We start from the raw sequence: 56,857 nt of genomic DNA, 5'->3' as shown, positions 1-56,857 counted from the left end.
TGCCTCCCTCACGATGATATAGTTGCTGCCCGATGATTCCTTGACGTGATCCTTGACCTCGGCCGCGGCCGTTGCAATCTCGGCGGCGGTAGCATAATCCCCCGGCTCGCAGACAAGTACGGCAATCGACATGGATATGAGCGGAAAGACACGGGGCACGCCGTACCGGTCAACCCCTTCGAATGAGCCGGCAGCCCGGTCCTCGTCCGAGTAAAAGAACGGGATCATGGCATCGAACTCCTGGATGATCGTCTGGCAGGCCGCCTTGGCCAGTTGAGCGCTGACGATGACGACAAAATCGTCACCGCCGATGTGCCCGACAAAGGCATCGGGGTCATTCAGGCGTTTGACGGCGTTATGGATCAACTCACCTGTCTCGCGCAGTATTTCACTGGCTTTGATGTAGCCGTAGCGATCATTGTAGGATTTGAAGTTGTCCAGATCCAGGTAACACATGGCAAACGGCAGCCGTTCACGTAACCGTCGACTGATGGAGCGTTCAATGGCGATGTTGCCGGGCAGGCGCGTCAGGGGGCTGGCGTCAAGGCTTATTTGCTCCAGTTCCTTGAGCCTGGCAGCCATACGCGTAAAATCCTGCGCCAGGGTACCGATCTCGTCCCCCGGCGGAATGCCGGGATTGTGGTCGAAATCCCCGGCAGCAATGCGATGGGTTGCGGTTTGCAGCTTACCGATTGACGAAGCGAAGGTGTAAATCAGGTAGCCGGCCACCAGAAAGGCCGACAGCACGCCGACAAAAGCCAACCCTATAGAGCGGGTGACGGTCTTGGCCTCTTTTTCGTCGGACAGCTTCAGCTTGTTCGCCAGGGACTCCTTCTGCTCCACCCGGATATGTTCGATAAGACCTTCCACCTGCGCCGTGGCCCGCTTCATGGCAGTGGCATCGACATTCCGACCGCCGAACACCTGCCTGGCCAGATTGGTGTACGTCGCGTATGCCGCCACAAGCCTGTCGACACCGTCCCCTTGGTAGACACGCTGTAACGAGGCCAGCTCGGAGCGGAATTTTTCCGCATTCTGGTCGTAAAGTTCACGAAATTCCGGCTGGTGCAAAATCTGAAACTTGCCGACATAGCGCTCCTGTGTCAGCATCATTTCGCGCAGGGTTATGGTAATGGTCGCCGCAGCCAAGTCGTTTTGGGCAATTTCCTCCTCCATGCGGTGCATCGTGCCCAGCCCTGCAACGGCATACACCAGCGCAGCCATCATGCATACTCCGCAGAGGGCAAAGCTGATGATCATCTTCTGGATCAGACTAAAACGGGAATGTCCGGGGAACGGCATGGATAAGCCTCTATCTCGCGAGTCCGCTTGGCTGCAACGCGGGCAAGTATTTCAGTGTACTCCAAACTATGGTAGTACAGAGCAGAACCAAATGCAATTCATTGTAGCCTCAGGTACGCTCAGTATGGCGAAAGGCGTTGCATTGTAGCCGTCACAGCGCTATATAAAAATCGCGCATAAACGCACCATCCCCATCACCGAAAAAGGATGCATCACCATGCTCGAAACACGACGCTCATCTGTCGGGACAACCGTTGTTCTGGTTGCCCTAGTGTTCTTATTCTCCGCCCGCGTACATGCCGAGGAAAATGTCTGCGGTCCGACCACACCAAGCGAGGAGCAGATGTTCAATCTCCAGTTGGAGAACGAAGGGCTCAAACTAAAGGTCAAACAGCTTGAGTCCGTCAAGGCCATATCCGTCGAACGCCTGCGCCAGATAAAGGTCCAACGACTCAGGGAGATCGCTGCCGAAGTCAAGACCCAACGCCAGACCACCAGCGATTTTGAAGGCTTCGTTAAATGGATGAGCGCCAACTTGGCGGGTTATAACCGCTACATCCAGGCGGGTTCGTACGCGGCAGTCGTGGCCAGGATGCTTCCCGTCCCCTACGCCGGCCAGGCTTCGATCTTCACCAAGTTCATTACCCAGTTTACCGTGGCACTCAACAGTGCCTCTGTTTCGGTAACTAATTACCTGAACTCGTCCCAGCGCTTCATCTCCCTGGTGGAGGCCATCGACCCGACCAAACCGCTGGACGAAAGATCGCTGACCGAAGCCTCCCGCTATGCCGATCAGAAACTCCTGAAGGATATGAACGATGCCCATGCAAAACTGGCCGCGGTCGCCGACCTCTCCTCCGGCGCCCTATCCTTTCTGGAGAGCGTGAATCACTACGCCTGCGGAACGGACGAATACTGGAACAAGGTCAAGGGTCTGGTGAAAAAAGATATCGATCCTAAGGAAAAGAGCTTCCTGTCCGAAAGCACCAGCAGCCTGAAGACCCAGGCCAGCCGTTTCAACGGAAAGCTGAAATCCTTCGAGGACATCACGAAGAAAGAGTCGGCAAGCGTAAAATCCCTGGCTGTCTACGACGAACTGTCAGCCGAACTGGTGGCCGCAAAATGAGTACAACGAATGAAATCCATGCCAATCAGAGCACCTTTGACGAGCTGCTGAACATCATGCGTCGACTGCGTGGCCCCGGGGGGTGCCCCTGGGACGCGGAACAAACCCATGAGAGCCTGACGCGCTACCTGCTTGAAGAGACTTACGAGGTCATTGAGGCGATTGATGCAAAATCCCCGGAGCATCTGAAGGAGGAGTTGGGAGACCTGCTGCTGCAACCGGTTTTTCATGCCGCAATCGCTGAAGAAGCAGGCGAATTCGATATGGCCGACGTTATCCAGACACTCTGCGATAAACTCGTCAGACGCCATCCCCATGTCTTTGGCGACCTGCAGATCAAGGATAGCAACTCCCAGATAGAGAACTGGGAGCGAATCAAAAAGGCAGAGAAGGGCGAAGAACGCCTATCCGCACTGTCCGGCGTACCGCCTCACCTTCCAGCGCTTCTCAAGGCTCAGAAGATAACGGAAAAGGCCTCGCGGGTCGGCTTTGACTGGGAACACGCAGACCAGGTCTTTGCCAAGGTCATGGAGGAATTGCACGAGTTTGAGGAGGCTTGGGAAGGTGGCAATGAAACCCGCATGGAGGATGAATTGGGAGACCTGTTGTTCGCAATCGTCAACATGGGACGCTTCCTATCGCTCAATCCCGAGGAGGCGCTACGAAAAACGATCAATCGCTTTCAACTGCGTTTCCAGTACGTGGAGGAAAACCTCATAAGACAAGGCAAGAAGATTAATGAGACTCCGCTCGCCGACATGGACCTCTTGTGGGAAGAAGCCAAAAAACTCGAATGACGGGGTTGCTGCGGGGTAAGTTACAGTAATGTGACACCTTTTACCAACAGGTTTCGGCTTATCCACAAAAATTGTGGATAACATGTGGACAACGGTGTTGATGAAATACAAAAGTTATATTTTTACAAGCGATTTTTACACTTTGCCCTTTTTTTACACAAACGTATTTCAATGTAATTTCAACATGTTGCACACGCCTCTTTGAATTTTGGGTAGTTAGCCTGTGAACAGCTGTTTTGGATACAACAAATAAATTTCATGCCAAGTTTACCTGTTCATAACTGTCATTTTTTCAGAAAAATTCGTTGCCCTTTAAATTCAACATCTTCCAGGCGCAAAAGATATTCTTTGCAGGAAAGGCCGCCGGGAGCAGTGTAGCCGGTAAGCCTCCCGTCGCCGGCAACAACGCGATGACAGGGGATGATGATCGGCAGGGGGTTGCAGGCCATGGCGCCGCCGATGGCCCGAGCCGCCCCCGGCGCTCCGGCCAAAGCGGCAACTTGGCCATAGGTCCACACCTTGCCGAAGGGAATGGCACGGATGAGCTCCAGAATGCGTTTCCTGAAAGGGGTCACTGAGGACAGGTCACAAAGTATATCATCGAATACTTGCCGCTCTCCTTTAAAGTAGCGCTTCAACATTTCAGCTACCCGTTGCGTCAATTCGGATGAAGGCACTCCCCTGAATTCTCTCTGGTATGAATCATCACTCACCGGGAGATGCACCCGACAGACGCCGTGATCTCCGGTCTGGACGGCACCTACTCCGAAGCCGGTTTCAAACAGGGACGCATAGCAGTTCATAATGCACTCCTTTTCGTGCCGAGTTTTCTTTTCAGCAGCGCCAACATTTCAAGCGCCTCATCCGACCGCAGCAGCCGGACACAGAGCCCGTAGATAAGGACGCCGGTGGCAATAGCCCCGCCAAGCACCAGGGCTTTGCCTGTTTTATGACCCGCAAGCGACCAATCGGTCCAACCGCACAGATAACGGACCGCGACGGCCATCGGCACGGCGGCAATCAGTGATTTCAGGCTACAGACGACAATTCCCCGTCCACCGAATGGGCCGATCTTGCGACGCAGGAACCAGAGCAGCATCAGCATGTTGCCCAAGGCCGAAATGGTGGTGGCCAGGGCCAGCCCACCATGTTTTAAGGGCCCCATCAGGGCGAGGCTCAAAACTAAATTGACCAGAAAGGTGCAGAAAGCTGTCCAGACCGGAGTTTTGGTATCCTTGAGCGCATAATAGGCTGGGGCGAGGACCCGTACCATTGCCACGAAGGAAAGACCGAGGGAATAATAGAAGAGCGCTTGGGCGGAATTGACCGCTTTGGCATAGTCGAACGCCCCCCCCATGAATATCAGGCTGAAGATGGGGGTCGAACAGGTCATCAGTCCAGCCATAGCCGGTATGGTTATGAAGAGGGTTAAACGCAGGCCAAAGGCTAGGGACTCCTTCATGCCCTGTATGTCGCCCTCGGCCGCCTGCCGACTCATGGAAGGGAGCACGGCCTGGGCTACGGATACCGTGAATATACCTTGAGGGAACTCAAATAGCCGCTGGGCGTAATAAAGATACGATACGCTCCCCTGAGGCAGCAAGGAGGCCAATATGGCACTGACGGTAATATTGAGATAATAGACCCCGACGCCGAAGACCGACGGCAGCATCAGGAGAGCGATACGGCGCACCTGAGGATGATTGAAACCGAAACGGGGACGGATCGGAAACCCCTTGCTCCACAGTACCGGTAGTTGCAGTAATAGTTGCACGACACCGCCGAGCAGTACGCCTGCAGCCAAGGCAGTAATGGGGACGGAGAAAAAGCCTCGCAGACAGAGGGCAGCCACGATCATGGAGATGTTGAGGAATACCGTGGAGATGGCAGGAGTGAAAAAATGACGGACCGTGTTGAGGATTCCCATGCAGAGTGCAACCAGGCTGATGAGGAAGATATAGGGGAACATCACCCGGTTCAGGAGTACGGCCAGCTCGAATTTGCCCGGCACCGAATGGAATCCGGGGAACATCAGGCCGACGATGGCGGGAGAGAACAAAATACCGGCGAGGGTTACGCCGGCCATGATGATGGTCAGCAGACTGAAACAAGTATTGGCAAGTTCCCGGGCTTCTTCTTCTCCCCGTTTGTTGAGGGTTTCGGAAAAAATAGGGACAAACGCAGACGTCAAAGCCCCCTCGGCAAAAAAGCGCCGCAGCATGTTGGGGATCTGAAAGGCGGCAAAAAAAGCGTCGGTCGCAAATCCGGCGCCGAACAGGCGCGATACGACCATATCGCGCACCATGCCCATAACCCGCGAAAGGACGGTTGCCGAGCCGAGGATTCCGGCGGCGCGCGCTATATTGCCTTTTTCAGTCATAGGTCAGGTTCGTCCCCATCGTTCATCTCCGGTATGTCGAGAAGTGCCACGGCCTCAGATTGCGGAAGCACCTGCACATCGCGCAGCTTGCGTTCAATGGCCCGGGTTCGGGTTGCGGCCTGATCAATGTGATTGCCCGCTTCCTGTAACTTCTTGCTCGTCTTTTCGAGTACCGCTCCGAACTTGGAGAATTCGGTCCGCACCGCTCCAAGCAGGGTCCAGACCTCTGCCGAGCGCTTCTCGATGGCCAGGGTGCGAAATCCCATCTGCAGGCTGTTCAAAAGCGCCGCCAAGGTGGTTGGACCCGCCGCCAGTACCTTGCAGTCCCGCTGCAACGTCTCGGCCAGCCCGGGCCGCCGTAACACTTCGGCATACAACCCCTCGGTGGGAAGGAACATGATGCCGAAATCAGTGGTATGCGGGGGGTCCAGATACTTGTCTCGGATGGCCTTGGCCATCTCCTTGACCGCCCGTTCCAACTGGCGGGCTGCCTCCTCGGCGGCAGTGGCGTCGGCACTCTCCTGGGCCTCCACCAGCCGCAGGTAGTCCTCCTGAGGAAACTTGGCGTCCAGCGGCAGCCAGACCATCCCCTCCGCCGTACCGTCCCGCCCGGGCAGGCGCAAGGCAAACTCCACTCGCTGGCCGCTCCCCTTTTTCGACTCCACGTTGGTTTCGTACTGCCCCGGCGCCAGGATCTGCTCCAACAGGGTGGCCAGCTGAACCTCACCAAAAGTGCCACGGGTTTTCACATTGGACAGGACCTTCTTCAGGTCACCAACGCCGTTAGCCAGGGACTGCATCTCTCCCAGGCCCCGCTGGACAAGCTCAAGCCGTTCGCTGACCAGCTTGAAGGACTCGCCCAGGCGTTTTTCCAAGGTATCGTGCAATTTCTCGTCCACGGTCGCACGCATCTGCTCCAGCTTCCGGGCGTTATCCTCCTGGATTAACCGCAAACGGTCCTCCACGGTCTCGCGCAACTTGTCCAACCGTCCCTCATTGCTTGAGGTCAGGTTTTTTAACTGTCCGGCAAAGATGTCCAGTTGATTCTTCTGCAAACCGGCAATCTCGCTCATCCGTTTCAGGAGCGAATCCCCCAGGGCGCTGACGAGCGATGTCTCCTCCTCGCGCGCTTGCCGGGCCGATAGTTGAGCCTCTTCCCGGTTTCTGGCGAGCTCGTCGCGAAGCAAACGCTCCATTCGCTCCAATTGACGTTCCAGACCATCGATACGTACATCAAGAGATGCGCCTGAAGCAATGCGCGAGAGCCGGGCAAGTACCAGGATCAACAGTATCAGCGAAATCAGCGATACTATCAGGAACAGATAGAATAATGGTGGCGTCATGATTGTTGTTCCGTTTCACTCTTTGTTATTGCCCTGCTGTTCTTCATGCCATATCCTTCTTCTGCTTAGCAACTAGTTTTTGTATGTGACATATCTGTAGTTAACATATTTTTGCATATTTATTTTCTTGATTTATTCCAGGATTTTGTGATAACCCGTAATAATATAAATCAATATTAAGGAGGCATGTATGACAGCAACTCTTGTTGAGCTGACTGCGGGTATCGTTTCTTCCCATGCGGCCGGTACGGAGATGAGCAGTGATGATCTGATTCAGGAAATAAACCGGGTCTTCACAACGTTGAAAAAATTGGAAATTGAAGGCGCTATGACAGTAGAGGGCGCGGCGGTACCGGGCGCACCCGCCATGCCTATCAAAAAGGCCTTTCAGAACGACCAGGTCTGTTGCCTGATCTGCGGCAAAACCGGATTTAAGACCCTGACCCGCCACCTCAAGCAGGCTCACGACATGAAACCGGGCCAGTACCGCAAACAGTTCAATATCCCTGCGAGCCAATCCCTGACCGCCAAAAATTATTCCGAGGCCCGCCGCAAGGCAGCCAACGAGAACAATCTGGCTGCCAACCTGGAAAAGGCACGCGCCGTGCGTGCCGCCAAGAAGAGCGCATCGGCAAAACCGCTGAAGGCCAAAGCCGCCGTAAAAGCGGTCAAGGCAGCGAAACCGGTTAAGGCAAAAACCACTAAGGCCAAAGCCTAACCATTTCTGCCCATTGCTACAACAAAAAAACCGCTACAAGGCGGTTTTTTTGTTGTAGTTCCTTTAAGAATGCCACAGAAAAACTAGTAAGAACATATCATCCTTGTTGTGTAGCTCTCTCTTGCCACAGTTGTTCTTGGCACCGCTAAAATTCCGCTGTAGACGAAAACTTCGACAAGCTTCGCGAAAGCGAGGCAAACTCTTCCATGGAGAGAGTCTCTCCACGACGTTTACCATCGATACCGCACTGTTGCAGAATTTCACGCAAATCTTCCACCGAGGCCAGTTCCGTCGCCTTTAAACAGTTGGACAAGGTCTTGCGGCGCATGGCAAAGGCTCCCTTGACCACCTTCCGGAAGACAGCCTCATCGCCAACCTCTACCCGGGGGCGGTGAAGCGGCACAAAACTCAGCACTGCCGAATCCACCTTGGGACGGGGATGAAAACAGGTTGGTGGGACAATGAACTCCCGGCGAATGTCGAACCACAACCCCAGGAGCAGTGTCGTCACCCCGTAATCGGCGCAATCCGGCGAGGCCACAAGCCTTTCACCGACCTCGCGCTGCAGCATCAGCACCAGCCGGGAAAAAAGGCCGCGCATCTCCAACAGACGGAAGAGAATCGGGGTGGAGATATTATAGGGAAGGTTGGCTACCACCTTCCAGGCCGACTGCTCCTTGCCCAGCACTTCGGCCAAATCAAGCTCCAGGATATCGCCATCGATAACCGTAACCAGGTCATTGCCGGCGTAGCGTTCTTTCAGGGCGGCCGCAAGGGCATGATCGAACTCCACGAGCGTCAACCTGCGGGCATTCTGTACCAGCAGGTCGCTCAGCGCCCCCCGTCCGGGGCCGATTTCAAGTATGCTATCTTCCGGGTCCGGTTCGGCGGTACGAATAATCTTGGCAATGATGTTGCCGTCAACAAGAAAATTCTGGCCGAGGGACTTGAGTGGACGACGCAATGTTGTCATGAAAACTGGTCCTTGATACGGTCCATCTCCCAGGTAGCGGTGACGTCCTGAGAGAGTGGGGATGCATAGCCGTTACACAGATAATAATTGCCGGCAACCGCCAGCATGGCGGCGTTATCGCCGCACAACGCCGATGTGGGGATATGCAGTTCAACCCCAAGATCAGCCGCCATGCGGTTCATGCGGCTGCGCAGGGCACTGTTGCACGCTACGCCTCCCGCTACCACCAAACGTTGAATGCCATTCTGCCTGAGAGCCGCCTCGGTTTTGAAAGCCAGGACATCGCAGACCGCCTCCTGAAATGAGGCGCACAGGTCACTCGCATCCTGGCCCGGTATGGTTACGGGATGCTTGGCGATCCGCTGGAGCATTGCCGTCTTGAGGCCGCTGAAGCTGAAGTTGAGGCTGCCGTCATTTATCAGCGGCCGTGGCAGGCGTACCGCCTGGCAGTCCCCACCCCGCGCCAAGGCGTCGATGCGGGCACCGCCAGGGTATTCGAGTCCCATAATCTTGGCGGATTTGTCGAAGGCTTCGCCGGCAGCATCGTCGATGGTTCTGCCAAGGGTTGTGTACCGTCCGAAGTTTTCCACAAGATAAAGATGGGTATGTCCTCCCGACACCACCAACGCCAAAAAGGGAAACGCCACCGGCTGTTCCAAAAAAGCGGCAAAAATGTGCCCCTCAATGTGATGTACGCCCACAAAGGGGACTGCTTGGGCAAAGGCAATCGCCTTGGCCGCAGAAAGTCCCACCAGAAGAGCCCCGGCCAAACCCGGTCCGCGTGTTGCCACGACCCCCTGGATATCCTTCATGGTCAGACCGGCTTCGCGTAACGCCTGGCTCACCACTGGCGTAATCATCTCCAGATGCTTACGCGAGGCGATTTCCGGCACGACGCCTCCATACTCGGCATGGATGGCAATCTGTGACGACACCACCGACGAGAGCATCTGACAGCCATCTTTTACCACGGCGGCGGCGGTCTCATCACAGGATGTTTCAATGGCGAGTAAGAGCACCTATCGTTCCCAAATCTCTTTCTTGTCCTTGCCTAGATAGGCCCGCCTGACTTCGGCATTCTCCAGCAGTTCCGCCGACGGCCCCTCGAGTATGATCTTGCCGGTCTCCAGCACATAGCCTCGGTCGGCCAGTTTCAGGGCAGCCTTGGCATTCTGCTCCACCAACAATATGGTGACGCCATTCTCATGACGCAACCGCTCCAACACCCTGAAAATTTCCTGCACCACCAAAGGTGCCAAACCCATGGAAGGTTCGTCGAGCAGCAACAATTTGGGGTTGGCCATCAAAGCCCGGCCAATGGCCAGCATTTGCTGTTCGCCGCCCGACATCGTACCAGCCAGTTGCCGACGCCGTTCCTCCAACCGGGGGAACAGAGTGAACACCTGAGCCATGTCCCTGCGGATGGCAGACCGTTCCTCGCGGCTGCGGTAACGCAGGTAGGCACCCAACTCCAGGTTATCCTCAACCGAGAGGGGCTTGAACACCTGACGTCCCTCCGGCACTTGAGAAATACCACACTTGACGATCCTGTCCGGTGTCAGGGTTGTAACCACTTCCTTGCGAAAAAGCACCTCTCCGCTGCCAGCCGACGTCACCCCGGAAATCGTATTGAGGATCGTAGTTTTGCCGGCACCGTTGGCGCCGATCAAGGTCACGATCTCCCCTTCACCCAGATGCAGGGAAACGTTCTTGAGGGCATGGACCTTACCGTAATAGGTATTTATATTTTTAAGTCGCAGCATCGAAATAATCACTACCCAAATAAGATCAGAATCTGAAACACTAACCCGTCAGCACTGTGCCAAAGGCTATTCATTCCCCAGATATGCCGCGATAACCTCGGGGTTCTCTTGAATTTCCCGCGGCGTGCCCTCAGCCAGCTTTTTACCCAGATTGAGTACCACAATCCGGTCGCATACATCCATTACCAGTTCCATGTCGTGTTCTACCAGAACCACCGTAATATCCATCCCGCGGATCTTTTGGATCAACTGTGCCAGAGCATGGGTCTCCTGGCTATTAAGTCCGGCGGCAGGCTCGTCCATCAGGATGATACGAGGCTTAACGGCCAAGGCTCGCGCGATCTCCAGCAGCCGCCCCTTACCAAAGGAGAGGTTTCCAGCCGTATCACCCGCCAGTTCAGTTATACCCGTGAACTCAAGCCATTGCATGGCGGCTTCCCGGATACGCCGTTCTTCGATAATGCTCCAGGGCATTTTCAAGGAACAAGCCAGCAAACCGCTGGAGCTTTTGGTATGGAGCCCAACCATGACATTTTCCAGCACACTCATGGTGCCGAACAGCTCAATATTCTGGAATGTCCGTACCATGCCCAGGCGCGCCAGCCGTTCCGGGGGAAACCCAGAGATATCCTTGCCCTCCAGCTTGACGTTGCCGGATGTCCGGCTGTAGATACCGGTAATGATATTGAACAGCGTCGTCTTTCCTGCGCCGTTGGGGCCGATAACGCCGGTAATAGAGCCTTGCCCGATGGTGAAGGAAACATCCTCCAGGGCCGTGACTCCGCCGAAAATACGAGTGATGCCGGACACCTCAAGCATTACCGGCCCCCTCCCGTATCCTGGTCATTCTCCTGAAAAGATCGGGGATGCCCCGCGCCAATCCTCCCGGCATGAACATGACCATGATCATCAGCAGGCCGCCGTAGATGATAATGTCGTAGTCCTGGGCGCCTCGCAGGAGTTCGGGCAACAGCGTCAACAGCGCAGCCCCCAGAAACGAGCCGTACACGCTGCCCAGGCCGCCGATCACCACCATGGTGAGCAACTCCACTGAAAAATTAAAACCAAACGAGGCCGGAGAGATGAAGGTCATGGTGTGGGCGTAGAGACTGCCTGCCAAGGAGGAGATGACGGCAGACAGGGCAAAAACCTGTACTTTGAGGAGCCGGGCATTGACCCCCATGGCCCGGGCCGCCACTTCGGAGTCATGGACCGCCCGCAGGGAGCGCCCCACACGGGAACCGGCCAGATTGACGGAAAACAGCACCACTGCAAGGGCAAACGTCCAGACCAGGTAATAGTTCTTGATGTCGTTATCAAACACAAGGGAACCGAAAGTCAGGTTGGGGATACCCGAAAACCCCGAAGGACCGCCGGTAAGATCGATGGTCTCGTTGAAAACGATATAGATGATGATGCCAAGGCCGAGGGTTGCCATGGCAAGGTAATGTCCCTTGAGTTTGAGTATCGGGAAACCGATCAGCCCGGCCAGCATACCGACTGCAAGCGCCGCCAGCGGCATGGCGAGCCACGCATTCCACCCATAGGTGGCGGTCAGAATAGCCGAGAGATAGGCTCCAATGCCAAAAAAGCCGGCATGGCCAAGAGAGATCTGGCCGGCATATCCCAATAGCAGGTTAAGCGCCACCGCCAGCATGGTATTTATGCCGACGAATACCAGCACGTTCATCAGGTAGCTGTCCTTGAAAGCCAGCGGCGCGGCGAAGATCAGTGCGGCAAAGAACACAAATTTGAGCAACTCGCGTTTCATGCCGTCACACCCGTTCCGATTCGGCCTTGCCGAACAGTCCCTGGGGCCGGATGAACAGGATCAGCAACAAGATGATGAAGGCAATGGCATCCTTATAGCCGGAGGAGATAAGCCCCGCTCCCAACGACTCGAGGACCCCCAGGATCAGCCCTCCAACCACGGTGGCGATACCACTGCTCATCCCGCCGATGATGGCGGCGCAAAACCCCTTCAAACCCAGCATGACTCCCACATCGTAGGCGGTCATGGTAAGGGGTGCCACGATGATGCCCGCCAGCGATCCCAGAACCGAACTGATGACAAAGGAGAAGAGCACCATTCGGCGAACGTCGATGCCCACAAGACCGGCGGCGCGGCGGTTGTATGAGCAGGCCCGCATGGCCTTGCCGCTGATAGTGTGGTAGAAAAAAAACTTGTTGACAGCAATGACCAACAGGGTAATGCCCAGAATCCAGATATGCTGGGGCAAAATGGTTGCCCCAGCGATGGAAATCGGTTCATCGCCCGAAAATGGCGGAATCGCATGGGTATCCTTGCCCCACAGCAACATGGCCAGACCGCGGATCAGGATACTGCCCGCGATGGTTATGATCACCAGGTTGATGGGGGTCGGCTGGCGCAGTGGCCTGATGGCAAGCCGCTCGAACAACAACCCTGCCAAGGCGGACACCGCCACGGCACAGGGAATGGCGGCCCAGAGCGGCAGTTTCAGCAACTCCAGAAAAAATAGTGTCAGCATCCCACCCAGCATGACGAATTCGCCCTGGGCAAAATTGATGATGCCCGTGGCATTGAAGATGATGGAGAAACCGATGCCGATCAGGGCGTAGATTGCCCCTGTCGACAAGCCGGAAAACACATATTGAAGAATCTGTTCGAGCTGCATGAATCTTCCGTTCTTACACAGAAACTCCCTCACCTTCACAGGGAGGGTTGGGGTGGGGATGGGGGTGTGCAGCAGGCGCCCGCCCGTGCCTCAAACCTCTCCAGCGGGAGAGGGAGAATCGGTTCATAAAATGGAGATGCTACTTGACGATAACCCAATCCCTTTTCTTCACTTCTACCAGCACAAAGGCATCCTTGTTCAACCCGGCATGGTCCTGAGCCGAATAATTGAATACCCCGCCGATACCGGCAAAGCCGCGCGTCTTTTCTAACTGATCCCGAATCGCGGCACGCGTGTCGCCACCACGTTCAATGGCGCCTTTCAGCAGCATGACCGCATCCCAGGCATGTCCGCCGAAATGATCCCCCTCGGCCCGGTAATGCCGTTGGTAGTCCTTGACAAAGGCCAGCAGGGAACCCTTTTGGTGATCCGAACCGGGAAGCAGGTCCGCCACGATTACTTTTCCGGAAGGGAGTTTAATCCCTTCTGCCGCATCACCGGCCAGCTCGATGAATTTTTTGGAAGACACGCCGTGGCTCATGAACAGAGGCGTTTTGATGCCCAACTGGTGAGCGTTCTTGGCAATAACCGCTGGCCCAGGATTGGTACCCCAGCAGATGATAGCCTGGGCTTGGGAGCCCCTGATCTTGGTCAGTTGGGCGGTCATGTCCGTATCCTTCGGGCCGTAGGTGTCGTCCGACACGACCGAGATGCCGTATTTTGCGGCCTGGGCCTTGAGCTGTTCGCGTCCTGATGCACCGAAGCCGTCGGAAACTGTCAGAATGGCAACCTTCGACTGTTTATGGCGTTGCAGGTATTCGTAAATCTTGCCAACCGCCAGGGTGTCGTTCTGGGCCGTCTTGAAGACCCACTTTTTCACCGGTTCGGTGATCTTTATTCCGGCCGCACACGAGATGAGCGGCACCCGCTCCCTCTCAGCCACCGGGATAACCGCCATGGACTCTCCGGTGGTGCTGGGGCCAATGATGGCCGCCACATGGTCGTCTCTTACCAGCTTTGTGGCAAGTTGTACCGCCTTGGTCGCATCCCCGGAGGTGTCGTAGACAACCAGTTCCAGTTTATGCCCTCTAACGCCGCCGGCCCTGTTGATTTCATCCACCACCATCTTGGCGGTATTACGCTCCGGCTCCCCCAGAAAGGCCGCCGGGCCTGTTACGGCGAACAATCCGCCGATTTTTATCGGAGCGGCCGCGAATACAATATTCGCCGAAAACGTGGTAACAATTGCAATGAGAAACGGAACAAATCGAAGACCCATGACACCCTCCACTCCTGTTGTTATGAAGTCACCTTACTTGACCAGCGACCAGTCGCCCTTTACAATTTTGACCATCTCGAAGGCCGACAGACTAAGGCCGTTATGATCCTTGGGAGACATGGTAAAAATCCCGGAAATGCTGACGAGTTTGTTGGCTTGTTCGATGCCGTTTCTGATCTGCTCCGCCCTCGAACCGTTTTTTTTCAGGGCGCCGGTTACGAGCAGGAAAGCATCATAGGCATAGCCGCCAAAGGTGGATGCCTCGACATTAAAATTCTTTTTGTAGGCTCGATCATAATCCCGGAGTAGCTTTACCTGGGGATCGTTCTTTGGCAGCATATCGTAGATGGCAAGCTTGCCGGCCGGCAGCATGACCCCTTCGGCGGCATCAGCACCAGCCAGTTCAATGTATTTTTTTGAGGCTACGCCGTGGCTCATATAGAGGGGCGTCTTGATGCCAAGCTGCTTCACGTTTTTGGTTATGACCGCCGGACCGGGATTGGTGCCCCAACAGATGATGGCGTCCGGTTTGATACCGCGAATCTTGGTCAATTGCGCGCTCATATCGGTATCTTTGGGACCATAGACCTCATCGGCCACGATCCTGAACCCTTTCTGGGCAGCCAGCGTCTTGATCTGCTCGCGGCCTGAGGCGCCAAAGCCGTCGGTTACCGTCAAAAGGGCAATAGTCTTCTGCTTCTGTTTCGCCATGTGATTGAGGATCTTCTCGGCAGCCACATGGTCGTTGGCAGGGGTTTTGAATACCCATTTTCGGGCCGGATCGGTAATTTTGATACCGGCGGCACAGGAAATCAACGGAACCTTCTCCTTTTCCACCAGAGGGATGACCGCCATGGATTCGCCGGTAGTGCTGGGGCCGATGATGACAGCCACTTTGTCATCCCTGATCAGTTTGGTCGCCAGTTGTACAGCCTTGGTAGCGTCGCCGCCGGTGTCATAGATGACCGCCTCAAGCTTGATGCCGTTGACGCCTCCTTTGGCATTGGTTTCATTGACCAACATTTCAAGGGTTTTTTTCTCCGGTTCCCCGAGGAAGGCTGCCGGCCCGGTTACGGCGAACAGGCCGCCGATCTTGACCGTTCCCGCAGCAAGGGCTGCTGTGGCTGACAGAAGGCCGATGCACATAACACTGCACACTGCGATCAGTTTTTTCATTCTTCCCCCTTGTTGTGAACCGAATTACATGCTGTACAGGCGTTCGCCCGCCAGCACGCTAAAATTATTGGCCTTGAGGGCATTGATAGCCTTATCGACCTCATCGAAACGGAAGATAATCACCGCATTGCCGCCGCAACGCTCCACAAAGGCGTACATATATTCTACGTTGATCTGTTCCGAGTCCAACGTCTGGAGGATGGCCCCCAAGCCGCCGGGACGGTCGGGAACCTCGACGGCAACCACCTCGGTCTTGTTGACGGTAAATCCCTTTTCCTTGAGCACCTTGTTGGCCGTTTCCACGTCGTTCACGATCAGGCGCAGGATGCCGAAGTCCGAGGTATCGGCCAGGGACAACGCCCGGATATTGATGCCGCTCTCACCCAGGATGCGGGTGATTTCCGCCAGACGTCCGGATTTGTTCTCGATGAAGATGGATATCTGCTCGACTTTCATGGTGACCTCCATTTTGAAAAACCTTACTTCTGCCACGGAGACACAGAGACACAGAGGACTTCAAAACCAATCATGAAAAAGCAGTTAAAAGTTTAAACCAAAATCGGTTTAGGTTCTCTCCTGCTTCTTCTCTACGTCTTCGTGGCTCTGTAGCAGACTACATTTTTAGAGTTTACGATTGTCGATTACCCGTTTTGCCTTGCCTTCGCTACGCTGGATTGTTTTAGGCTCCACCAATTTGGCGGTGCAGGTAACCCCCAGCACATCCTTGATCTCTTTCTCGATCCGCTTGGCCAACAGTTGCAGGACCTTGATCTCGTCCGAGAAGAGTCGCTCATCCACCTCTACATGCACTTCCAGGGTATCCAGGTTGTCCTTGCGGTCGACGATCAGCAGATAGTGGGGTTCTACCCCTTCGATGCCCACCAGAATCGATTCGATTTGAGAGGGGAAGACGTTAACCCCGCGGATGATCAACATATCGTCGGAACGGCCGCTCATACGGCTGATACGCGCATGGGTCCTGCCACACACGCAAGGTTCGTAGGAAATACTGGTGATGTCGCGGGTACGGTACCGGATCAGGGGGATACCCTGCTTGGTTATGGTGGTGATAACCAGTTCACCACGTTCTCCCTGGGGCAAACGCCGGCCGGTTTCGGGGTCGATGATCTCGGGAATGAAGTGGTCCTCCCAGATATGCAGCCCATTCTTGGCCTCGATGCACTCGATGGCCACACCTGGCCCCATAATTTCCGACAACCCGTAGATATCGATGGCGGCCAGATTGAGCTTTTCCTCAATTTCGCCACGCATGGCCTCGGACCAGGGTTCTGCCCCAAAGATGCCGACCCGCAGCTTGAGTTTTTTGAAATCGATTCCTTCGGCTCTCGCCTCCTCGGCCATAAACAGCGAGTAGGACGGGGTACAGGTCAATATTGTTGACCCAAAATCCTGCATGATCATGATCTGGCGTTTAGTGTTTCCGCCGGAAATGGGAATGACCGAAGCCCCCAGCCGTTCGGCACCGTAATGGGCCCCCAGGCCGCCGGTAAAGAGTCCGTAACCATAGGCGTTGTGGATGATATCTCCCCGGTGGGCGCCGGCCGCGACGAAGGAACGGGCCATCAGGTCGCTCCAGGTATCGATGTCCTTGTGGGTGTAGCCGACCACGGTCGGTTTGCCGGTGGTGCCGGAAGAAGCATGGATGCGGACAACCTCATCCAGAGGAGCGGCAAACAGGCCATAAGGATAGGAATCGCGCATGTCCTGTTTAGTGGTGAAGGGAAAGCGTTGCAGGTCATCCAGGCTGCGCACATCGGCCGGCTTAAGGCCAGATCTGTCGAATGAAGCCTTGTAAAACGGAACATTAGCATACACCCGTTCAACCACGGCTTGAAGTCGTTTAAGCTGCAGCGCCTCCAGCGCCGGACGGGGCAGGGTCTCGAATTCTTCGTTAAAATACATGCGACGTTACCTCTTCAAAGGATATGCGCAGCGAAACTCTCCTGACTATAACCATCCACGACCACATCCAGGTGGCCGTCGTTAGGACAAAAAATCAGACCATGTATCGGCACGTCTTTGGGAATTAACGGATTATGGCGGATGATCTTGACCACCCGCTCCACATTCTCCACCGGGTGGGCAAAAATCCCAAACCATTGCTTCAGGTCAGGCACGTGGATGTCGATAACATCCTGAGATATGCCGCGCTGGATCATGTCCCTCTTGACCGACTCGGCATCCAGTTGGGCCATGCCGCAATCCCGGTGCCCGATAACGAAGATTTCCTCGACCCCCAGCATGAAGACACCTGCCACCAGACTACGAATGACAGCCCCTGCCATGGGATCAACGATGATATTGCCGGCGTTCTTGATCACCTTGGCATCACCCCGCTTAAGCCCCATGGCCGGTTCCAGAAAATCCACCAACCGTGTGTCCATGCAGGTGAAGATGGCCAACTGTTTTTTAGGCGACTTGGGCAACGGCGGGAAAGCGTTCGGCTTTGTGAAGCGCCGGTTGGCCGCCATGATCGATTCCAGTTGCGTCATGGCTTGCTCCAATCAGATGCCCGGCCCAGAAGGAAAGCCTTTTTGTTCACCTCCAGCGCCTTTTTCGGCACCATCTTTTCTATAGCTTGCAACCAGTAATGCTCGTCGATATCCAGTCGCCGGGACACTGCTCCCAAAAGTACCGTATTGGCGGCCCGGACATTACCCGCCTCGCTGGCCAGCTTCTGGCCGTCCAACAACAACAGGTCGGGAAAACGCGCCCTGATTCGATCCGTCAACCCCTCTGGATAGGGTTCCTGCCCCATCAGAACCGATGGCGGCGCGATACGCAGGTCATTTGTAACTACAGCCCCTCCCGGTTTGAGCAGGGACAGGGAACGATAGGTTTCCATAAGTTCGAAACCGAAGAGGATATCTCCCTCGCCTTCCGGCACAATGGGAGAAAAAACCTCCGCACCGTAGCGTACATGGGAGACCACACTGCCTCCACGCTGGGACATACCGTGGATCTCGCTTTTTTTGACGTCGAAACCGGCCAGCAACATGGTCTCGGAAAGGATTTCCGCAGCCAGAAGAATACCCTGCCCGCCTACGCCGACCAGCAGGATGTTGGTTATTCGCTTATTCATTTGGCCCTCCCGATCGCATCGAACTTGCACAGCTGCCGGCAGACATCGCAGCCGGTGCAGAGCAGCGGGTCGATAAAGGCCGTGCCCTTTTTGCTGCCGTCCCCAGACGGCCGCCATTCGATGGCCGGGCAACCGATCTTGAGGCAGGCGCGACAGCCGGTGCATCTTTCAACTTCCACCGTGTAGGCAGGCCCCTTTTGAAAGACCCCCTCCCGCTTGACCAGTACGCACGGCTTGTCGGTGATGATCACCGAGGTTTCGGAGCGCTCCATCTCTTCCTGGAGCACACTTTTGGTCTGCTCCAGGTCAAAGGGATTGATCACCCGGATATGCTTAACCCCCAGCGATTTGCAGAGCAGGGGAAAATCTATGCTGTGCGACGGGTCGTCCATCAGAGTGAAGCCGGAAGCAGGGTTGTCCTGGCGACCGGTCATGGCGGTAATGCGGTTATCCAGGATTACCACGGTTGAAGGCGAATTATTATAGACCATGTCCATCAAGCCGTTGATACCGGTATGCAGGAAGGTGGAATCCCCGATCACGGCCACTACCCGTTTCCTTTCCTCCGCAGACACAACCTTGCTTACGCCGGTGGCCATGCCGATGGAGGCCCCCATGCAGACGCAGGTATCCATGGCCGAAAGCGGCGGCATGAACCCCAGCGTGTAACAGCCGATATCGCCGGTAACGTAGGCTTTAAGCTGGTTGAGGGCAAAGAACACGCCGCGGTGTGGACAGCCGGGACACATATTGGGAGGGCGGCCAGGGAGCTTCTCCTCGGAGACTGACTGGGGTTGCTGGAGCCCGAAGGCGGAACGGATACGACCCGGTGTCAGCTCGCCGCACAATGGAATCAACTCTTTACCGGTCACGGCAATCCCCATGGATTTGACTTGCTCTTCGATAAAGGGGTCCAACTCCTCCACCACGTAGAGATTGTCAACCTGAGCGGCAAATTCGCGGATCAATGAATGGGGCAAGGGGTGTACCATGCCCAACTTGAGGGTCGATGCGTCCGGCAAGGCCTCGCGCACATACTGATAGCAGACGCCGGAGGTAATGATGCCAATGGAGGTGTCTCGAAGTTCCCGGCGGTTGATGGCCATAGTGGCGCCCGCCTCGGAAAGTTTTTTGATGCGGTCCTCCACGAAAGGGTGGCGGACACGGGCGTTACCCGGCAGCATCACCAGCTTGGCGGCATTTTTAACCAGCTTGGGTTGGGCCAGGCCACTTACCCGCTCGGCCAGTGTGACAATGGACTTGCTATGGGAGATGCGAGTGGTGGTGCGCAGCATGACCGGAGTATCATACTGTTCGGAGAGTTCGAAGGCCAGTCGGGTGAATTCCTTACACTCCTGGGAATCGGCAGGCTCCAGCATCGGCACTTTGGCGAACTTGGCATAGTTGCGGTTGTCCTGTTCGTTCTGGGAAGAATGCATCTCCGGGTCATCGGCCGTAACCAGAACAAGACCGCCGTTAACACCGGTATAAGAGAGGGTGAAGAGCGGGTCAGCCGCCACGTTGACACCGACGTGCTTCATGGTGCAGAGAGCGCGACCGCCGCCGAAGGAGGCTCCAATGGCGACCTCCAAGGCCACTTTTTCATTGGGAGCCCAGGCCGAGTCGATCTCCTTGTAGTTAACGGTGTTTTCCAGAATCTCGGTGGAGGGGGTACCCGGATAGGCACTGGCCACGCGACAACCTGCCTCGTAGGCACCGCGGGCGATAGCCTCATTGCCGGACAAGATTTCCTTGTTCATCTGTGTTTCCTTGAGTAGTCAGTTTGTGTGAAGCCACATAGGATTGTGAACTATACTAAAAGAGGGGTGGGAATGCAATTTGTTTGCAATCAGTGGCAATTGCAAGGGAAAGATAATGGAGATCAGCTCATGAGCCGGCAACGGCCCCGGAGACAATTAACCCCTCCAAGAGCCCGTAGTCGCTGACCTTCAGGCTATCGAACCCGAACCTCTCCATCGTATGCAGGGTGATGAGAATACCGGCAATAATCAGATCCTCCCTCCCCCTTTCCAGGCCGGGGACCGTCAGCCGTTCCTCGGGGGACATGGGCAGCATCCGTTCGTAAATAGCTTCTATCTGTTGTCGGGAGATGGTTGCGTTGTTGACTTTGCGGTAGTCGTAGTCCTTCATCTCCATGGCAATGGCCGCCAGGGTGGTTGCGGTACCGGCGGTGCCGACCAACGTCGCGTCGGGCGTCGGCTTACTATGGGATGTGGCCATTTCCAACAGAAGCAGTTCCAGCTCCCTGCCGATCTTTTCCGAAACAGCTTCAGGCGTCACCTTGCCTTCGGTCAGCCTGACCACACCCAACGGCAGACTGCGGACGAACTGGGCACGACCGTCCCGCGCAAGCGTATATTCGGTACTGCCGCCGCCGACATCAAAAACAAAGAGTTCCTTGTCTTGGCGATCAAGTCCCGCCAGAACGCCGGCCAAGGTTAATTCCCCCTCCCGTATGCCGTCGATGACCGCGAGTTCGATACCGGTAGTACGAAGGACCGACTCCACGAACGCGGGTCCGTTGGCGGCATCCCGCACGGCACTGGTTGCAACGGCGCGGACCTGGGAGACATTCAGCGAGCTGATGATGCCGGCAAAACGCTGCAGGCAGTCCAAGCCGCGTCGCTGGGCGTCACCGGAGAGCCCTTCTTCGCGACTGAAACCGCCGCCCATACGAACGATCTCCCGTTCAAGATGGACATGTTCAAAGCCGTTTTCCCGAAGTTCGGCCACGAGCAAACGGGCGGTATTAGTTCCAAAATCGATGGCGGCAACCCTGGAATTCATCAACGTTTCCTGCCCTGCGAGGTAATGATGTTCCAGCATAACACGGCAATCCCCTCAAAGTCCGACGACATTTCGTTAAACAGCTTGGCTGCCCGAGGCGGACAGACGCCATTGCTCATTCTCTCGAAATGGTTCTGCCGTACCGTCTCAAAGGCGCCGCGCGCTTCTGCCTTGGCCGCGAACAGATCAAATCCCTCCCGAATGCAACCATGCCGTATCAAATGTTCGGTGTCACTGATAGCGCCGGTCACAACCTGGGCAAGATGCTTCAGATCATCCATCGCGTCCTCGGAAAAAATGACCCCGGCATCTTTTTTGGACACGATTCCTTTCAGGATGTTTTCACAACGATCACCAATGTGCTCAAGGTCGCCGACCGTCTGGAAAAGGCCGGGGATATCATAACTGATCTCGGGACTGTCCGCTGTCCGGGCCAGGGCGGCAAGGAAGGAGGTGATCTCGTGGTTGAGCGAATCGAGCACCTGTTCATGCTGCCGAATAGTATCCGCCCTACGGGCGTCGAAATCGAAAAGGATCTCGTGGATGTCCGCGTACATGAATGCCGTTACCGACATCATACGGGTTATCTCCTTGCGGACCTGTTCCAGGGCAAGCGGCGGGGTATTGAGAATACGCTCATCGAGGTAGCCGGCGCAGGGTTGTGACGCAATCGCCCCATTGCCGGTGATTGTGAAAGAACCCCCAAGCATACGGGCCAACGGGGCGCTGATGGCAATCAGAATGCACGCAACCAGAAGGCTGGCGATCGTGTGTACCCATGCCAACTGGCAGAAGAGCGGCTGACCGGCGGTGCAGGCCCCCGACCACTCGGCAAACGGCAAACGCTGGGCCGTCTCCAACACGAGTGAAGCCAGAGGAACGAGTAGCAGGGCAACCGCAAAGGCAAAAAACAAGTAGGTCGTGGCGACCCTGCGGGTTACGGCGTTTCCGCCAACTGAGGCTAGTGCCCCCATTGCCGCTACCCCGATCAGTCCTCCCAACACCATGCGCGAGGCGGTTATGGGGTCGATCTGGTACCCCGAAGACAGTGAGGCGACGACCGTGACCGAAGAATGTGCCGACAGGACGAGAAAAGATATCAGCGCCCCGAAAAGGGTTGCCAGGATCGGTTGGTGAAAAAACAACTCATTGAAGGTAGTGTAAAAGGGGTGGTGATCAAAGGGACGATAGCTTCCCTCCAGGAGGGTCAACCCCAAAAACAGGAGTCCGATGCCCAGAATAAGGTCGCCGGCGTTTGCATAGCGGCGCTTACGGGCAAAGAATTTGAGCACGACGCCGGAAAAAATGAGTGGGGTCGAAATCAGACTATAGGGGATGACGTTAATGTGCAGGGGGAGCGAAGCGCCGATGAGCACCCCTCCTAAAACGCTCAGCGCCTGAAAGGTATTCAGCACGCCGCCGTTGACCAGGCCCATGGTGAAGATCACCGCCGCGCTGCCGGAATTGACCGCCAGTGCGGCGGCCATGCCGAACAGCATGGAATAGAGACGGTTCGAGGTAAGGGTGGTAAAGACGTCCCTGATGCGAGCATCAGCCACGGTCCGAATGCCGTCAGACATGAGACGCATTCCGAGCAAAAAAAGGCCGATGCCACCCAAAGCGCCCTCGATCAGACTGAGAGGCATTATCGGTACTGCTCCATAATCCATAATTCCGGGAAAGTCCTGCCGAAACGGCTTGTATTCCCGGCTATAAAGCGGTTGTATTCACTGCGCGAATTCTGCGCAATTGGGGGTAATAATTACAAATCTTTCTCTTAACTATAACAGTTCTCCCCAAGAAAGCCCAGATAATTGTTATGCAGCCGGGTCTGCTGTCGCAGAAGGGATTCAGGCGTCGCTTGCAGGGGATATTCGACAAGGAGGCATAATGACATGAACATTCAGTCAGAAACCAAAAAAAGCCACTCCCATGAGAGGGTAGGGCTCTTCAAAAAAATCACACCTGACCGGCAAAGTGCCGCGAAGCTCGTTACCGGGAGGTTTCAGTATCTAGCCAAGCACCCGTTCCTTCAATTCCTTGCCGACCTTGAAGAAGGGAAGCTTCTTGGGGCTGACCGTAATCTGCTCGCCTGTCTTGGGATTTCTTCCGGTATAGGTTCCGTAATCCTTGATGACAAAGCTGCCAAGGCCGCGAATCTCAATACGTTCGCCTTCCACCATGGCATCGGTCATGGAGTTGAAAATGAGATTGACAATCTCTTCAGCCCGCTTGTTCGAGATATCCTTTTTGATCGCCAACTGCTCAATAAGCTCCGATTTGTTCATGTTTACTCATACCTCCGGATTTGTGCCGCTTCAGGCCGTTGTAAGTAACGTAAGCGACCTCAGTGACCACACCCCCCGAGATATCGCTTTAAGATATATGCTGCATCATTGCTGCGGCCGCATTGGACCAGGACGTCATGGAGTCTCTCGGCCGCGGTGCGGACCGCTGGTGTATTCAGAAGTCCGCTATACATATCGATTGCCCGGTCGATGTCGCCGTCAAGCAGATGAACATCCGCACGCAACAGCCGAGATTGTTCCGCCAGTAACCCCGCCGATATCATGGCTTCAAGCTGCTGCCCCGCTTCGTGGAGTCGCTTCCCCTCGATCAACATCAGGGCAAGTCCCAGATGGGCTAAAGAGTTGGCGTCATTTGCCCCCATCGCCTCGCGAAGACACGCTTCTGCCTCATCGGCCTGACCAAGCCGGAAAAGGATCATGCCCTTTTCGTAACAGTAAATGTCGTGGCTGGAACCGTTATACCATTCCTCAAGTAGCTTCAAAGCGTCGCCATGACGATTCCCGCTAGCAACCACATACATGTCTGCAAATTTCTCTCCCAAATCAGAATATCGTTCATACATTTCGCGCGGAAGTTGTTGAATTAATAGCTCGTAGTATTCCATTAACGGCATGGTAACGTCGCTAGATTCATCTGTTACCTGTTCTTCAGGGGTGCAGGAACTGCACGAAGAACACCCACTTGTGGGGACGTTTTCCGTGACGTCGGCGCTGTTGTCACGACAGAGCGCTGCCAACTTTTCCGCCTTTTCCCGTAGTGCCGCATCGTCAGTCAGCGATTTTGCCAGTTCCAGGTGATCGAGAGCTTTATCGTGCAATCCTCTCTCCAAGGCGGATTCCGCTTCACCGATGTTCAATTCGGCCAGTGAGCGATTGGCATTTTTAATCTGCTTTTCACAGGCTGCCAGCAGGTCCTCCCTCCCGCTAGAGTCCATAAGGAGTTGCCGGGCATCCTCATAGGCGCAGCGCGCCTCGTAAAAATGGCCTTCGCCCAGGAGCCGTTCGCCACGAGCCATCAGGTCGGCAGGGTTCTTTGAAAAAAGCTTTTTCAGAATATTCACGACAATGCCTCCGGTCAACCCCGATGAAGCAGGGTAACGCTCTCCACATGAAATGTCTGGGGAAACATGTCCACCGGCACACTCTCCGCCACTCGGTAGCCATGTCCTGCCAGTAGTCCGCAATCCCGAGCAAGCGTGCTGGAATCGCAAGATATATAGATGATCTTCTCCGCGTTCAGGCGAGAGAGATCCGGTATGGCTTCCGCCGCCCCCGCGCGTGGAGGATCGAGGATGACCGTAGAAAATCGACGACCGGCGGCGGCAAGCCGGGCAACCCCTTCTGCAGCGTCTGCACAGACATATTCCGCGTTGGTAACACCGTTTAGACGGCAATTATCCTGGGCCGCCGCGATGGAATCCCTATAGCCCTCCAGCCCGGTCACGCTGGCTACGCTCTTCGCCAAAGGCAACGAAAAATTACCATTGCCGCAGTAGAGGTCAAGCAGGTCTTCATGTCCGCGAAACTCCGCCATGCGCCGGACAAGTCCCAAAATGACCAGGTTCTGGGGACTGTTGACCTGGGAAAACCCCCCGGGCCGGAAGACAAGCGTGGTCGGCGGAGAGCCGGGAACAGCGGCAGGCATGGGATAGGCAAGATAACCATCTCCGCAAAGTTTTTGTAAGTTGGATTTATGGCCTGCCTGCAGAAATATGCCACTCAGGGGTGGCAGTTCGCAAAAGCGCTCCTGAAAAAAACGGGCAACCGCATCATAGTTTTTTCCGATATATTTGATCGTTGCAACCGTTTCCTGCGCACCGCACTCAATGTTGATCTGGGTGATGGCGGCCGGCTCGGGAAACGACGCCAGGGCGACCCGCAGGCTGGACAAGGCACTATTGATGGCCGGCAGGGCGATCGGGCACCCCTGAACGGCATTCTCCACAACATGGGTAGCGTTACGAAAAAAACCTATCTTCAGCCCGCCAGTTCCGGCGTGCAGCTTGAACTGGACCCTATTGCGATAGCCGTATTCCAGGGGCGAGGCTGCTGTCTCCCCTACCCGCTCGCCCTCCACCCGGCCGCCGCGCCACAAGGTCTCGGCATGGATATCCCGTTTCGCCGTGGACTGGTGCGAATAGGCGATATGTTGCCAGTTGCAGCCACCACATATTCCAAACAACGGACAGGGAGGAACGACCCGCAAGGGTGAAGGTGTGATCAGCTCAATGATCCGTGCCGTCAGGTAAGAACGTTTCTCGGCGGTGACTGCCAGGCGAACCTGATCGCCGGGGCAGCTCAGGGGGACAAAACAGACCTTGCCGTCGATACGGCAAATGCCGTTGCCGCCGAAGGCAAGCTTATCGATCATCACAACAGGTGACGACATGCCGCCTTACCGGCGCAACGACGACTTCAGGCATCTGGCATATTCGCTGTGCATGAAGCGTTCGGGAAAATCAGGGCGGGACAGATAAGGAAGCATATTGGTGTCGAAGGCATCCAGCAGGCCTTGGCGCGCAGCCGCGATATCGGCCTCGGGCACCGCCATCTTTTCCAGAACCCGGTGAAAACGAATCTGCTCTCCCAGAAGCCGGAGCGCGGCCCGGTACTCTTCAGGATCGGCGAAAGCAGGGGCCGAGAGTGGTACATCAGCACCCACCTCGATGCGCACATGGTAATAACCGCCAAAATAGTGGCGGGTTACATCCCGGAGCTTTACTGTTATACCTCCGTCGAGATCGTATTCCCTGATAGCCAGTTCACTATTCATCACGACCCCTTTTCATCTCTCGCACCAAATCGACCAGTTTTCGCACCAGCAATTCCTCCAGCCGCGCCCCCTTTTCGGCTGTGGCCTTGCCGGGGTCGCCCCACACGCCGCCGGTCCAGTAGCGGCGTTTGTCGCGCACCAGAATACCGTTAGGAAAATGGGGAAACTCGCGGGGCGCTCGCCCCTTGACCAGATGGGGATGGGTGTGGAGGATGCGCGAGGTTTCGATCTCCCCGGCATGGGAGTCGCCCGGTGTTTCAATGATATCCCGCCCACCATCCCCGGCAAGGTCGAATTCGCTCACCACGGCCACGGAGATGTCGTCGAACCGGGCTATCAGGGTCTCGCCCGCATCCTGAAGTGCCATACGGTGTGCCCCTCCGGCATGCCCTGTCAGGGCGACAAAACTACGCAACCCCTGCCCTCGCAACGAAGTCACGATATCCCGGAACAGCGCACCAAGGGTCTGGGTAGAGATAGAGATGGTGCCGGGATGGCACGAAGTGGAGCGGCAATTGCCGTAATGAACAGGCGGAGCCACGAACAGCGGCGTAATCCTGGAGGCCTTTTTGCAGACCTCGTAGGCCTCCAGGGTATCGGTGGAAAGTGGCAGATGGCTACCATGTTCCTCGACCGAACCAAAGGGGATCAAAACTGTCCGGGTTAGAGCCAGACCGGCCTCGAACTCGGTCATAGTCATCTCTTCTATGATCACAACGCCCCCAGCATTTTGTGCATTTGCGGGATCACCCGGACATCGGGGAGCAGCGCCGCTGCAGTTTCCTGCAAGTGCAGAATTCTTTCGGCGGCGATGGCAACCCCGCCTGCGGCGTTGGACAGAGGTTGAAGAAACAAGGGGGTCGAGCGCTCTACTGCGGCCACGATAGCACAGACTTGGCCGATTTCTTCCGGCGAAGTATCCTGGCCGATAACCACCTTGACCGAGACCTGCCGCTGCACGGCGGCCTCCAGAAAACGGCGGTGCTCATGCCAGAGTTCCTGGCCACAACCTGCTGTGGAAGGGAGCTTCATATCCATGCTGATATAGTCGATGCTATCGATAACCCGCCCCAACTGAACAGGCAGGGTGCCATTGGTTTCCAGATGGATCGGGAGGATTCGGCGCAGTTCCGGGAGCCACTCACGCAGTGCTTCGGATTGAAGCAGCGGTTCCCCGCCGGTAACGCTGATCGAATGATGGGCGCCCGGCAGACGGCTGCACCACTCCGAGACCAGGGTTACGAGACCATCCACGCCGGGCGGTTGAGGGAGCGCACACAAAGTCCCTGAACCGGGAGCAGTCTCCACCTGGCAGAAAAAGTTTTTTTCATACACTGTATCGCAGTAACGGCAGTCCAGATTGCACTCGTCCAAACGAATGAACACCTGACGCCGGCCGGCCAGATAACCCTCCCCCTGGATGGAAGAGAAGATCTCACTGATGCGGGCCGAATTACTCATAATAGCAGGCAGAGGCGTTGTCCGACTCCCATACGGTCACGGAGTCCACCGTGATGACATCGTTGTTGAGGCGCTCGGAAAGCCGCTGGTAGAGGTAGCGCGAGATATGTTCCGAAGACGGGGAAACGTCGTGAAACGCAGGGTTTTCGTTAAGGTATTTATGGTCAAGCTCGTTAATGACAACACCGGCCTCGCGCTTCAGCACCTTGAAGTCAATGCCCAGCCCGGCCTTGTCCAACTCCTTGGCAGTCACGGTAACTTCCACCTTCCAGTTGTGGCCATGGAGATTCTCGCAATCCCCCTGGTAGTTGATCAAATTGTGGGCTGCGGCAAAACTCGTGCGGATCGTGAGTTTATACATGAATCAGGCTCCTGAATAGGGGATAGGATACTTCAACTTGTTTATAATACACAAAAACAGAGGCAACCACAAGGGGCGGGCTGTTTCCGGATCTCGGCAACAACAGAGACCACACAACAACGCGAAGCTATTTCTTGAATAAAAATTTGGGTTCAAAAAAAGGGCAGCCCCAAGAGGGTTGCCCTTTTCCTGCACAAACATGGTCCAACTTACCGTTGGGAGGCCTCCAACGCCTGCTGGATGTCGGCAATGATGTCGTCGATATTCTCCAGGCCGATGGAGAGCCTGATGAAGTCCGCCGTGACACCGGACGCGACCTGCTCCTCCTCGGAGAGTTGCTGGTGCGTGGTGGAGGCCGGATGGATGACCAGCGACTTGGCGTCGCCTATATTGGCCAGATGAGAGAGCAATTTGACGTTGTCGATGAACTTTTTGCCAGCCTCCATGCCTCCCTTAATACCGAAACCGATGATGGCGCCCTCCCCCTTTGGAAGGTATTTGAGGGCACGGCTATGGTCCTTGTGGCTGGCCAGACCGGGATAGTTGACCCAGGCGACAAGCGGGCTCTGTTCCAGCCAGGCGGCAACGGCGCGGGCGTTCTCCACGTGGCGCGGCATGCGGACGTGCAGTGTTTCGAGCCCCTGCAGGAACTGGAACGCGTTAAAGGGAGACAAGCAAGCGCCCATATCGCGAAGCAGGGTCACCCGCATCTTGAGGATGTAGGAGAGGTTGCCCAGAGCCTCCCAGTATTTCAGTCCATGATAGGATGGATCCGGCTCGGTGAATTCCGGAAACCGGCCGTTATCCCAGGGAAATTTCCCGCCGTCTACCACGGCCCCGCCGATGCTGGTTCCATGGCCGCCGATAAACTTGGTCAGGGAGTAGACCACGATGTCGGCACCATGTTCAAACGGCTTGAAGAGAAACGGCGTTGTGACCGTATTGTCAACTATGAAAGGTATTCCTGCTTCATGGGCAATGGTGCCGATGGCCTCAAAATCGTCAACGTTGTTCTTGGGATTGCCGACCGACTCGGTATAGACCAGGCGGGTATTTTCGTCGATGGCGCGACGCACGTTCTCCGGGTCGGAAGAGTCTACGAACTTTACCGTGATACCGAGCTTGGGCAAGGTGTAGTGAAAGAGGTTGTAAGTCCCGCCATAGAGGTAATTGGTGGAGATGATGTTCTGCCCGGCCCGGGTGATATTGAGCACGGCATAGGTGATGGCGGCCTGCCCCGAGGCGACCGCCAAAGCGCCAACGCCACCATCCATGGCCGCAAGGCGTTGCTCCAGCACATCGGTGGTGGGGTTCATAAGGCGGGTGTAGATATTACCGGGCTCCTTCAAACCGAACAGATTGGCGGCGTGCTCGGAATTTTTGAATACATATGACGATGTCTGATAAATGGGCACAGCCCGGGAAAGCGTCGCTGAGTCGGGTGAGTGGCCGGCATGGAGCGCTAAGGTTTCAAGGGCGGGCGTTCTGTTTTCCATGTTTTCCTCCTGGGATGCCGTGATGATGAGCAAACGTTACAATTTACACACAAATAAGTCAACTTGATTTAACCATGTAAAGTTTACTTTAATTATGTAGTATAAAAAATAACGGCCTGTTACGCAAAGGGCCAGGCAGACTCTGTCAAATCGTGATCGTATCGCCGGGTTGCAGGCGTTCCGGTCGGGTCGGTTCGTTGAAAGACGATGCCAATAGGTAGAAGAAGAGCGCTACCGTCCCGAGGATCAAAAAAAACACCGGCAACACCCGCACCTGCGCGTCGCGGGGATCCCCCGGCATCACCAGGCCAAAGGCGGACAGAACAACGCCGTAACCACCAAAAGCTGCGGCCCAGAAGATACCCAGCCGATAAAGGCGCATTTCTGCCGGGTCTGACAACGAAAACAGATCGGCAATGCCAACATGATAGAAGCTGACCAGAACGATCAGGAGAAGAGCAGCCAGAATCAGGCGCAGACCGTTTCTAACGGTACGTTTACGCATAAACAAGGTCCTTTTTCAACGTCAATGAGAGCACCACGACACATCGCCCACCCCGGTCCGAAGCACCTCCGGGGTGTCACCGGTCAGCGCCACCACCGAGCTGACGTCTGTGGTCAGAAGGCCGCCATCGATGACAAAATCGAGCTGGTGTCCGAAGGTATCTTCAATAATATAGGGGTCGCCGGCCGGGTCTTCACCGGAAAGGTTGGCACTAGTAGTTATGATCGGGTTTCCCAGCGCCTGCACCAGTTCCAGGCAGATACGGTTCTCCGGAATTCTGATGCCCACGGTTTTTTGACGAGTCAGCAGCAGGTCGGGTACATCGCGGGTAGCCTCCAGTATGAAGGTATAAGGCCCGGGCAGGTAGCGCTTTAGTATCTTGAAGGCATTATTGCCCACCTTTGCATAATGGGAGACCTCGGACAGACTTGAACAGATGAACGAAAACGGTTTGCGCCGTTCGCGCCCTTTCATGAGGTAGATACGCTCTATCCCCTTTTTATTGAAGATGGAACAGCCGATGCCGTAGGTCGTGTCGGTAGGATAAGCAATAATGCCGCCCTTTTTCAGGCAGTCCACAACGCGGGCAACCTGGTGCGGTTGGGGGTGTTCGGAGTCCAAGGTAAGCAACATGTCCGTGATGGTTCCTTTTACCGGCAGTCATTGGCCGGGGAATGTCATACCATTTTGCACTATCGTGTATTTATTGCATAATCACGTACAAATTCAAACAATTTCTTGCATAGCGTCGATACATCATCCATCCTCGCATCCAACAATTGACAGCATACTGATTATATGCATAATGACAATTATTACAGGACGATGAGGACAAACACATCATGTATGACATAGAAAAGAGCATCGGCTTTCTTCTGGCAAAGGCCTACCAAAGGGCTTTTGCATTGTTCAGGGAGGAATTAGAGAAATTCGATCTGACGCCTCCCCAATATGCTATTCTTGCCTTCCTGTGGCAGCAGGACGGGTTGACCCAGGTAGAATTATCCGAAAAGAGTCAGGTTGATCGCACCACGCTGGGGGGGCTGATCGATCGCCTGGAAAAATTTGGTTTGGTTGAACGGCATACCCATCCCCATGACCGTCGGGCGTATCAAATCAAGCTAACCCCCCGGGGGAGAACCTTGGAGCCCCAGTTGAGAGAATGCTCGAAAAAAGCCTTGGGAAAACTCACCAGCGGCCTGAGTAACAAAGATATTGCCGAACTTGGACGTATATTGGAGATCCTTCGTGGAGAAAAGAGGGTATATGAAAAACCTGCTTTTTAGCCTCTTCATTACCGGCATTCTTCTGGTCGGTTCCGTATCCTGGGCGGCCCCGCTCACGTTGCAGGAATGCCTGGAGCGGGCCAAACAGTATAATCCCGGCTTGAAAGCAGCAGCCTGGTCACCCCGAATAGCCGAACAGGATATTCGCCAGACATCGGCGACCAACTATCCCCGCATCGATGCACAGGCCGGTTACACCGTGCAGCAAGCCGCTCAGGGAGCAAAGATTGGCGGCATGGCAGCCGAGACCCAGCAGGCAGACTACGCCACAGCCGGTCTCTCAGCTACCTACACCATCTACGATTTCGGCCGCCGAAACGCACGGCAACAGATGAGCAGAGCCCTTGCCGACTCTTCTGTCCAATCCTTTGAAGCCCGCCGCACAGATATATCGCTGCAGGTGATCGAAGCCTACTTCTCTATCCTGGAAACCGACAAACTGATCACTGCGGCCGCGGACGAGGTCACTCAGGTCGAAGAACACCGCCGCGTGGCCCAGGCGCTGTTCGAGGAAGGGGTCGTCACCCGTAACGATGTACTGCAGGCTGACGTACGCCTGGCGGCGGCCAAACAAAAACTTCTGACCATGAAAAATCGCAAGGAAAACGACTGGCTTCAGCTCAACTTTCTGACCGGTTCCCAAGCCAATTTTCGCGCCGAACTGGATGAGGGGGTTACCCTGTCAAATGGCTCGATGTCACTGGTAAACGAAAACGACGCACTCTCCCGCCGCCATGATGTACTCGCCCTGCGCCACGGCGTGCAAGCCAGCGACATGGAGGTGCGCGAAAGCAAGGCCGCCTTCTACCCGGAACTCTATACCCAAGCCGCCCTCAACTACGTGCAAAACGACAAGGCGCTGGAACAGACCATCGTGGCGGCCACCATCGGCATCAAGGTCAACCTGTTCGACGGCTTCGCCTCTACGGCAACTACGGAAAAGGCCGTGCGCAACCGTTCCAGAAACCAGGATGCCTTGCGCCAGGCGGAATCCCAGGTACGCCTGGAGATCGACTCCTCCAAAAACGATGTCAACGTGGCCAGGGAGCGAATCAGCGTAGCCGAAACAGCCATCCGCCAGAGCGAAGAAAACCTGCGCATCAACAAAGAACGCTATCAGGAACGGGTCGGCACGGCAACGGAGGTGTTGGACGCCCAGACTCTGGTCACTCAGGCTAAGACCGACTATTACAGCGCGCTATACGATTATCAGGTTTCCACTGCCCGCTTGAAGCGTGCCGTGGGAGAACTTTAAACAACTACCTACGCCAGCGGAGGAAGTAATGGCAGACGATACGATCACACCAGCCACAGAGGAGACTCCAAGCGCCACGCCGACCGCGCACGATGCGTTGCCGGAGCCGGAGGAGGAAAAATCGGGCATTAGCAAGCGCTACAAGGCGCTGCTTATCCTCCTGATTCTTCTTATCATCGGGGGATGGTTCGGAATTAAATGGCTGATCAAAAGTAAAACCCACGTTGAAACCGACAACGCTTTCATTGAGGCCCGCATCGTTCCGATTTCCGCCAAGGTATCAGGGACCGTGACGCATGTGCTGGTGAACGACAACCAATTCGTCAAGCAGGGCGACCTTCTGGTGGAGCTTGATGACCGCGACTACCGGGTGAAGGTTGCCCAGACCGAGGCGGGGGTCGGCATGGCGGAAAACGAGACCGGCGGGGAATACCGGAAGGCGGACGTGGCCCGGGCAGGTCTCCAGTCGGCCCAGGCCAATTACGACCAGGCGGTCTTGGACCTCAACCGTGGCGAGGCGCTCTTTAGCCGAGAGGTAATCCCCAAGGAACAGCTCGACCGTCTCAGAACCGCCAAACGCGTTGCCGACTCAAAGCTGAAAGAGGCGGCAGAGGCCCTCAAACGCGCCCAAGCCGAGGCAGGCCTGTCCAGCCGGGACGGCAACAAGGCCAGAATACTCCAGCGAAGGGCGCAGATGGATGAGGCAAAGCTACAACTCTCCTATACCAAGGTTTTTGCACCCCGGGATGGTTACATAACGCGCAAATCCATCGAACCGGGCACCAACATCCAGGCAGGGCAATCCCTGATGGCGCTGGTGCCGTTGCAGGACGCCTGGATTACGGCCAACTATAAGGAAAGCCAGCTGACCTATATCAGGCCCGGCCAAAAGGTTGAATTCACGGTGGATGCCTATCCGGGACGGACGTTCAACGGTAGTGTAGACAGCATCATGGCCGGAACCGGCGCGGCCTTCTCGCTGCTCCCCCCGGAGAACGCCACCGGCAATTACGTCAAGGTGGTTCAGCGGATCCCGGTAAAGATAGCCATCGACAACACCTCGGACCCGGAGCACCTGCTACGGGTGGGGATGAGCGTCATCCCGACGGTGTTTGTGGGACGGAGTACCTCCGATATACTCAAAGACCTGAACCCATTTAACTGAGACACGCAGACGAGAGAATACCGGATCTTCAATGTCCACATCAGAAGATAAAAATATCAATAAATGGCTGATCACTATCACGGTTATGCTCCCCACCATCATGGAGATCATCGACACCTCGGTGGCCAACGTGGCCCTGCCCCATATGCAGGGAAGCCTCAACGCCGGTACCGATGAAGTCACTTGGGTACTGACCTCCTACCTGGTCAGCAATGCCGTGGTACTCCCCATGACCGGCTGGCTTGCGCGGGTCTTCGGGCGAAAACGCTTTTTGATGACCTGTATCGCGCTGTTCACTCTGGCATCTCTTTTGTGCGGCTCAGCCCCCAACCTGGCCTCGCTGATCTTCTTCCGGGTACTGCAGGGAGCCGCCGGAGGCGCGCTGATTCCGATCAGCCAAGCTATCATGATGGAGACCTTCCCGCCAAACCAACGGGGCATGGCCATGGCCATCTTCGGCATCGGGGCCATGACCGGCCCGATTGTCGGCCCGGCTCTGGGTGGGTGGATCACCGACAACCTCAACTGGCGCTGGATCTTCTACATCAACCTGCCCGTGGGTATCATCGCTTTTATCATGTGTGCCTTCTTCATCTATGACCCAGCCTATCTCAAGCGCGGCAGAGAGCAGATTTCCATCGACTACTGGGGACTGTTCCTGCTCACCGTCAGCATGGGATCACTCCAGGTGGTCTTGGACAAGGGGCAGCAGGACGACTGGTTCAGTTCGCGGTTCATCATAACGTTCAGCATTATCGCAGTTATGTCACTGATAGCGCTGATCTGGGTGGAGCTGACCCATGAACACCCCATCATCAACCTGCGCCTGTTCAAAAACGTTTCCTTCTCTGCCGGCAACTTCATCATGTTCGTGGTCGGTTTTTGCCTGTACAGCTCCATCATGCTGATCCCGCTTTTCCTGCAAACCCTGATGGGGTATTCAGCCACCAATGCCGGCATGGTCATGGCTCCCGGTGGCGTGGCCACTCTTATAACCATGCCCTTTGTGGGTGCAGCCATGGCGAAGCGCGACGGCCGCAAGATTGTCTTCGTCGGCTTGCTCATCGGCGCCACCTCCATGTTCATCATGCAGGGGCTTAACCTCCAAGGGGCCTTCTGGAACTACACCTGGCCGCGTATCGTGTTGGGTTTCGGCCTGGCCATGATCTTCGTACCCTTGACTACCGTGACTCTGGCCACCATCCCCAAACCGGAGATGGGCAACGCTACCGGCATGTTCAATCTGCTGCGCAATATCGGCGGCAGCGTCGGCATTGCCATGGCCACCACCCTCCTGGCGCGGTTGGAACAGTTTTACCAGAATAACCTGATAGCCCATGTCACATCCTATAATCCGGCTTGGCAGATGCGTTTCGAAGGACTGAAGCAGACTCTGATCACACGGGGAATCGCTGCGGGCCAAGCCGACAAGACCGCCCTGGGCATGATGTACGGGGCTTTGCGCAAGCAGGCCGGTTCCCTGGCCTTTAACCGCATCTTCTTCATCATAGGCCTTGCCTTTCTGGCCATCATCCCTCTGCTGATCCTCCTGAAACGAACCTCACATCAGGAGGGTGGCGGCATGGGGCACTAACCGCGAAAGGAGCATCGCATGACCCTGCCGGAACTGTTGCAACTCTCGGGAAGCTATTGGAGCACCTGCACGCTGCACGCCGGTGTCAAGCTTGATGTCTTCACCCCCCTGGCCGACCGCCCCCTGACCGCCTCACAACTGGCACGGCTCATTGCCGCCGATGAACGTGGGCTGGCAATGCTTCTGAATGCCCTTACCGCCATGGACCTGCTCTCCAAGGAGGCGGAGACGTTTCGTGCCACCCCTTTCAGCTCCGAATACCTCGCCAAAACATCCGACACCTACATGGGGCACATCATCATGCACCATCACCACTTGGTGGAAGGATGGAGCCGCCTGGACGAGGCGGTAAAAAGCGGTGTCCCAGTCCGTAGACGTTCCTCTGAGGCCGGAGACGATGAGCGGGAAAGTTTTTTGATGGGCATGTTCAATCTGGCCTCACATCTGGCTCCCCGTATAGCATCATCTATAGACCTCGGCGGCCGCCGCAGGCTACTCGACTTGGCTGGAGGACCGGGAACATACGCCATCAACTTCTGTAAACAGAATCCCGACCTGACCGCTGTTATCTACGATCTGCCCACCACTCGTCCATTTGCCGAACAAACAGTGGGCCGTTTCGGACTGTCCGGGCGCATTTCCTTCAGCGCAGGCGACATTACCAGCGATGACATTGGTACTGGTTACGACGTGGTATGGATTTCCCACCTTTTGCATAGCGAGGGACCCGACGCCTGTGCGGCAATCGTCGCCAAGGCCGCGACTGCCCTTAAAGCAGGGGGTCTGCTGCTGATTCAGGAATTCATCTTGGACGATAACCGGATAGCCCCGCTTCACCCTACTCTTTTTTCACTCAATATGTTGGTCGGTACGCCGTCTGGACAGGCCTATTCACAAGGGGAATTGCGCGGCATGATGGAGGCTGCCGGCCTCAGGGCCATCAGACGCCTGGAGATGGGCCTTCCAAACGGTGCCGGGATTATGGCAGGAACGCGCTAACAGCTAATCTCTATAACAGAAAAGGCCCAGTGCAAACGCACCGGGCCTTTTCTATTTACAAGAACTGACTACTACGGCCTAGCTGGCAGCCAACGCTTTTTCGTAGCCCATGCTGAAGGCTTTTTTGTTCAACTCCAGAAAGGCTTCCGGAACACTGGAGAGCACAGCTTTTTCAGCGTTCTCCCGGGTAACCTGACCGGTCAGGGCGACCATGGCCCCCAAGGCAACGATATTGGCAACGATCTCGCGGCCCACGTCGTTCTTGGCGGTGTTGATGATCGGAAAGGCCACTGTCTTGAAACTGCCCTTGGGCAGTGTCGTAACCAGGTCGGAGTCAACCAGCAGAACGCCGCCTTCCTTAAGGTCATGGGAGTACTTGTTGCATGCTTCCTGGGTCATGGCCAGTAGTGCGTCACACTGGGTGACCTTCGGGTAGTCGATCGGGTCATCGGAAATGATGACCTCCGACTTGGATGCGCCGCCGCGGGCCTCGGGGCCGTAGCTCTGGGACTGGACGGCCTGTTTCCCTTCGTAGATGGAGGCGGCTTTTGCCATAATAATCCCGGCGGTGATCAACCCCTGTCCGCCTGCGCCGGAAAACCTGAGTTCATATCTGGACATTCTCTATCGCTCCTTTTCCTGTAATGATTACTTGGCCTGGGCGCGCTCGATCACCTTGGCGTACTCGACGGTATACTCGGGCCGCTCCTCTTTGAAAAGGACACCGGTGAGGACCTTGCCCTGAAGCTGCTCGGCGGTCATCTTCTCGGCGGCCTTGACCGGCACGGCGATTTCCTTGAGGTGGTTCATCATCTCGATAACCGACTTGAACTTGTTGCGGCGACCGTAGGTGGTCGGGCAGTCGTCCAGGATTTCCACCACGGAAAAGCCTTTGTGCTGAATGGCTTCGGCAATGAGTTTGTCGATCTGGGTGGCGTGATAGGCGGTGCCGCGGGCCACGAAGGTGGCACCGGCGCCGATAGCCAGCTTGGCGATGTCGAACGGGGGATCAGGATTGCCGTACGGAGTGGTGGACGCCTTGGCGCCGGTAGGCGTGGCAGGAGAGAACTGACCACCGGTCATGCCGTAGATCTTGTTGTTAAGGATGATATAAGTCATGTCGATGTTGCGTCGGCATGCGTGGATGAAGTGGTTGCCGCCGATGGCAGTGCCGTCGCCGTCGCCGCCCACCAGGATCACGTTCATGTCGGGTTTGGACATCTTGACGCCGGTGGCGAAGGCCGCGGCGCGGCCGTGAGCGGTGTGCAGGGTGCAGCAGTCCATGTATCCGGGCAGACGGGATGCGCAACCGATGCCCGAGACGATGGCGGTGTTTTTCGTATCCAGTTTCAGGGTGTCGATCGCCCGAATGAGCCCCTTCATAACGATGCCGTGGCCGCAACCGGGGCACCAGATGTGGGGCAGCTTGCCGGGACGAATATACTTATCGTAATCAAAAGCCATGGTTATTTAACCTCCTTGATCTTCGCAACAATCTGGTCGGGATTGATCGGTTCGCCGTCAACACGGAAGATGCCGAGAACCGGAGCCTTGCCCTGAACGTTACGTTCGATCTCAAGGGCAGCCATACCCAGGTTCATCTCCGGCACGATAAAACCTTTGGCCTTTTGGGCCAAAGCCTTGATCTGCTTGTCCGGGAACGGCCAGAAGGTCTTGATGCGGAACATGCCGGCCTTGATGCCCTGCTCGCGGGCAGCATTGACGGCATAGCGCGCGGAACGGGAGGTGGAACCGTAGGCCACGACCACGACCTCGGCGTCGTCAAGCAGGTACTCCTCGAAGGTGACGATATCGTCCACGTTGGCGTTCACCTTGCGGACTTGGCGTTCCTCTTCGGCCTGGACAATTTCAGCCTTGGTGGTGGGGAAACCGTCCTGCATCTTGTTGAGGCCGGTGACATGGAATTTGTAGCCAGTTCCGTAGGCGGCCAGCGGAGGCACATCGCCGAAACTGGTGTCATACGGTTTGTACTGCTCGGGAGGGACGGTCGGGGTCTTGCGGGGTACGATCTCGATCTCGCCCGGTTCGGGGAAGACGATACGTTCACGCATGTGGGCCACGATCTCGTCCGGCATGACCATGACCGGGGTGCGGTACTTTTCGGAGAGGTTGAAGGCGCGGATGACCTCTTCGTAAGTTTCCTGCACCGAGGCAGGCACCAGGCAGATGGCCGGATGGTCGCCGTGGGTGCCCCACTTGGCGGACATCACGTCCGACTGACTCGGGCCGGTGGGCATGCCGGTGGAAGGACCGCCGCGCATGACATTGAAAACAACGCAGGGAATTTCGGCGATACAGCCGTAACCGATCAACTCCTGCTTGAGGGAGAGACCAGGACCTGACGTAGATGTCAGGACCTTGGAACCGGCCAGAGACGCGCCAAGGATGGCCGCCATGGCACCGATTTCGTCCTCCATCTGTATGAATTTGCCGCCCAGTTTGGGAAGCTCGACGGAACAGACTTCCGCAACCTCTGTCGAGGGTGTGATCGGGTATCCGGCGAAAAAGTTGCAGCCGGCGTAGATGGCGCCGTGAGCGGCAGCCTCGTTACCCTGAAGAAACGCTACTTTTTTTGACACTGTTCATTCCTCCCGTAAAATTAGTCGGTTATGACTTTGATTGCGAAGTCGGGGCACCTCAGTTCGCACTGCATGCATTTGATGCAGGCTTCCAGGTTCTTGACGGCAGCGACGAAACCCTGCATCTCAAGAACCTTGGTGGGGCAAAATTCCACACAGATATGGCACCCCTTGCAGTACTTTTCGATAATCTCGATCTTTGGCAGTGTTTTTTCCATCAGAAAAGACTCCTTTATTTCCGTAATAAACGGTGTGAAATTTCAGGCCAAATGTGGCAAAAGAAGGGCTGGCGCCCTTCTTTTGCTTTTTCAAACAAGAGCCTGACTCGGTTCCGAGTACTATTTGAGGCTGTCAACCAAACCTTTTACCGCAGCGACAGATTTATCCATCATTGCCTGTTCTTCAGCATCGAGGGCGAATTCCAGAATACTTTCAACGCCGTTGGAACCAAGAACCGCCGGTACGCCGACGTAGTAGCCGTTAACACCGTATTCGCCCTGCAGGAAGCAGCAGGTTGGCAACACGCGCTTTTGATCCTTGAGGATCGATTCGGCCATGGAAATGGCTGCAGAGGCAGGGGAGTAGAAAGCTGAACCTGTCTTGAGCAGGGCCACGACTTCGCCGCCGGCGCCGCGGGTACGCTTGACCATGGCCTCCATGACTTCCTTGGCCTTTGCCTTGTCCTTGTACTTACGCTCAAGGAGTTCCAGGACCGGGATACCTTTAACGCTGGCATAACGGACCAGTGGCACCATATCGTCGCCGTGGCCGCCCAGAGTCATGGCGGTGACGTCCTTCACGGACACGCCCAGTTCCCAGGCGATGAAGGCTTCGAAACGGGCGGAGTCGAGCACGCCGGCCTGACCGATGACGCGGTTGTAAGGGAAGCCGGTGATACGCTGCAGCAGGGTGACCATGGCGTCCAGCGGGTTGGAGATGACGATCACGAAGGAATTGGGGGCGTACTGCTTGATCCCCTCGCCGACGCTCGCGATGATCTTGGAGTTAACCTCGATCAGGTCGTCACGGCTCATGCCCGGCTTGCGAGGGAGGCCCGCGGTAACGATGACCACGTCGGAACCGGCGATATCCTTGTAGTCGTTGGTACCCTTCAGCTCGACATCGAAACCGTCAATCGGTGAGGCCTCGGCGATATCGAGGCATTTGCCTTGAGGCAACCCTTCGACGATATCAAACAGGACCACATCACCCAGCTCACGCAGAGCTGCGAGTTGAGCAAGAACGCCACCGATCTGTCCGCCACCGATAAGTGCAATCTTTTTCCGTGCCATACTGTTTTCCTCCTCTATATTTTTGTTTTGCTTCCTAATCCCTTTAGGCGATAGCGTCCACTATAGCATTTAAGGTCGGGCTGGGGCGCATCGCTTTTTCCGTCTTTGCCGGATCCGGCTGGTAATAACCACCGATATCCTGGGGTTTTCCTTGAGCGCCGATCAACTCCTCGTTGATTTTTGCCTCATTCTCCTTGAGCTGCTGCGCCACTTTTGCGAAACGTGCCGCCAGATCCTTGTCTTTGGTCTGTTCAGCCAATGCTTCGGCCCAGTACATTGCCAGGTAGAAATGGCTGCCCCTGTTGTCGATCTGACCAACCTTGCGGGCCGGATTCTTGTTTTGGTCCAGGAACTTGGTATTTGCCTGGTCAAGGGTGTCGGCCAGCAGTTGAGCCTTGTCGTTCTTGAAGGTGGCCGCCAGATGCTCCAGCGACACGGCGAGTGCCAGGAACTCACCCAGTGAATCCCAACGCAGATATCCTTCCTGCACGAACTGCTGAACGTGTTTGGGTGCCGAGCCGCCTGCGCCGGTCTCGAACAGGCCACCACCGGCCAGAAGCGGTACTATGGAGAGCATCTTGGCGCTGGTGCCCAGTTCAAGGATCGGGAACAGGTCGGTCAGGTAATCCCTCAGGGCGTTGCCGGTCACCGTGATGGTGTCTTTACCCTCTTTGGCCCTCTCACAGGTGAAGAGCATCGCGTCCACGGGGGCCATGATGCGGATATCAAGGCCATTCGTATCATGATTCTTCAGGTACTTATTCACTTTTTCGATCATCTGGGCGTCGTGAGCCCTGTTCTTATCCAACCAGAATATTGCAGGGGCACCGGTTGCACGGGACCTTCTCACCGCAAGTTTGACCCAGTCCTGTATCGGCAGGTCTTTTGCCTGGCAGCCGCGCCAGATATCGCCTTCCTCAACAGTGTGCTGCATCAGAACGGCACCTGTATCATCAACAACGCGCACCACACCGTTTGCCGGCACCTTGAAGGTCTTGTCGTGGGAGCCGTACTCCTCGGCCTTTTGTGCCATGAGGCCGACGTTTGATGTGGAGCCCATGGTGGTAGGATCGAATTGCCCGTTCTTCTTGCAGAAATCGACACAGACCTGATACCACCTTGAGTAGCATCTATCAGGGACTACGCATTTCACATCGTGAAGCTTGCCATCCGGTCCCCACATCCCGCCGGAGTCGCGGATGACCACCGGCATGGAGGCGTCGATAATGATGTCGTTGCTGGCATGGAGGTTGGTAATGCCTTTGTCCGAGTCCACCATCGCCAAAGGGGGTCTCTTCTTGTACGTATCCTGAATATCAGCTTCAATCTCGGCCCGCTTGGCTTCAGGCAGCTTCTGGAGCTTCAGGTACAGGTCGCCCAAACCAAGATCAGGATTAACGCCCAGTTCCTTAAAAGTAGCGGCATGCTTCTCGAACACATCCTTAAAGTAAACGGAGACGAAATGACCGAACATGATCGGATCGGAGATCTTCATCATGGTAGCCTTGAGATGCACGGAGAACAGGATGCCCTTTGCCTTGGCGTCTTCAATCTGCTCTTCAATGAATTTGCGCAGGGCACGAACGTTCATGAACGTTCCATCGAAGATTTCGCCGGCTTGGAGAGGGAGCTTCTCTTTCAGAACCGTGACCTTGCCGGCCTGATCGACGAACTCAATCTTTACGTTGCCGGCTTTTTCCATGGTAACGGACTTTTCGTTTTCGTAGAAATCGCAGCAATCCATCCACGAAACATGGGTCTTGGAGTCCGGGCTCCAAGCTCCCATCTTGTGCGGGTGTTTCTTGGCGTACTCCTTAACTGCCTTGGCTGATCTCCTGTCGGAGTTACCTTCCCTCAGGACCGGGTTTACGGCGCTACCGAGACACTTGGCATACCGGGCATGCAGTTCCTTCTCGGCATCGGTCTTCGGCTCTTCGGGATAATCGGGGAGCTTGTATCCCTTCTCCTGCAATTCCTTGATGGCGGCCTTAAGCTGGGGGATGGAGGCGCTGACATTGGGCAGCTTGATGATATTCGCCTCGGACTTCTGGGTGAGTTCGCCCAGCTCGGCCAGATAGTCCGGCATCCTCTGACTCTCTGTCAGGTAATCGGGAAAGTTTGCGATGATCCTTCCGGCGACAGAGATGTCCCGAGTTTCAACGACAACACCGGCTGCCTTTGTAAAGGCTTTGACTATGGGGAGCAAGGAGTACGTCGCCAATGCAGGCGCTTCATCAATTTTCGACCAAATGATTTTTGCAGTTTCTGTTGTCATATTCTCTCCTTATGTAGTTATGCCGGTATCGCCGGAGGCCTAAAGAAAACGCGCACACGGCTTGCAATCTTTTCCACTGCCGGAACCATCACCTGCTTGGACGCCTGGCGTAGCTCCCGCAATGAAGACTTTTTCAGATTGTGCACGCAGAGGCAAAACATCGTAACTTGCTATTATTTATAACTATTTTACTCTTATACAGATTCTGTATACAGTATACAAAAGCTATTAGACTGTCAAGAAAAAACTGCCAATTGTTTCGGCCATTTTGTAAAGGAGAATACCGGGTAATAAAGTTGTTTTATTTTTTGCCGGGATAACGGCGCGGGATAGTGAGAACCTGCCCCGGCCAGAGTCGCTTGGGGTCGCGAATCTGGTCACGATTGGCACGGTAGATGAGTGGCCAGAGAGAAACATCATTATAGATTTCTGTTCTTCCGGCAATTTGCGGGAGGGTTTCGCCTCGCCGAACCGTGTAGGTGGTGGGAAGCGGGACAGAAGCCTCCTTTGAGACGGCTTTAGACTTAGCCGCCGCAGCCTCTGCGGCGGCCTTCAATTGGTTTTGCTCTTGCAGGCGCTCCTCTGCTTGTGCCGCTTCCCGCAGGATACGTTCTTCCTCCGCACGGATTGCCCGTTCCGCCGCCTCTCGCCGCGCCTCTTCCTCCGCCTGCCGCTTCAGCCGCAGCAGTTCAGCCTTGAGCAGGTCTCCCTTTTGCAGGGCAAGAAGGTAGTAGGCATCTGCCTGTTTATCGTTTTGCTGCACATGCAGCACCGCCTCTCCGTGTTCGAAGGTTTCCACAATGTTGCGGTACTCATCGGGAAACAGACGGGGAGCCCCTTGAAGGGACAACTCGTCGACCAAACTCATGCTCTGCAGGCGCCAGGAGGGGGGAGGCGCCTGCGTGGCACAGGAGAAGAGAAAGCAGCAACACGCCAAAAGCGGTATGGTGGCGGGCCAGCGCACCATTATGGTTTGCTATGCCTGTTTTTCCGCCAGCTTGATTCCAAGCTCGCGGAGTTGCTTGGTGTCCACCGTCGAGGGGGCTTCCGACATCAGACAGGTCCCTTTCTGCGTCTTGGGGAATGCAATGACATCGCGAATGGAATCGCTACCGGTCAGCAACATGATCAAGCGATCCATGCCGAAGGCAATACCCCCGTGGGGCGGCGTACCGTAGTCAAGGGCATCCAGCAGGAAACCGAACTTGGCGCGCTTGTCCTCCTCGGAATGGCCGAGCATCTTGAACATCAGCGACTGGACCTCTTCCTGGTGAATCCTGATGGAGCCGCCGCCGATCTCATTGCCGTTCAGCACCAGGTCATAGGCCTTGGCGCGACAGCGGCCCGGGTCCGATTCCACATACTGCAGGTCCTCGTCCATCGGCGCGGTGAAAGGATGATGCACCGCGGCCCAGCGTTTTTCGTCTTCATCCCACTCCAGGAGCGGAAAATCGGTTATCCAGACGAAACGGTAGTCATCCCTGCTCGTGAGCTTGAGGATTCCGGCCAGATGATTGCGCAGCTTGCCGAGGGAGTCATGGACCACCTTAGGCTTGTCGGCCACGAAAAACAATAAGTCACCCTCTTCCGCGCCGAAGGCGGTATTCATGGCGACAATCTCTTCCGGGGTAAAGAACTTGGCAATGGGAGAGTGCCATTCTCCTCCCTCAAACTTGACATAGGCCAGCCCTTTGGCGCCATAGATTTTGACGAACTCGGTCAGGTCGTCGATCTCCTTGCGGGAGAAGGTGGCGCACCCCTTGGCGTTGATCCCCTTGATGATGCCACCTTTGGCCGCCACATCGGCAAAGACCTTGAAGCCGGAGCCTTTGACCAAGTCTGTCAGGTCGCAGAGCTCCATGCCAAAACGCATGTCCGGGTTGTCCACACCAAAACGGCGGATGGACTCGGCATAGGTGATTCGCTCCACCGGAAGGCAGACATCGACACCCTTGGCTTCCTTGAAGATGCGGGCGATCAGCCCTTCCATAACGGTAATGATGTCCTCACGGTCGATAAAGGACATCTCGCAGTCAATCTGGGTGAACTCCGGCTGGCGGTCGGCACGCAGGTCCTCGTCACGGAAGCAGCGTACCACTTGAAAATAACGGTCAAAGCCGGAGATCATCAGAATCTGTTTGAAGATCTGGGGAGATTGGGGCAAGGCGTAAAAAGAACCCTGATTGATGCGGGACGGGACCAGAAAGTCACGGGCTCCCTCCGGCGTTGATTTAGTCAAAAAGGGAGTCTCCAACTCGATGAACCCGTTTTCCGTCAGATATGAGCGGGTTAGCTGCGAAACCTTCGAACGGAGAATAAGGTTATTCTGGAGCTGGGGACGACGCAGGTCCAAGTAGCGGTGTTTCAGGCGGATATTCTCGTTCACCTCGCTGAATTCGTCCAGCATGAAGGGGAGCGGTTTGGAACGGTTGAGCAGCTTGCATTCGCTGACCTGGATCTCCACCTCGCCGGTCTTCATGTTAGGGTTCACAGTCCCTTCCGGTCGCGGGATGACTTTGCCCTTTACGGCCAGCACAAACTCACTGCGCACTGTTTCGGCCACGCCGTGGGCCGAAGCGGACACCTCAGGATCAAAGACGATCTGGGCAATTCCCTCACGGTCGCGCAGGTCGATGAAGATCAAACCGCCATGATCCCGGCGACGCAGAGCCCAACCCATCAGAATCACCTCGGAGCCAATATCGGTGGCGCGCAAATCGCCGCAGTAATGTGTCCGTTTCCAGCTTCCCAGCGTATCCATATAGCTATCCTCCATTTAAAATCAATGTTTTTACGTCCGCCACAGAGATACGGAGACACAGAAGTTCACAGAGAAAGGCAAAACAGCTTTACGAAAAACAGGAATCCGTTCTTTTGTCTGTCCTGTTCTCTCGATTTTCTCCGTGTCTCTGTGGCTCTGTGGCGGATTTGGTTTTGTTTGCGACCTGAAATCAGTTTATCAATTTTCCGATGCTACCGAAACGAGGCCTGAATTTGTCCTTATCCCACGACCAATACTTTATGAACGCCAGTCCCTTGATCTTGTCTCGCGACACGAAGCCCCAGAAACGGCTGTCATAGGAACGGTCACGATTGTCACCCATCATGAAGTACGAATTGGGCGGCACCGTAACCGGGCCAAAGGTATCACGGGGATTCATCTCCTTGGGGATGAGATCCTTTTCCTTATGCACCTCGTGGGGATTTTCGTAAAGCTTGCCGTTGACGTAGACCTTTTTGTCCTTACCTTCGACCACATCACCCGGCGTGCCGATCACCCGCTTGATGAAATCCTTGCTGGGGTCCTCGGGATATTCAAAGACGATCACATCACCCCGCCTCGGGTCGCGAAGCGTGAGCAATCGCTTATCGCTGAAGGGGAGATGCGTACCGTAGATAAACTTATTGACGAGCAAATGATCTCCGATGGCGAGAGTATCTTCCATGGACCCTGACGGAATCTTGAAGGCCTGCACCAAATAGGTGCGGATAACCAGCGCCAGAACTACGGCAATAAGGATAGATTCGGCGTATTCGCGGATGATGCTCTTCTGTTTTGCGACCGGTGTCGAGGTCTGTAAAGCTGGGTCAGCGGATGGTGCAGGAGATTGCAGGGGTGTTTCACTGTGTTCTTCCATGAAGGTTCCTTTGCGGAAATGAGAATTTATTTGTCGTCCACCTTGAGGATCGCCAGGAACGCCTCTTGGGGCAGTTCCACGTTTCCAACATTTTTCATGCGTTTTTTGCCTTCCTTCTGTTTCTCCAGAAGCTTACGCTTGCGGGTGATGTCCCCGCCGTAGCACTTGGCAAGAACATCCTTGCGCATGGCCTTGACCGTTTCGCGGGCGATGACCTTATTGCCGATGGCCGCCTGGATAGCCACCTCGAACATCTGGCGCGGGATCAACTCCTTCATCTTGGAAACCAAGTCGCGACCGCGGAAATAAGCCTTGTCACGGTGAATGATCAGGGATAGAGCATCCACCACCTCGCCGTTGATCATGATGTTCATCCTGACCAGTTCACTGCGACGATAATCCAGGTGTTCGTAGTCAAGGGACGCGTAGCCTTTGGTTATGGATTTCAGCTTGTCGTAAAAATCGAGCACGATCTCGTTAAGGGGCATCTCATATATGATCATGACCCTGGTGGGGGTCAGATACTTGATCTCCCGCTGCACGCCGCGCTTTTCCTCGCACAGAGCCAGCACGCCGCCAACGAAATCGTTGGGCACGTGGATATGGGCCAGGATGAAGGGTTCTTCCAGGTAATCCACGTGCTGCGGCTCGGGGAGCAGGTTGGCGCTTTCGATAGTGACCACCTCGCCGGTGACACGATGTACCTTGTACACGACCGTCGGTGCGGTGGTGATCAGATCCAGCCCGAATTCACGCTCCAGTCGCTCCTGAATGATCTCCATGTGCAAGAGTCCCAGAAAGCCGCAACGATAACCGAATCCAAGAGCCACCGAGGTCTCCGGCTCGTAGGAGAAGGAGGAATCGTTCAGCTTGAGCTTGGCCAAGGCATCACGCAACTGCTCGTATTGAGCCGTATCAATGGGGTACAGGCCGGAGAACACCATCGGCTTGACCTCTTTGAAGCCGGCGAGCGCCTGTTCGCACTGCCGATTCAGCAGGGTCACCGTATCGCCCACCTTGGCGTCGGCCACATCCTTGATGCCTGCGATCACAAAGCCGACCTCTCCGGCGCTCAACGAAGGCACCTCGCGCATCACCGGGGCAAACACCCCGACCTTGAGTGCCTCGTAGGAGCGGTTTGTGGACATGAGTTGAATCTTGTCACCCTTTTTGAGGGTGCCGTCAAAGAGCCGCACCAGGATTATGACTCCCTGGTACTGGTCGTACCATGAATCGAACAGGAGCGCCTTGAGCGGTGCGGATGGGTCGCCCGTAGGCGCGGGGATCTTCTTGACGATCTCCTCCAGAATCTCGTGGGTGCCGACCCCTTCCTTGGCGCTGGCCAGCACGGCGTCATGGGCGTCGATGCCGATAATCTCCTCGATCTCCTGAATCACCCGTTCCGGGTCGGCCGCAGGCAGGTCGATCTTGTTGAGGACCGGAAAGACCTCCAGATTGTTGTCCAGGGCCAGATAAACATTGGCCAAGGTCTGAGCTTCGACCCCCTGGGAGGCGTCCACCACCAAAAGCCCGCCTTCGCAGGCCGCCAGGGAACGGGAAACTTCGTAGGTGAAGTCCACATGGCCGGGGGTGTCGATCAGGTTAAGAACATAATCGTTGCCGTCATCGGCACGGTAGTTGAGCCGGACGGTCTGGGCCTTGATGGTGATGCCCCGCTCACGCTCCAGATCCATCTTGTCCAGGAATTGATCCTGTTTTTCCCGGTCCGAAAGCGCACCGGTATACTCCAGGAGGCGGTCGGCCAAGGTGGATTTGCCGTGGTCGATGTGGGCGATGATGGAAAAATTGCGTAGTCTGCTGATGGCCATAAATCCTTTGGTTATACACACTAAAATGGAATTGTGAAGGATAGATAAATATGGCGCGAAAGTAAAGAGGAAAAGCCGGCTCGCTACCATTTCCGGTGTGCCCGTACGGTTATTCCGCACCCGTGAGCTTGGCACGTTTCTCCGCACTCTTGACAGAGCACATCGCTTCGCCACGCCTTTTACCTTGATTGGGATTGACGACGGAGTACACGACGCCTAAAATGATCCTCATGGACATTTTCTCCGAAAAGACCATCCTCACGGTCAGTCGCCTGACCGCCCTCATCCGCGGCGTGCTGGAGGACAACTTCGACCAGGTCTGGGTCGAAGGAGAGGTTTCCAACCTGTCCCTCCCCTCCTCCGGGCACATCTATTTCACCCTCAAGGATTCCGGAGCCCAGGTGCGGTGCGTCATGTTCAAAAGTGCCGCCAAGAATCTGAAGTTCCACCTTTCCGACGGCATGGGGCTGATTGTCAGGGGGCGCCTATCCGTCTACGATCAGCGTGGTGAATACCAGATAATCTGCGAATACCTGGAACCGGCAGGCGTCGGAGCCCTGCAAATGGCTTTCGTACAGCTCAAGGAGCGCCTGGCCCGCGAGGGACTCTTCGACGAGGCCCTCAAACGCCCCATGCCCCGTTTTCCCAAACGTGTGGGCGTGGTGACGTCGCCGACCGGTGCCGCGATCCATGACATCCTCAATGTCCTTAAGCGCCGTTTCGCATCACTGGAGGTGCAGCTCTACCCGGTGCGCGTCCAGGGAGACGGAGCCGCCCGGGAGATCGTCTCGGCCATCGCCGACATGAATCGCCTGGCCGAGGTGGACGTGCTGATCGTTGGCCGTGGCGGAGGCTCACTGGAAGACCTTTGGGCGTTCAACGAAGAAATTGTGGCGCGGGCCGTCCGCCGTTCCCGCATCCCGATCATCTCGGCCGTGGGTCACGAAACCGACTGGACCATCTGTGACTTTGCCGCCGATTTGCGCGCCCCTACCCCCTCTGCAGCCGCCGAACTGGTTTCCGCCAGCGCCGAGGAGTTGCGCGGCCTGGTGAAATCCCTGACCCATCGCTTGCGCCTGGGGATCGAATCGCACCTTGCTGCCCGGGAAGCGCGGCTCGACACGCTGCGACGGGCGCTCCACGATCCCACCACCCTGGTGGGACACCTGGCCCAGCGGGTAGACGACCTTACGGAACGGCTTGCATTAAGCTTTGAAAACGGGCTGATCCGGCGCAGGGAACAGCTCAATAGTTTAAATCAATCACTTTCATTCAACAATCCGATACGCCTAATTGCTGACCGCCGACAACGCCTGCAACGCCTTGAGTCGGACGGTGAACGGCTGTTACAATCGAAACTTGATGTTCTCAAACTGGCTTTCGGCGAACAGGCCGCACGCCTGGAAGTACTCTCGCCGCTCTCTACCCTTGCCAGGGGGTACGCCATTGCCCTGCGATGTCAAGACGGCACGGTGGCCACCGACGCCGCCCAGCTTGCGGAGGGGGAACTGCTGCGGCTCAACTTTTGGCGCGGCACGGCCACATGTCGCGTGGAGAACCGTGAAGCGTGAATGCTTGACCGTAGACGGCATATCTGTATAATGTCCCGATACTAAAAATGGGTCAAAAAGGTTTACAGTATGGCAACGGAAAAATTCGAGACAGCCCTCAAAAAGCTGGAAGAGATCGTCAAACGCCTGGAAGGCGGCTCAATTTCCCTGGAGGATTCCCTCAAAGCCTTCGAGGAGGGAGTCAAACACGCCGCCTTCTGCTCCCAGAAACTGGACGAGGCCGAGCGGCGGGTCGAGGTGCTGTTGAAACGCAAGGATGGAACCTTTGACCGTGAGCCATTCGAACCGGGAGAATAGAGAAATCTCAGTCATAAACTTCTGCCACAGAGACACAACGCAATCCCCCCGACCCCAGATCATGGCTTGAACCTTCTTCGGCTGGCTAGTTCGCCACCCGAGTGTCTCCGTAGCAAACAAAGGACCGCACACATGGATTTAAAAGCATACCTGAAAGAACAATGTACACGGGTTGACGAGGCCCTGGACCGCTTTCTGCCCAGAGAAACCGAGCTTCCCCACAGTCTGCACAAGGCCATGCGGTATTCGGTTTTTGCCGGCGGTAAACGAGTACGGCCGATCCTGATGCTGGCCGCTTGCCAAGCGGTCGGCGGCGATACGGAGCGTGCCATACCCGCGGCCTGCGCCATGGAGATGATCCATACCTACTCCCTGATCCACGACGACCTGCCCGCCATGGATGACGACGATTTTCGGCGCGGCAACCCCACTAACCACAAGGTTTTTGGCGAGGCGATCGCCATTCTGGCCGGCGATGCCCTGTTAACCGAGGCATTCAGACTGGCAAGCGACCCACGTTTCAATATTGACGTACCCCCTGCAGCACGCCTGGCGGTAATCAACGAGATAGCGGCCTGCGCCGGATCCAACGGCATGGTGGGTGGACAGGTGGTGGATATGGAAAGCGAAGGCAAGGCGGATATTGACCTGCCCACAGTACAGTATATCCATACCCACAAGACCGGCGCGTTGATCAAGGCATCCGTAGTTGCCGGCGCACTTCTGGGGGGGGCTGACGAGACCAAACTGGCTGCCGTCGAGCGGTATGGCAAGGCAGCCGGATTGGCATTCCAGATCGCCGACGACATCCTGGATATTGAGGGCACCACCGAGGAGATCGGAAAAGATGCCGGCAGCGACGAGGCTCGCGGCAAGGCGACCTACCCGGCGGTGATGGGTTTGGCAGCGGCCAAGGAAGAGGCACGCACCATGATGGACGAAGCCATGACCGCCCTGGAGATTTTCGGGGCTGAGGCCGATCCGCTAAGGGAAATCGCGCAGTACATTGTCAATCGCAAAAATTGATATTTAAGCTTTCACCGCAGAGGATATGGTGGAAAATAGTCCCATTTATTGTGATAAGCAGAATCTGTTTCAAGGATACAATCCGTAAAACCTGATCATTTTTATTTTGATCGTTCCGATTTCCTCCGCATCCTCCGTGGTAATGCTTGCTAAAGATAAGGACCTACTATGGCTATCCTTGAAACGATAAATTCCCCGGATGACTTGAAAAAACTTCCCTTGTCCCAGCTTCCGGCCGTTGCTGAGGACCTTCGCCGCATGATCATCGAGACATGTGCAAAGAACGGCGGTCACCTAGCCCCAAGTTTGGGGGTTGTGGAGTTGACCATTGCCCTGCACCGGGTCTTCACTACGCCTGCCGACAAGATCATCTGGGATGTGGGCCATCAGGCCTATGCCCATAAAATCCTCACCGGCCGACGTGACCGATTCTCCACCCTGCGCACCCTGAACGGCATCACCGGCTTCCCCAAGCGGGCCGAATCGCCCCACGACGCTTTCGGTGTCGGTCACTCATCCACCTCTATCTCGGCTGCCACCGGCTATGCCGCGGCCCGCGATCTGGACGGCCGCAGAAACAAGGTCGTTGCAGTGATCGGCGACGGCTCCATGACTGGCGGCATGGCCTACGAGGGTATAAACCACGCCGGCGCCCTAGACAAGGACCTGATCGTCATCCTCAACGACAATGAGATGTCCATCGCCGAGAATGTCGGCGCCCTCTCCACCTTTCTCAGCCGGACCGCCTCCAGTGAATTCGTGCATCGCTTCAAAAAAAACACGGAATCATTTCTCAAGCGGATCGACGTGGGTAAGGGGGTGCTGCACATTGCCCGCAAGATGGAAGAATCCTTCAAGGGGCTTTTCACCCCCGGCATGTTGTTCGAAGCCTTCGGCTTCAATTATATCGGCCCCATCGATGGGCATGATTTGCCAAAACTATTGGAAACACTGGATAGCGTCAAAAAGTTCGATGACGCCGTTCTGATACATGTTCTGACCAAGAAGGGCAAAGGCTACAAACCGGCCGAGGACAACCCGTCACTCTTCCACGGCGTCGGACCGTTCGAGATCGAGACCGGCAAGGTGTTGAAGGGCAAGGGTGGTGCCGCATCATACACCGCCATCTTCGGTGCGACGCTCTGCAAACTGGCCGCCGAGGACGAAAGGATCGTGGCCATAACCGCCGCCATGCCCGACGGCACCGGTCTGAGCGGGTTCTCCAAAGAACACCCCGAACGTTTTTTTGATATGGGCATAGCCGAACAACACGGGGTAACCTTTGCCGCCGGTCTGGCTGCCAGCGGCCTGCGGCCAGTGTTCGCCGTCTACTCCACATTCCTTCAACGCGCCTACGACCAGGTTTTCCACGATGTCTGTCTCCAGAACCTGCCAGTGACTTTTGCGCTGGACCGTGGCGGCGTGGTGGGCAGTGACGGCCCCACGCATCATGGGGCCTTTGACATCTCCTACCTGCGGCACCTCCCCAACATGGTGCTGATGGCTCCCAAAGACGAAAACGAGTTACAGCACATGCTGGCAACCGCCATTGCGTTGGGTGGTCCGGCAGCGGTGCGTTATCCACGGGGCAACGGATATGGTGTACCACTGGACCAGACCCTGGCCACCCTGCCCGTGGGCCGTGCTGAGGTGCTCCGTGAAGGAAGAGACGGGGTGCTGTTGGCGCTGGGCACCATGGTCTCTCCCGCCCTCGAAGCTGCCGGACAGCTCGAAAAAGAGCACGGCATGGCGTTAACCGTTGTCAATGTCCGCTTTGTAAAACCGCTGGACGAAACGCTGATCCTGGAACTCGCCCGCTCATGCGGCCGGATCGTAACACTTGAAGAAAACGCCCTTCAGGGGGGCTTTGGTACAGCCATACTGGAACTGCTGGAACAGCACCAACTGACCGGTATACCGGTTCTGCGTCTCGGCTACCCCGACCGATACATCCCCCAGGGTGAACAGCACGAACTGCGGACCATGCTGGGGCTCGACAGCCCCGGAATAGCCGCATCGGTGCAGACTTTCATTTCTCGCCCATGACGCACCGCAGGCTCCCAAACCACCGAATGCCGGTATTACTGAAATACCGGCATTCCTTGCTTCATGGCGTCTCCACCATCCTGGTGTTATCGTGTCTGTCGTATTCACCCCTCCTTGCCGTTGCCGAGCAGACTAACGACCACCTTCACCAGCCGAACGTCAATGCCTCCGCAACGACATCTCCCGAGGGAATTAAACAGGAGCTGGAACTGTTGGAAAACAGTCATCGCCTGTTCCCTCTCAACGAAAAGATCACGCATAATCTGGCCAGTGGATATGTGGCTTACGGATATCAACTCTTCAAACTAAATCATTACGAACAAGCAGATGAGATATTCCTCAAGGCGCAGGAACTGTATCCCGATGATGCATCCTATGAACTGTTGCGGGGTATCTGTAACTACTATCTCAAAAAATATGACATAGCCCGTTCCCAACTGGAACTGGCACGTTCACAGACGGGCGATTCGACAGAGGTACTCTATTTCCTGGGGCTGGTACTGTATGATACCGATAACCGCCAACAGGCGGTGGAACTATGGGAACTGGCCCTGAAAGGCTCGCCGGGACGCGAGGAGATCCTCGAGATCCTTGGCAAGGCGCGCAGAGAGACTGCCGTTGAAGCGAGCATGGACCAAGGCCACAGCTCACGCTTCGACCTTTCCTACGACCCGGACGTGGATACGACATTCGCCCTCTCAGTTCTTGACGTACTGGAGGCGGCGGCCAACGCGGTAAACGGGGAGTTGGACCACTATCCCCAGGCGCGCGTTCCGGTAGGCATCTACAAACGGGGAGACTACAAGACCGTGACCGATTCGCCCGACTGGTCCGGCGGTGTCTACGACGGCAAAATTAGGCTTCCTTTCGGCGCGGCCAAGGAGATGACCCCCGCCTTACGCGCCGTTTTGTATCACGAGTACGCTCATGTGGTGGTTTTCGACCTTACGCGCGGCAGCTGTCCTCTCTGGCTCAATGAAGGGATTGCCGAGGTATTCGGTAGAACGCAGGATAATCGCCCGCTGGTCGCATTGGAGCACGCCGTCCGCAAAGGCGCCATCACTGATTTCAGAAAGCTCGAAACAAGTTTCGGAAACCTCTCCACCGCCGATGCAACCCTGGCGTACCAGCAGAGCTACAGCGTGGTGAACTACCTGGTGTCAACCTATGGCTGGCATCGGGTTAAACAGATACTCGTGGGGTTGGGCAACGGCTTGAGTGCCGAAAACGCCGTCGCAGCAGCACTAAGTGACTATAACCAGACCTACGACGGCATTATTCGGGAATGGCGCGGATATATCATCGGAAACAGCGTTGAAAAATGATTTTTATTGCCTTCCTGTCAGACATGTGTTAGTTAATATTTTTTTCGTTGTCGGGGAGTAGCGCAGCCTGGTAGCGCACCTGTCTTGGGCACAGGGGGTCGCAGGTTCGAATCCTGTCTCCCCGACCAGAAAAAAATAAAGGCCTACAGCGTCATGCTGCATGCCTTTTTTTTGTGCTACGTATCCCCGCGCGCACCTCTATCCCCGTGGTCATTTCGCTCCCAACAAATTGCGGAGGTATGTATTGGATGTTACCCCTGATGGTTTATGGCGATTCTGTCTCAAAAAACGAACTCGCCCTGACACTACAAGGCTGGACTCCGGCAAAGTTCACAAAGAAAGCTGATTAGTCGACTTCCGTTATACCCAATTGAGAACTCTCTGTGATGGGGCATCATCACACATACGCAAATTTGCTCCACCGTGAATCACGACACTCATCAGGGCATCCGTATTACCGGACGCCCTGATGTTTTTATGCCGCTTTTTTTATTTCGAGAGCTTTGAGAATCTCCGCAAGCTCACCGTTAAGATGCACAATGCGGTCCCTGAGGTCAAGAATGGCGGTTCTCTCCGCAGGGCATAAATCCCGCCACTCAATGAAAGGCGTATTTTCTCCTTGGCGGAACCAAATATACGATCCCTCTTCAATATCTACCGCTGTAATACCGTCATCAATCTTTACCGTCAACATTTTCCCGGCCTCAAAAAGCATTAATATTAATTATTTGCCATATTTAATATTAATCTAGCACCCGGATTATAATCCGTCAAGGTCAATACAACCATAACTAATTGTTTACACAATCTTTCACACATATTTCATCGAGGCGGAATCATATCCATACCCCTATCGTTCAGAGCCTCGTGGTGAGTCTCGAAAAGGTCAAAAAAATGTCATAGGTTTCATCAAGTTCAGCCGATTAGTTGCGTAACTGTGTGAATTCATCTCATAAGGCAGGGCGATAGAAGCCGGAAGATCTGTTGAACTGTACTGCACATTTTGTTACACGAAAGATTCTGGCGACCTCATCATATAATCGAATCAGCCCCTGCCTTGATCTCCTCCCTGACTGTCGTCAGCAGTTCTGCACATATCACAATCAGTTCCTGCCGCAGACCGTCGGCTTCTGATGAAAGCTCTAGTTCCACAGATTCGGCAAAATATTTAAACTTGGCGACAACATCCTCAAACTGCTCGATCGTACAATTCATGAGGCACCCCTTCAATTGGTTATTGCCATCGTAACCAGACAATGTGGTATGATTTACAGACCTTGTGAAAATATACGGTTGCACACTTGGTGTGGTCAATAAAAAAACACTCGACCAGTAAACCACCCGATACAAACGGTTTCAATTGTATGTTTCCGTATTTTTTGTATCGTTTTATACGAGAGGAAAAGCCGATGGGACGATCAATGCAAGAAGTGCTGATATTTAACGCATTCATGGAACATACGAGTGACTCCATTGTGATTAAAGAATACTTTGCCAATGAGCGTGGCGAATTTACGGGCGGGAATATCATCTGCGCCAGCGCCACCAAAGCCCGCCATTACGGCCTGAATATGAATACGATCCGGGGCTGCACCGATTTTGATCTTTTGCCTCGCGAACAAGCCGAAAAGGCTCTTCAGGATGACCTCTGGGTGATGCAAAATCGTAGACCGATCGAAGATCAACACGAAACCATAACCCATCGAAATGGCGAAATCGTGAAGGTTTCCGTAACAAAGTTTCCCTGGATTTTGCCGAGTGGCGAGATTGTGGGAGTCATGTGCATTGCCCGAAATATAACCATACGAGAGAGGGCCAAACAACAAACTCAGGATCTGTTGGAGTTTATGCGCCAGCAGGTTTTAAAACCCTTACTGATAATTCATCGTGCCGAAGATAAAAATTACAACAAACACAGCATATTGCAAACGACCATTTCCCGACTGCTCGTAAAACTCAAGGAAGTAAAAAATAAAAAAATATAATACCCGTTTATGTTGGTGACATCACCAGCTCCCTGCTGCTTTCTCCCGCGGTACGACAGCAGCAACTTTTATACTATCCTCTCGTCAACGTTGATTTTCTGCGTACCATTTTCTTGCAGTCACTTTCTTTGTTGTTGCTCCTCCAACCAGGTTGAAAACCTTCTTTGACCGCCCCTGCCAACCATGCTATTCTACGCACGCTACGCCAGTAAACGGGGGTGTTTCTTGAAAAGAGTGTATGCATTTGCGGCCATATCCTTCTTGGTACTGGTATTCTCCGGCACGGTGTTCGGGGCCGTATCGGAGGGGCAGTTCTCGATTTCTCCCATGATCGGAGGATATAC

Annotated in this window: 55 protein-coding genes and 1 tRNA gene (1 of these 56 only partly in view); 15 read left to right on the top strand and 41 right to left on the bottom strand. The window is 55.5% G+C overall.

The window, feature by feature from the left end; genetic code table 11:
• Nucleotides 1-1,302, bottom strand: partial view of a diguanylate cyclase gene (locus tag LDN12_RS08200; RefSeq protein WP_223922181.1) — the 5' portion only. 18 nt of this gene lie to the left of the window's left edge; 1,302 of the gene's 1,320 nt are visible here — the first part of the coding sequence; the start codon lies at nucleotides 1,300-1,302; its stop codon lies beyond the left edge, outside the window.
• Nucleotides 1,303-1,519: 217 nt separating this feature from the next.
• On the opposite strand from LDN12_RS08200, the gene LDN12_RS08195 reads away from it, so the two are divergent.
• Together LDN12_RS08195 and mazG are read left to right on the top strand one after the other, a co-directional pair.
• Complete coding sequence (locus LDN12_RS08195) at nucleotides 1,520-2,428, top strand: hypothetical protein (RefSeq protein ID WP_223922180.1); 909 nt, start codon at nucleotides 1,520-1,522, stop codon at nucleotides 2,426-2,428.
• A complete protein-coding gene (gene mazG, locus LDN12_RS08190) occupies nucleotides 2,425-3,225 on the top strand; it encodes a nucleoside triphosphate pyrophosphohydrolase (protein ID WP_223922179.1) in 801 nt (266 codons plus the stop codon). The genes LDN12_RS08195 and mazG overlap by 4 nt, the downstream gene beginning before the upstream one ends.
• A gap of 284 nt (nucleotides 3,226-3,509) precedes the next feature.
• Here the strand turns inward: mazG and LDN12_RS08185 are convergent, their stop codons facing one another.
• The 3 genes from LDN12_RS08185 to LDN12_RS08175 are packed head-to-tail and all read right to left on the bottom strand — an operon-like array spanning nucleotide 3,510 to nucleotide 6,948.
• Nucleotides 3,510-4,028: a methylated-DNA--[protein]-cysteine S-methyltransferase gene (locus LDN12_RS08185; RefSeq protein WP_223922178.1), complete on the bottom strand. Its 519-nt coding sequence runs from the start codon at nucleotides 4,026-4,028 to the stop codon at nucleotides 3,510-3,512.
• Nucleotides 4,025-5,605 (bottom strand): murein biosynthesis integral membrane protein MurJ, encoded by a 1,581-nt coding sequence (gene murJ / locus LDN12_RS08180; RefSeq protein WP_223922177.1) that lies wholly within the window; start codon nucleotides 5,603-5,605, stop codon nucleotides 4,025-4,027. Before murJ ends, LDN12_RS08185 begins: the two co-directional genes overlap by 4 nt.
• Nucleotides 5,602-6,948 carry a DNA recombination protein RmuC gene (locus LDN12_RS08175; RefSeq protein ID WP_223922176.1) on the bottom strand — a complete coding sequence of 449 codons (1,347 nt, stop codon included), beginning with the start codon at nucleotides 6,946-6,948 and terminating at the stop codon, nucleotides 5,602-5,604. The genes murJ and LDN12_RS08175 overlap by 4 nt, the downstream gene beginning before the upstream one ends.
• A 190-nt stretch (nucleotides 6,949-7,138) precedes the next feature.
• Between LDN12_RS08175 and LDN12_RS08170 the strand changes: the two genes are divergently transcribed.
• The gene (locus tag LDN12_RS08170) at nucleotides 7,139-7,666 is read left to right on the top strand and encodes a MucR family transcriptional regulator (protein ID WP_223922175.1); all 528 of its coding nucleotides are present in this window, start codon (nucleotides 7,139-7,141) and stop codon (nucleotides 7,664-7,666) included.
• A 145-nt stretch (nucleotides 7,667-7,811) separates the two neighbouring features.
• Here LDN12_RS08170 and rsmA read toward each other — a convergent pair whose 3' ends face one another.
• The 25 genes from rsmA to LDN12_RS08045 form a co-directional block, all read right to left on the bottom strand.
• Nucleotides 7,812-8,639, bottom strand: coding sequence for a 16S rRNA (adenine(1518)-N(6)/adenine(1519)-N(6))-dimethyltransferase RsmA (gene rsmA / locus LDN12_RS08165; protein WP_223922174.1), 828 nt, complete (start codon nucleotides 8,637-8,639; stop codon nucleotides 7,812-7,814).
• Nucleotides 8,636-9,658, bottom strand: a complete 1,023-nt coding sequence (gene tsaD, locus LDN12_RS08160) for a tRNA (adenosine(37)-N6)-threonylcarbamoyltransferase complex transferase subunit TsaD (protein WP_223922173.1) — start codon at nucleotides 9,656-9,658, stop codon at nucleotides 8,636-8,638. Before tsaD ends, rsmA begins: the two co-directional genes overlap by 4 nt.
• Nucleotides 9,659-10,402 carry an ABC transporter ATP-binding protein gene (locus LDN12_RS08155; RefSeq protein ID WP_223922172.1) on the bottom strand — a complete coding sequence of 248 codons (744 nt, stop codon included), beginning with the start codon at nucleotides 10,400-10,402 and terminating at the stop codon, nucleotides 9,659-9,661. It abuts the gene before it with no gap.
• Nucleotides 10,403-10,468: 66 nt separating this feature from the next.
• Nucleotides 10,469-11,221: an ABC transporter ATP-binding protein gene (locus LDN12_RS08150; protein WP_223922171.1), complete on the bottom strand. Its 753-nt coding sequence runs from the start codon at nucleotides 11,219-11,221 to the stop codon at nucleotides 10,469-10,471.
• Nucleotides 11,214-12,173 carry a branched-chain amino acid ABC transporter permease gene (locus tag LDN12_RS08145; RefSeq protein WP_223922170.1) on the bottom strand — a complete coding sequence of 320 codons (960 nt, stop codon included), beginning with the start codon at nucleotides 12,171-12,173 and terminating at the stop codon, nucleotides 11,214-11,216. Before LDN12_RS08145 ends, LDN12_RS08150 begins: the two co-directional genes overlap by 8 nt.
• A 4-nt stretch (nucleotides 12,174-12,177) precedes the next feature.
• Nucleotides 12,178-13,059: a branched-chain amino acid ABC transporter permease gene (locus LDN12_RS08140; protein ID WP_223922169.1), complete on the bottom strand. Its 882-nt coding sequence runs from the start codon at nucleotides 13,057-13,059 to the stop codon at nucleotides 12,178-12,180.
• Nucleotides 13,060-13,198: 139 nt separating this feature from the next.
• Nucleotides 13,199-14,338, bottom strand: coding sequence for an ABC transporter substrate-binding protein (locus LDN12_RS08135; protein WP_223922168.1), 1,140 nt, complete (start codon nucleotides 14,336-14,338; stop codon nucleotides 13,199-13,201).
• Nucleotides 14,339-14,371: 33 nt separating this feature from the next.
• Nucleotides 14,372-15,514, bottom strand: a complete 1,143-nt coding sequence (locus LDN12_RS08130; RefSeq protein WP_223922167.1) for an ABC transporter substrate-binding protein — start codon at nucleotides 15,512-15,514, stop codon at nucleotides 14,372-14,374.
• Nucleotides 15,515-15,538: 24 nt separating this feature from the next.
• Nucleotides 15,539-15,970, bottom strand: a complete 432-nt coding sequence (locus LDN12_RS08125; protein WP_223922166.1) for an ACT domain-containing protein — start codon at nucleotides 15,968-15,970, stop codon at nucleotides 15,539-15,541.
• A 165-nt stretch (nucleotides 15,971-16,135) separates the two neighbouring features.
• On the bottom strand, nucleotides 16,136-17,437 hold the full coding sequence (locus LDN12_RS08120) for a phenylacetate--CoA ligase family protein (protein WP_223922165.1): 1,302 nt from the start codon (nucleotides 17,435-17,437) through the stop codon (nucleotides 16,136-16,138).
• A 14-nt stretch (nucleotides 17,438-17,451) separates the two neighbouring features.
• Nucleotides 17,452-18,027 carry a carbonic anhydrase gene (locus tag LDN12_RS08115; RefSeq protein WP_223922164.1) on the bottom strand — a complete coding sequence of 192 codons (576 nt, stop codon included), beginning with the start codon at nucleotides 18,025-18,027 and terminating at the stop codon, nucleotides 17,452-17,454.
• Entirely contained in the window at nucleotides 18,024-18,617 is a 594-nt protein-coding gene (locus tag LDN12_RS08110) for an indolepyruvate oxidoreductase subunit beta (RefSeq protein WP_223922163.1), read from the bottom strand. The genes LDN12_RS08115 and LDN12_RS08110 overlap by 4 nt, the downstream gene beginning before the upstream one ends.
• Nucleotides 18,614-20,377, bottom strand: coding sequence for an indolepyruvate ferredoxin oxidoreductase subunit alpha (gene iorA / locus LDN12_RS08105; protein WP_223922162.1), 1,764 nt, complete (start codon nucleotides 20,375-20,377; stop codon nucleotides 18,614-18,616). The genes LDN12_RS08110 and iorA overlap by 4 nt, the downstream gene beginning before the upstream one ends.
• 127 nt (nucleotides 20,378-20,504) lie before the next feature.
• The gene (locus LDN12_RS08100) at nucleotides 20,505-21,425 is read right to left on the bottom strand and encodes an exopolyphosphatase (protein WP_223922161.1); all 921 of its coding nucleotides are present in this window, start codon (nucleotides 21,423-21,425) and stop codon (nucleotides 20,505-20,507) included.
• Nucleotides 21,425-23,071 (bottom strand): Na/Pi cotransporter family protein, encoded by a 1,647-nt coding sequence (locus LDN12_RS08095; protein ID WP_223922160.1) that lies wholly within the window; start codon nucleotides 23,069-23,071, stop codon nucleotides 21,425-21,427. The genes LDN12_RS08100 and LDN12_RS08095 overlap by 1 nt, the downstream gene beginning before the upstream one ends.
• Nucleotides 23,072-23,437: 366 nt before the next feature.
• Entirely contained in the window at nucleotides 23,438-23,713 is a 276-nt protein-coding gene (locus LDN12_RS08090) for an HU family DNA-binding protein (protein ID WP_223922159.1), read from the bottom strand.
• A gap of 59 nt (nucleotides 23,714-23,772) precedes the next feature.
• Nucleotides 23,773-24,795, bottom strand: coding sequence for a hypothetical protein (locus tag LDN12_RS08085; RefSeq protein WP_223922158.1), 1,023 nt, complete (start codon nucleotides 24,793-24,795; stop codon nucleotides 23,773-23,775).
• Between the two features lie 14 nt (nucleotides 24,796-24,809).
• Nucleotides 24,810-26,123: a class I SAM-dependent RNA methyltransferase gene (locus tag LDN12_RS08080; protein WP_223922157.1), complete on the bottom strand. Its 1,314-nt coding sequence runs from the start codon at nucleotides 26,121-26,123 to the stop codon at nucleotides 24,810-24,812.
• A 6-nt stretch (nucleotides 26,124-26,129) separates the two neighbouring features.
• Nucleotides 26,130-26,507 carry a hypothetical protein gene (locus LDN12_RS08075; protein WP_223922156.1) on the bottom strand — a complete coding sequence of 126 codons (378 nt, stop codon included), beginning with the start codon at nucleotides 26,505-26,507 and terminating at the stop codon, nucleotides 26,130-26,132.
• On the bottom strand, nucleotides 26,500-27,222 hold the full coding sequence (locus LDN12_RS08070; RefSeq protein ID WP_223922155.1) for a creatininase family protein: 723 nt from the start codon (nucleotides 27,220-27,222) through the stop codon (nucleotides 26,500-26,502). The genes LDN12_RS08075 and LDN12_RS08070 overlap by 8 nt, the downstream gene beginning before the upstream one ends.
• A complete protein-coding gene (locus LDN12_RS08065) occupies nucleotides 27,219-27,968 on the bottom strand; it encodes a 7-carboxy-7-deazaguanine synthase QueE (RefSeq protein ID WP_223922154.1) in 750 nt (249 codons plus the stop codon). The genes LDN12_RS08070 and LDN12_RS08065 overlap by 4 nt, the downstream gene beginning before the upstream one ends.
• Nucleotides 27,961-28,329 carry a 6-carboxytetrahydropterin synthase QueD gene (queD, locus tag LDN12_RS08060; protein ID WP_223922153.1) on the bottom strand — a complete coding sequence of 123 codons (369 nt, stop codon included), beginning with the start codon at nucleotides 28,327-28,329 and terminating at the stop codon, nucleotides 27,961-27,963. Before queD ends, LDN12_RS08065 begins: the two co-directional genes overlap by 8 nt.
• 209 nt (nucleotides 28,330-28,538) lie before the next feature.
• The gene (locus LDN12_RS08055; RefSeq protein WP_223922152.1) at nucleotides 28,539-29,825 is read right to left on the bottom strand and encodes a homocysteine synthase; all 1,287 of its coding nucleotides are present in this window, start codon (nucleotides 29,823-29,825) and stop codon (nucleotides 28,539-28,541) included.
• Between the two features lie 145 nt (nucleotides 29,826-29,970).
• Nucleotides 29,971-30,330 carry a hypothetical protein gene (locus tag LDN12_RS08050; protein WP_223922151.1) on the bottom strand — a complete coding sequence of 120 codons (360 nt, stop codon included), beginning with the start codon at nucleotides 30,328-30,330 and terminating at the stop codon, nucleotides 29,971-29,973.
• A gap of 21 nt (nucleotides 30,331-30,351) precedes the next feature.
• On the bottom strand, nucleotides 30,352-30,963 hold the full coding sequence (locus tag LDN12_RS08045) for an L-threonylcarbamoyladenylate synthase (RefSeq protein WP_223922150.1): 612 nt from the start codon (nucleotides 30,961-30,963) through the stop codon (nucleotides 30,352-30,354).
• 209 nt (nucleotides 30,964-31,172) lie between these two features.
• On the opposite strand from LDN12_RS08045, the gene LDN12_RS08040 reads away from it, so the two are divergent.
• The 5 genes from LDN12_RS08040 to LDN12_RS08020 are packed head-to-tail and all read left to right on the top strand — an operon-like array spanning nucleotide 31,173 to nucleotide 36,629.
• Complete coding sequence (locus tag LDN12_RS08040) at nucleotides 31,173-31,616, top strand: MarR family winged helix-turn-helix transcriptional regulator (RefSeq protein ID WP_223922149.1); 444 nt, start codon at nucleotides 31,173-31,175, stop codon at nucleotides 31,614-31,616.
• Nucleotides 31,597-32,871, top strand: a complete 1,275-nt coding sequence (locus tag LDN12_RS08035; RefSeq protein ID WP_223922148.1) for a TolC family protein — start codon at nucleotides 31,597-31,599, stop codon at nucleotides 32,869-32,871. Before LDN12_RS08040 ends, LDN12_RS08035 begins: the two co-directional genes overlap by 20 nt.
• A gap of 28 nt (nucleotides 32,872-32,899) precedes the next feature.
• Nucleotides 32,900-34,036 (top strand): HlyD family secretion protein, encoded by a 1,137-nt coding sequence (locus tag LDN12_RS08030; RefSeq protein WP_223922147.1) that lies wholly within the window; start codon nucleotides 32,900-32,902, stop codon nucleotides 34,034-34,036.
• A 31-nt stretch (nucleotides 34,037-34,067) separates the two neighbouring features.
• Complete coding sequence (locus tag LDN12_RS08025; RefSeq protein WP_223922146.1) at nucleotides 34,068-35,630, top strand: DHA2 family efflux MFS transporter permease subunit; 1,563 nt, start codon at nucleotides 34,068-34,070, stop codon at nucleotides 35,628-35,630.
• Nucleotides 35,631-35,648: 18 nt separating this feature from the next.
• On the top strand, nucleotides 35,649-36,629 hold the full coding sequence (locus tag LDN12_RS08020; RefSeq protein WP_223922145.1) for an acetylserotonin O-methyltransferase: 981 nt from the start codon (nucleotides 35,649-35,651) through the stop codon (nucleotides 36,627-36,629).
• A 78-nt stretch (nucleotides 36,630-36,707) separates the two neighbouring features.
• On the opposite strand, the gene LDN12_RS08015 is transcribed toward LDN12_RS08020, so the two are convergent.
• From LDN12_RS08015 to lepA, 10 genes are all read right to left on the bottom strand, one after another.
• The gene (locus LDN12_RS08015) at nucleotides 36,708-37,250 is read right to left on the bottom strand and encodes a 2-oxoacid:acceptor oxidoreductase family protein (RefSeq protein WP_223922144.1); all 543 of its coding nucleotides are present in this window, start codon (nucleotides 37,248-37,250) and stop codon (nucleotides 36,708-36,710) included.
• A gap of 27 nt (nucleotides 37,251-37,277) precedes the next feature.
• Nucleotides 37,278-38,093, bottom strand: a complete 816-nt coding sequence (locus tag LDN12_RS08010) for a 2-oxoacid:ferredoxin oxidoreductase subunit beta (RefSeq protein WP_223922143.1) — start codon at nucleotides 38,091-38,093, stop codon at nucleotides 37,278-37,280.
• Nucleotides 38,094-38,095: 2 nt separating this feature from the next.
• Nucleotides 38,096-39,229: a 2-oxoacid:acceptor oxidoreductase subunit alpha gene (locus LDN12_RS08005; protein ID WP_223922142.1), complete on the bottom strand. Its 1,134-nt coding sequence runs from the start codon at nucleotides 39,227-39,229 to the stop codon at nucleotides 38,096-38,098.
• A 20-nt stretch (nucleotides 39,230-39,249) separates the two neighbouring features.
• Nucleotides 39,250-39,447, bottom strand: coding sequence for a 4Fe-4S binding protein (locus tag LDN12_RS08000; RefSeq protein ID WP_223922141.1), 198 nt, complete (start codon nucleotides 39,445-39,447; stop codon nucleotides 39,250-39,252).
• A gap of 120 nt (nucleotides 39,448-39,567) precedes the next feature.
• Nucleotides 39,568-40,521, bottom strand: a complete 954-nt coding sequence (mdh, locus tag LDN12_RS07995; protein WP_223922140.1) for a malate dehydrogenase — start codon at nucleotides 40,519-40,521, stop codon at nucleotides 39,568-39,570.
• Nucleotides 40,522-40,564: 43 nt separating this feature from the next.
• On the bottom strand, nucleotides 40,565-42,796 hold the full coding sequence (locus tag LDN12_RS07990) for an NADP-dependent isocitrate dehydrogenase (protein ID WP_223922139.1): 2,232 nt from the start codon (nucleotides 42,794-42,796) through the stop codon (nucleotides 40,565-40,567).
• A 301-nt stretch (nucleotides 42,797-43,097) separates the two neighbouring features.
• Nucleotides 43,098-43,664, bottom strand: coding sequence for a LysM peptidoglycan-binding domain-containing protein (locus LDN12_RS07985; RefSeq protein WP_223922138.1), 567 nt, complete (start codon nucleotides 43,662-43,664; stop codon nucleotides 43,098-43,100).
• Between the two features lie 108 nt (nucleotides 43,665-43,772).
• Nucleotides 43,773-45,557 (bottom strand): aspartate--tRNA ligase, encoded by a 1,785-nt coding sequence (gene aspS, locus LDN12_RS07980; protein WP_223922137.1) that lies wholly within the window; start codon nucleotides 45,555-45,557, stop codon nucleotides 43,773-43,775.
• A 190-nt stretch (nucleotides 45,558-45,747) separates the two neighbouring features.
• Nucleotides 45,748-46,434 carry a signal peptidase I gene (lepB, locus tag LDN12_RS07975; RefSeq protein WP_223922136.1) on the bottom strand — a complete coding sequence of 229 codons (687 nt, stop codon included), beginning with the start codon at nucleotides 46,432-46,434 and terminating at the stop codon, nucleotides 45,748-45,750.
• Between the two features lie 26 nt (nucleotides 46,435-46,460).
• Nucleotides 46,461-48,263 (bottom strand): translation elongation factor 4, encoded by a 1,803-nt coding sequence (lepA, locus tag LDN12_RS07970; RefSeq protein WP_223922135.1) that lies wholly within the window; start codon nucleotides 48,261-48,263, stop codon nucleotides 46,461-46,463.
• A 230-nt stretch (nucleotides 48,264-48,493) separates the two neighbouring features.
• Here lepA and xseA point away from each other — a divergent pair, with 230 nt between their 5' ends.
• The 6 genes from xseA to LDN12_RS07940 all read left to right on the top strand — a co-directional run bounded on the left by xseA (nucleotide 48,494) and on the right by LDN12_RS07940 (nucleotide 54,656).
• On the top strand, nucleotides 48,494-49,834 hold the full coding sequence (gene xseA / locus LDN12_RS07965) for an exodeoxyribonuclease VII large subunit (protein ID WP_223924044.1): 1,341 nt from the start codon (nucleotides 48,494-48,496) through the stop codon (nucleotides 49,832-49,834).
• 69 nt (nucleotides 49,835-49,903) lie between these two features.
• On the top strand, nucleotides 49,904-50,131 hold the full coding sequence (locus tag LDN12_RS07960) for an exodeoxyribonuclease VII small subunit (protein WP_223922134.1): 228 nt from the start codon (nucleotides 49,904-49,906) through the stop codon (nucleotides 50,129-50,131).
• A gap of 132 nt (nucleotides 50,132-50,263) precedes the next feature.
• Nucleotides 50,264-51,157, top strand: coding sequence for a polyprenyl synthetase family protein (locus LDN12_RS07955; RefSeq protein ID WP_223922133.1), 894 nt, complete (start codon nucleotides 50,264-50,266; stop codon nucleotides 51,155-51,157).
• Between the two features lie 168 nt (nucleotides 51,158-51,325).
• Nucleotides 51,326-53,203 (top strand): 1-deoxy-D-xylulose-5-phosphate synthase, encoded by a 1,878-nt coding sequence (gene dxs / locus LDN12_RS07950; protein WP_223922132.1) that lies wholly within the window; start codon nucleotides 51,326-51,328, stop codon nucleotides 53,201-53,203.
• 26 nt (nucleotides 53,204-53,229) lie between these two features.
• Nucleotides 53,230-54,528 (top strand): peptidase MA family metallohydrolase, encoded by a 1,299-nt coding sequence (locus tag LDN12_RS07945; RefSeq protein WP_223922131.1) that lies wholly within the window; start codon nucleotides 53,230-53,232, stop codon nucleotides 54,526-54,528.
• 51 nt (nucleotides 54,529-54,579) lie between these two features.
• Nucleotides 54,580-54,656: transfer RNA gene (locus LDN12_RS07940), tRNA-Pro, on the top strand.
• Nucleotides 54,657-55,003: 347 nt separating this feature from the next.
• On the opposite strand, the gene LDN12_RS07935 is transcribed toward LDN12_RS07940, so the two are convergent.
• Both LDN12_RS07935 and LDN12_RS07930 read right to left on the bottom strand, forming a co-directional pair.
• Nucleotides 55,004-55,222, bottom strand: coding sequence for a hypothetical protein (locus LDN12_RS07935; RefSeq protein WP_223922130.1), 219 nt, complete (start codon nucleotides 55,220-55,222; stop codon nucleotides 55,004-55,006).
• A gap of 338 nt (nucleotides 55,223-55,560) precedes the next feature.
• Nucleotides 55,561-55,743: a hypothetical protein gene (locus tag LDN12_RS07930; protein ID WP_223922129.1), complete on the bottom strand. Its 183-nt coding sequence runs from the start codon at nucleotides 55,741-55,743 to the stop codon at nucleotides 55,561-55,563.
• Between the two features lie 194 nt (nucleotides 55,744-55,937).
• On the opposite strand from LDN12_RS07930, the gene LDN12_RS07925 reads away from it, so the two are divergent.
• A complete protein-coding gene (locus tag LDN12_RS07925; RefSeq protein WP_223922128.1) occupies nucleotides 55,938-56,513 on the top strand; it encodes a PAS domain-containing protein in 576 nt (191 codons plus the stop codon).
• Nucleotides 56,514-56,857 lie beyond the last annotated feature (344 nt).

It is taken from the genome of Geobacter sp. AOG2 (assembly GCF_019972295.1).
Classification (GTDB): Bacteria; Desulfobacterota; Desulfuromonadia; order Geobacterales; family Pseudopelobacteraceae; genus Oryzomonas.
The sequence above is the reverse complement of the archived record's forward strand: the minus strand, read 5'-3'. Positions and strand labels throughout refer to the sequence as shown.

Bases quoted from the DNA above. Each gene is read 5' to 3' on its own strand.
- LDN12_RS07925 (WP_223922128.1), top strand. From the start codon at position 55,938: ATGGGACGATCAATGCAAGAAGTGCTGATATTTAACGCATTCATGGAA.
- LDN12_RS08030 (WP_223922147.1), top strand. From the start codon at position 32,900: ATGGCAGACGATACGATCACACCAGCCACAGAGGAGACTCCAAGCGCC.
- LDN12_RS08130 (WP_223922167.1), bottom strand. From the start codon at position 15,514: ATGAAAAAACTGATCGCAGTGTGCAGTGTTATGTGCATCGGCCTTCTG.
- LDN12_RS08075 (WP_223922156.1), bottom strand. From the start codon at position 26,507: ATGAATAGTGAACTGGCTATCAGGGAATACGATCTCGACGGAGGTATA.
- LDN12_RS07945 (WP_223922131.1), top strand. From the start codon at position 53,230: ATGCCGGTATTACTGAAATACCGGCATTCCTTGCTTCATGGCGTCTCC.
- LDN12_RS08145 (WP_223922170.1), bottom strand. From the start codon at position 12,173: ATGAAACGCGAGTTGCTCAAATTTGTGTTCTTTGCCGCACTGATCTTC.
- LDN12_RS08050 (WP_223922151.1), bottom strand. From the start codon at position 30,330: ATGCGTAAACGTACCGTTAGAAACGGTCTGCGCCTGATTCTGGCTGCT.
- iorA (WP_223922162.1), bottom strand. From the start codon at position 20,377: ATGAACAAGGAAATCTTGTCCGGCAATGAGGCTATCGCCCGCGGTGCC.
- LDN12_RS07990 (WP_223922139.1), bottom strand. From the start codon at position 42,796: ATGACAACAGAAACTGCAAAAATCATTTGGTCGAAAATTGATGAAGCG.
- LDN12_RS08100 (WP_223922161.1), bottom strand. From the start codon at position 21,425: ATGAATTCCAGGGTTGCCGCCATCGATTTTGGAACTAATACCGCCCGT.
- LDN12_RS07955 (WP_223922133.1), top strand. From the start codon at position 50,264: ATGGATTTAAAAGCATACCTGAAAGAACAATGTACACGGGTTGACGAG.
- mdh (WP_223922140.1), bottom strand. From the start codon at position 40,521: ATGGCACGGAAAAAGATTGCACTTATCGGTGGCGGACAGATCGGTGGC.
- LDN12_RS07935 (WP_223922130.1), bottom strand. From the start codon at position 55,222: ATGTTGACGGTAAAGATTGATGACGGTATTACAGCGGTAGATATTGAA.
- LDN12_RS08185 (WP_223922178.1), bottom strand. From the start codon at position 4,028: ATGAACTGCTATGCGTCCCTGTTTGAAACCGGCTTCGGAGTAGGTGCC.
- LDN12_RS08055 (WP_223922152.1), bottom strand. From the start codon at position 29,825: ATGGAAAACAGAACGCCCGCCCTTGAAACCTTAGCGCTCCATGCCGGC.
- LDN12_RS08150 (WP_223922171.1), bottom strand. From the start codon at position 11,221: ATGCTTGAGGTGTCCGGCATCACTCGTATTTTCGGCGGAGTCACGGCC.
- LDN12_RS08170 (WP_223922175.1), top strand. From the start codon at position 7,139: ATGACAGCAACTCTTGTTGAGCTGACTGCGGGTATCGTTTCTTCCCAT.
- xseA (WP_223924044.1), top strand. From the start codon at position 48,494: ATGGACATTTTCTCCGAAAAGACCATCCTCACGGTCAGTCGCCTGACC.
- LDN12_RS08095 (WP_223922160.1), bottom strand. From the start codon at position 23,071: ATGCCTCTCAGTCTGATCGAGGGCGCTTTGGGTGGCATCGGCCTTTTT.
- LDN12_RS08045 (WP_223922150.1), bottom strand. From the start codon at position 30,963: ATGTTGCTTACCTTGGACTCCGAACACCCCCAACCGCACCAGGTTGCC.
- mazG (WP_223922179.1), top strand. From the start codon at position 2,425: ATGAGTACAACGAATGAAATCCATGCCAATCAGAGCACCTTTGACGAG.
- LDN12_RS08020 (WP_223922145.1), top strand. From the start codon at position 35,649: ATGACCCTGCCGGAACTGTTGCAACTCTCGGGAAGCTATTGGAGCACC.
- LDN12_RS08110 (WP_223922163.1), bottom strand. From the start codon at position 18,617: ATGAATAAGCGAATAACCAACATCCTGCTGGTCGGCGTAGGCGGGCAG.
- LDN12_RS08035 (WP_223922148.1), top strand. From the start codon at position 31,597: ATGAAAAACCTGCTTTTTAGCCTCTTCATTACCGGCATTCTTCTGGTC.
- LDN12_RS08015 (WP_223922144.1), bottom strand. From the start codon at position 37,250: ATGTCCAGATATGAACTCAGGTTTTCCGGCGCAGGCGGACAGGGGTTG.
- LDN12_RS08175 (WP_223922176.1), bottom strand. From the start codon at position 6,948: ATGACGCCACCATTATTCTATCTGTTCCTGATAGTATCGCTGATTTCG.
- queD (WP_223922153.1), bottom strand. From the start codon at position 28,329: ATGTATAAACTCACGATCCGCACGAGTTTTGCCGCAGCCCACAATTTG.
- rsmA (WP_223922174.1), bottom strand. From the start codon at position 8,639: ATGACAACATTGCGTCGTCCACTCAAGTCCCTCGGCCAGAATTTTCTT.
- murJ (WP_223922177.1), bottom strand. From the start codon at position 5,605: ATGACTGAAAAAGGCAATATAGCGCGCGCCGCCGGAATCCTCGGCTCG.
- LDN12_RS08155 (WP_223922172.1), bottom strand. From the start codon at position 10,402: ATGCTGCGACTTAAAAATATAAATACCTATTACGGTAAGGTCCATGCC.
- aspS (WP_223922137.1), bottom strand. From the start codon at position 45,557: ATGGATACGCTGGGAAGCTGGAAACGGACACATTACTGCGGCGATTTG.
- LDN12_RS08040 (WP_223922149.1), top strand. From the start codon at position 31,173: ATGTATGACATAGAAAAGAGCATCGGCTTTCTTCTGGCAAAGGCCTAC.
- LDN12_RS08140 (WP_223922169.1), bottom strand. From the start codon at position 13,059: ATGCAGCTCGAACAGATTCTTCAATATGTGTTTTCCGGCTTGTCGACA.
- LDN12_RS08195 (WP_223922180.1), top strand. From the start codon at position 1,520: ATGCTCGAAACACGACGCTCATCTGTCGGGACAACCGTTGTTCTGGTT.
- LDN12_RS08010 (WP_223922143.1), bottom strand. From the start codon at position 38,093: ATGGCTTTTGATTACGATAAGTATATTCGTCCCGGCAAGCTGCCCCAC.
- lepA (WP_223922135.1), bottom strand. From the start codon at position 48,263: ATGGCCATCAGCAGACTACGCAATTTTTCCATCATCGCCCACATCGAC.
- LDN12_RS08090 (WP_223922159.1), bottom strand. From the start codon at position 23,713: ATGAACAAATCGGAGCTTATTGAGCAGTTGGCGATCAAAAAGGATATC.
- LDN12_RS07960 (WP_223922134.1), top strand. From the start codon at position 49,904: ATGGCAACGGAAAAATTCGAGACAGCCCTCAAAAAGCTGGAAGAGATC.
- dxs (WP_223922132.1), top strand. From the start codon at position 51,326: ATGGCTATCCTTGAAACGATAAATTCCCCGGATGACTTGAAAAAACTT.
- lepB (WP_223922136.1), bottom strand. From the start codon at position 46,434: ATGGAAGAACACAGTGAAACACCCCTGCAATCTCCTGCACCATCCGCT.
- LDN12_RS08065 (WP_223922154.1), bottom strand. From the start codon at position 27,968: ATGAGTAATTCGGCCCGCATCAGTGAGATCTTCTCTTCCATCCAGGGG.
- LDN12_RS08125 (WP_223922166.1), bottom strand. From the start codon at position 15,970: ATGAAAGTCGAGCAGATATCCATCTTCATCGAGAACAAATCCGGACGT.
- LDN12_RS08025 (WP_223922146.1), top strand. From the start codon at position 34,068: ATGTCCACATCAGAAGATAAAAATATCAATAAATGGCTGATCACTATC.
- LDN12_RS08135 (WP_223922168.1), bottom strand. From the start codon at position 14,338: ATGGGTCTTCGATTTGTTCCGTTTCTCATTGCAATTGTTACCACGTTT.
- LDN12_RS08000 (WP_223922141.1), bottom strand. From the start codon at position 39,447: ATGGAAAAAACACTGCCAAAGATCGAGATTATCGAAAAGTACTGCAAG.
- LDN12_RS08120 (WP_223922165.1), bottom strand. From the start codon at position 17,437: ATGTATTTTAACGAAGAATTCGAGACCCTGCCCCGTCCGGCGCTGGAG.
- LDN12_RS08115 (WP_223922164.1), bottom strand. From the start codon at position 18,027: ATGACGCAACTGGAATCGATCATGGCGGCCAACCGGCGCTTCACAAAG.
- LDN12_RS07930 (WP_223922129.1), bottom strand. From the start codon at position 55,743: ATGAATTGTACGATCGAGCAGTTTGAGGATGTTGTCGCCAAGTTTAAA.
- LDN12_RS07985 (WP_223922138.1), bottom strand. From the start codon at position 43,664: ATGAGTTTGGTCGACGAGTTGTCCCTTCAAGGGGCTCCCCGTCTGTTT.
- LDN12_RS08080 (WP_223922157.1), bottom strand. From the start codon at position 26,123: ATGTCGTCACCTGTTGTGATGATCGATAAGCTTGCCTTCGGCGGCAAC.